Here is a 57,314-nt window from a genome sequence, read left to right as displayed (position 1 = left end):
CCTGCTGCGCCGGCAACTGATCACCGGCACCTTCCCGGCCGGCACCCTCCCCCACGAGTCCACCCTCGCCATCGACTACCGCACCTCCCGCAACACCGTCCGCATAGCCCTGGACCTGCTTCGGGCGGAGGGCCTGGTCAAGCGGCAGCCGGGAGTCGGCACCGTGGTCGTCGCCCGGAAATACCCCCACGGGCTCGACCGACTGATGGGGCTCGCGGAAACCCTCCGCGAACACGGCCACGTCACCAACGAGATCCGCGCCATGGGCCCCGTCCCCGCACCAACCCCGGTCGCCGAACGCCTCCACGTCACACCCGGCACCGACGTCCTCCACATCGAACGCCTGCGCCGCCTCAACGGCCTCCCCCTCTCCCTCGACGACACCTACATCCCGCTCGACCTCGGCACCGCCCTGCTCGGCACCGACCTGGAGAACACCGACGTCTTCCGGCTGCTGGAAGCCATCACCGGACAACACCTCGGCCACGCCGACATCACCCTGGAGGCGGTCAACGCGGACACCCACTCCGCGGCGGTGCTCCATGCCCCCCGGGGCGCGGCCGTCCTCATGCTGGAACGCCTCACCCACCTCGGCGACGGCCGGCCCGTCGACCTGGAGTTCATCCGCTTCCGCGGCGACCGCATCACCATGAGCGGCCTGCTGCACCGGTCGCTGTAAACCGCGCCCCAACCACCCCTGCCTGCACGTTTCCTGGAGACAGCCATGCCCATGGTGCCCCAGCGGGCCGACGTGCCCGTGACCATCGACGAATCGAAGTGCATCGACGGCTGCACGCTGTGCGTGGACATGTGCCCGCTGGACTCCCTCGCCATCGACGAGAGCAACGGCACGGCGTACATGCACGTCGACGAGTGCTGGTACTGCGGCCCCTGCGCGGCCCGCTGCCCCACCGGAGCCGTCACCGTCAACATGCCCTACCTGCTCCGGTGAGAGGCCGAACCACCATGAAACGCACAGCAACCGCCCTGTCGGCCGCCGTACTCCTCCTCCCCCTGTCCGCCTGCGGCGGGAGCGCTCAGGCAGGCAGCGGCACGACGGTCACCGTGACCGTCGGCTACCAGTCCAAGACCATCAACACCGTCACCGCCGGAACACTCCTGCGCTCCCTCGGCTACTTCGAGCGGCAGCTCGACGCCCTGCACGACGGCCACACGTACAAGGTCGACTGGCAGGACTACGCCACCGGTGCCCCGATCACCGCCCAGATGACGGCGGGGAAGATCGACATAGGTTCCATGGGCGACTTCCCGCTCCTGCTCAACGCGGCCCGCGGCACGCAACTCGGCCGCCCCACCCACCTGGTCTCCGTCACCGGCTACAACCTGCGCGGCGGCCTCAACACCGTGGTCACGGCACCCGGTTCCGCTCTGACAGACCTGAAGGACCTGAAAGGCAAAAAGATCTCCACGAGCGTCGGCTCCGCCGCCGACGGCACGCTCGTACGGGCGCTGCAGCGCGCTGGAATCGACCCGAACACCGGCATCGCGAAGCTGAACCAGCAGCCCGCCGTGGGTGCTTCGTCGCTGTCCGCCGGCAGCGTGGACGCGTTGTCGCAGTTCGTCGCCTGGCCGGGTCTGCTCGCCTACCAGGGCAGGGCGAAGGCCCTGTACGACGGCGCCCAGCTGAAGCTGCCCACGTTCCACGGGGTCACAGCCCGCGCGGACTTCGCCAAGCAACGGCCCACCGTCCTGGAAGCCTTCCTCAAGGCCCAGACCGAGGCGACCGACTACCTGAACGCACACCCCGTCACCGCCGCAGAGAAAGTCGCCGAAGCCACCGGCCTCCCGGCCGAAGTCGTCTACCTCTACAACGGCGCCCACGGCATCGCCACCTTCGACCCGGCCGTCAAACCCCGGCTCGTCACCGCACTGAAGCAGGACGTGTCCGTACTGAAGGCGGCCAAGCTGACGGGCGACATCGACGTGGACTCCTTCGTCGACGACCAGTACGTGAAGCACGCTCTCGGCGCCGCCTACGCACGACGCCTCACCGCCGCACCTCCACCCGCCCGGAGCGAGGTGTGGCCCAAGGGCAGCGAGAAGACAACAGCGTTCCCCTCCCCCCGGCAACTGCTGGCCTACCTCGCCAGGCATCCCGACGGCATCCGGGCCGCCTACGTCCCCGACACCACCACCGGCACCCTCTGGTTCGCCGACAAGTCCGTCTGGGTGGCCGACGGCAGCCGGTTGCTGCCCTTCGTCACCCCGGCGACCGCCCGGGCCTACGTCTCCGGCCACCAGGGCGCCCGGACGATCCCTTACCGAGAAGCACTGGAGCGGGCGTCATGATCCGGTTTCCCCTGGCCCGATATGCCCTGCGCGTGGCGTCGCTGACCGCCGCGCTCGGCCTGTGGCAGCTGCTGACCGGTCTGGACGTCGACCTGTGGCTGCGGTTCTCGCAGTTCCCGACGGTCACCGACGTGGCTCGCGCCTTCGGCGACCGGCTCTCCGGCACCGACTACTGGACCGACCTCACCGACAGCCTGACCCGCATCCTCACCGGCTTCGGGCTGGCCGCGGTCCTGGGCGTGGCGACAGGCGTGCTCGTGGCGCGTTCGCGCCTCGCCGAGGACCTTCTCGGCCCCGTCCTGGAGGTCGTCCGCCCGATACCCGCCATCGCGCTCGTCCCCGTCGCGATCCTGCTCTTCCCCTCCAACGAGCAAGGCATCGTCTTCATCACCTGCACCGCCGCCTTCTTCCCCGTGCTGGTCTCCACCCGGCACGCGGTACGCGCGCTCACCCCCGTCTGGGAGGAGGCGGTACGCACGCTCGGCGGCGGCCGGCTGCGGATCCTCGCCTCGGTCGTCCTGCCCGGCGCGCTGCCCGGCATCTTCGGCGGCTTGTCGGTCGGCATCGGCGTCTCGTGGATCTGCGTCATCTCCGCCGAGATGATCTCCGGCCAGTACGGCGTGGGCTACCGCACCTGGCAGGACTACACGGTGGTGAACTACCCGGGCGTCTTCGTCGGCATGGTCACGATCGGCGTCCTCGGCTGGGTCACCTCCACGGCCGTCGAACTCCTCGGCCGACGTCTGACCCGATGGCTCCCCCGCACCTCGTACGTCCCCGGCGGACGCGCCCGCACGCCCCGGCCGGCCACCGTCGAACCCGCCTCCCACGGCAAACCCCAGCACCAGGCCCAGACCGAGCACGAGCGCCAGAACGACGCCGAGGAGGCCCACGATGAGCACCTCGTCTGAGACCGTCACCGCCGCCCCGGCCACACCCGCGCCGGACGCCGGACGCGGCACGCGGCTCACCCTCCGCGACACCGTCCTCGGCCGGCCGGGCGCCCCCGTCCTGCGCGACGTCGACCTGGACATCGCGCCCGGGGAGATCCTCACCGTCGTCGGCCCCTCCGGCTGCGGTAAGTCCACGCTGCTGCGCACACTCGCCGGACTGCTCTCCCCGCTGGCCGGTGCGGTCGAGCAGGACGGCGCCGCACTGACCGGCCCGTCCGCCGACCGGGCGCTGGTGTTCCAGGACGACGCGCTGCTGCCCTGGCGCTCGCTGCGCGCCAACGTCGAACTGCCGCTCGCCATCAAGGGAGTGGCGCGTGCGGACCGCCGTACCGAAGCCGAGTCCTGGCTGGCCCGGGTCGGGCTGTCCGCACAGGCCCGGCAGGTACCGCACCGCGTCTCCGGGGGGCAGCGCCAGCGCGCGCAACTGGCCCGCGCGCTGGCCGGCAGCCCCCGGGCGGTCCTCATGGACGAACCGTTCGGCGCGCTCGACGCCCAGGCCCGGGCCGGCATGCAGGACCTGCTGGTCGACGTGTTGCGGGGCACCGGCGCCACCGTCGTCTTCGTCACCCACGACGTCGACGAAGCCCTCTTCCTCGGCGACCGGGTGGCGCTCCTCGGCTCCGGCCGGCTGTCCGCCGTACACGACGTTCCCCGCCCGCGCGAGCGCGGCGCCCTCGACGACCGGGCCCGCTCGGCCCTGCGCCGCTTTGTCCTCTCCTCGCTCGGCACCTGAAAGGCACCCTGGTGACCACCCACGCGAACGCCCCCGCGCGAACCCCCCTGGAGATTCCCGCCGTCACCGACGCAGACGAGCTGGTCTGCGACGTCCTCGTCATCGGCGGCGGAACCGCCGGCACCATGGCCGCCCTCACCGCCGCCGAGCGGGGTGCGGACGTCCTCCTCCTGGAGAAGGCCCACGTCCGCCACTCCGGGGCGCTCGCCATGGGCATGGACGGCGTCAACAACGCGGTCGTCCCCGGCCGCGCCGAGCCCGACGACTACGTCGCCGAGATCACCCGCGCCAACGACGGGATCGTCGACCAGTCCACCGTCCGCCAGACGGCCACCCGCGGGTTCGCGATGGTCCAGCGACTGGATTCGTACGGGGTCAAGTTCGAGAAGGACGAGCATGGCGCGTACGCGGTCCGCCAGGTGCATCGCTCCGGCTCGTACGTACTGCCGATGCCGGAAGGCAAGGATGTCAAGAAGGTCCTGTACCGGCAGTTGCGGCGTCGTGAGATGCGGGCGCGGATTCGTCTGGAGAACCGGGTGATGCCGGTGCGCGTGCTGACGTCGCCGGACGACGGGCGGGCTGTCGGCGCCGTCGGGTTCCACACCCGCACCGGTGCGTTCGTCACCGTCCGCGCGGGGGCGGTCGTCCTCGCCACCGGCGCCTGCGGCCGCCTCGGACTGCCCGCCTCCGGCTACCTCTACGGCACCTACGAGAACCCCACCAACGCCGGCGACGGATACGCCATGGCCTACCACGCCGGCGCCGAGCTGACCGGTATCGAGTGCTTCCAGATCAACCCGCTGATCAAGGACTACAACGGGCCCGCCTGCGCCTACGTCGCGAACCCCTTCGGCGGCTACCAGGTCAACCGGCACGGCGAGCGCTTCGTCGACTCCGACTACTGGTCCGGACAGATGATGGCCGAGTTCGCCGCCGAGGTCGCCAGCGACCGCGGCCCGGTGTACCTCAAGCTCAGCCATCTGCCCGAGGAGTCGGTCTCCGCCCTCGAGTCGATCCTGCACTCCACCGAGCGGCCCACCCGCGGCACCTTCCACGCCGGCCGCGGGCACGACTACCGCACCCACGACATCGAGATGCACATCTCCGAGATCGGCCTGTGCGGCGGCCACTCCGCCTCCGGCGTCCGCGTCGACGCACACGCCCGTACGACGGTCCCCCGCCTGTACGCCGCCGGGGACCTCGCCTGCGTCCCGCACAACTACATGATCGGCGCCTTCGTCTTCGGTGACCTCGCGGGCGCCGACGCCTCCCAGTACGCGGCGTACCAGGGGGAGCTTCCCGCGGACCAGGTGCGTGAGGCGCACGAGTTGATCTACCGCCCGCTGCGCCATCCTGACGGTCCGCCGCAGCCCCAGGTCGAGTACAAACTGCGCCGCTTCGTGAACGACTACGTGGCACCGCCCAAGTCCGGGGCCCGGCTCTCCCTCGCCGTGGAGGCCTTCGAACGGATGCGCGCCGACATCGCCGCGATGGGTGCCCGCACCCCGCACGAGCTGATGCGCTGCGCCGAGGTCACCTTCATCCGTGACTGCGCGGACATGGCCGCGCGCGCCTCCCTGGCCCGCACGGAGTCCCGCTGGGGCCTCTACCACGACCGCGTCGACCATCCCCGGCGCGACGACGCCTCCTGGTTCCACCATCTCGACCTGCACAAGTCCCCCTCTGGTGTCATGGAGTTCACGGCCCGCCCCGTAGCTCCCTATCTGGTCCCTGTCGAAGGGTTCACGCCGGTCGGCGGCCCTTCCCGGCGGCTGGGCGAAGTCCGTCCCGAGGACGTGGCCACGGCCGGCCCGCGCGACACGGCACCGGTCGCGGTGGGACCGACGTCCTCCCGCGCGGCCGGGTTCGCCGGCGAAGGCACCGTGAACACCGCCTCGCCCCGGCTGCTGGAACTGCTGGAGCTGGCCGAGCAGGAACCGGATCTGGCTTCCCTCCGGCCCTACTTGGCCGACTCCGAGCCCGCGGTCCGCCGTACGGCCGTCTCCGTCCTCACCGAGACCGCGCCGACGGGCAGCGGGCAGGCCCTGGCGGGCGCCCTCGCCGATCCCGACGCCGAGGTCCGCGCCGCCGCCGCTGCCTCACTGCGCGAACTCGTCGAGACCCTGCCGCCCGACCCCGCCCTCGGCGACGCCCTCACCCGCGCACTCGCCGAACCCGACCACGTGGTCCGCGCCGCCGCCGTCGACGTCCTGCGCGCCCTGCGGCTGGGTGACGCCGATGTGTTCGCCGTGCTGCTGGACGACCCCGACATCACCGTCCGCGTCGAGGCCGTAGGTGCGCTCGTGTCGGTCGACGCCGTCCAACCGCTGACGGGCGCGGCGCACGATCCCTCCCGGGAGGTCCGCGTCACAGTGGCCAAGGCCCTGGCGGTGGTCGGTTCGGCGCCCGTGAGCGGGCCGGACAGGACACTGCTCACCCGCGCCCTGGACCGTCTCACCGAGGACGCCGACCCGCTGGTACGGGGTGCCGCCCTGGAGGCGGTGGCCTCCACCGGCTGCCCGGAGCGTATCGCCACCCGCGCCGTGGCGGCCCTGGCCGACCCGGCCTGGCAGGTGCGATCGGGAGCCGCCACGGCCCTGTCGGCCGCGTCCCCCGAGACAGCGATTCCGGCCCTCGCCAAGGCCCTCGCCGACCCGAACGCCGACGTGCGCAAGACGGCGGTCCTGGCCCTGACCCGGCATCGCACCACCGCCGAGGCCCGTGCGGCCCTCGCGACAGCCACCTCCGATTCGGACGCGGACGTCAGGGCGTACGCGGCACGCGGCCTGTGAGGTTCCTGCCCTGCCCATGGCCTGCCGCGCCGCTCGGACCCGGGCCCGGGCCCTGCAATGCCTCGACAACGGCTCGCGCGGGTTGGCGACGGCGCGGTCGGCCGGACCTGGCCGCGCCCGGATCCGGGCTATATCCAGTCGTCGGGTTCCGGCTCGTCCGCCGGCTCGGGCCAGTCCTCCGCCTCGGGGGACCGGGCCGGCTCCGGGGACGCCACGGTGGCCGCACCGGGCTCGTTCAGGGCGGCCAGCACCGCCAGCACTCCCTCGCCGTAGGTCGCGAGTTTCTTCTCGCCGACGCCACCGACCGTGCCCAGCTCCCGCACCGAAGCCGGCCACAGGGTGACGATCTCCCGCAGGGTGGCGTCATGGAAGATGACATACGCCGGGACGCCCTGTTCACGTGCCTGCTCGGCGCGCCAGGCGCGCAGCGCCTCGAAGGCGGGGAGCAGCTCGGCGGGCAGCTCGGCCGCGACGGCGCGGGCCTTGCCGGCGCCCCGCCCGGAGGAACCGGACGAGCCACCCGACCGGGAGCCCGACGGTTTCTTTGGCTCCTTGCGCAGCAGCACCTCACGCTCGGCGCGCAGTACCGAACCGCTGGTCTCGGTGAGGACCAGCGTGCCGTACTCGCCCTCCACCGCGAGGAGCCCCTGAGCCAGGAGCTGGCGGACGGCGCCCCGCCACTCGCCCTCGCCGAGGTCGCTGCCGATGCCGAAGACGGACAGCTGGTCGTGGTCGAACTGGATCACCTTCGCGGTGCGCTTGCCGAGGAGGATGTCAACGATCTGCAGGGCCCCGAACTTCTGCCCGCGCTCCCGCTGGAGCCGGACGACGGTCGAGAGGATCTTCTGCGCGGCGACGGTGCCGTCCCAGGTCTCCGGCGGGGTCAGGCAGGTGTCGCAGTTGCCGCAGCCCGCCGGGCCCGGTTCCTGGCCGAAGTAGGCCAGCAGCTGGCCACGGCGGCACTGGGCGGTCTCGCACAGCGCGAGCATCGCGTCCAGGTGGGCGGTGGCCCGGCGGCGGAACGCCTCACCACCCTCGCCGGACTGGATCAGCTTGCGCTGCTGTATGACGTCGTTCAGCCCGTACGTCATCCAGGCCGTGGAGGGCAGGCCGTCCCGGCCGGCGCGGCCCGTCTCCTGGTAGTAGCCCTCGATGGACTTGGGCAGGTCGGTGTGGGCGACGAAGCGGACGTCCGGCTTGTCGATGCCCATGCCGAAGGCGATGGTCGCCACCACGACCAGGCCGTCCTCCCGCAGGAACCGGGACTGGTGCGCGGCGCGCGTGCCGGCGTCCAGGCCCGCGTGGTACGGCACCGCCTCGATGCCGTTGGCGGTCAGGAACTCCGCGGTGCGCTCCACGGAGTTGCGGGAGAGGCAGTACACGATGCCGGCGTCGCCCGCGTGCTCCTCCCGGAGGAAGGACAGCAGCTGCTTCTTGGGGTCGGACTTGGGCACGATCCGGTACTGGATGTTGGGCCGGTCGAAGCTGGCCACGAAATGACGGGCCGAGGGCAGGCCCAGCCGCTGGGTGATCTCCTCGTGGGTGGCTCGGGTGGCTGTCGCCGTGAGCGCGATCCGGGGGACGTCCGGCCAGCGTTCGCCGAGGAGGGACAGGGCGAGGTAGTCGGGACGGAAGTCGTGGCCCCACTGGGACACGCAGTGCGCCTCGTCGATGGCGAAGACGGAGATCTTGCCGCGCGAGAGCAGGTCGAGCGTGGCGTCCAGGCGCAACCGCTCCGGAGCCAGGTACAGCAGGTCCAGTTCGCCTGCCAGGAACTCCGCCTCGACCATGCGCCGCTCGTCGAAGTCCTGCGTGGAGTTCATGAACCCGGCCCGCACGCCGAGCGCCCGCAGGGCGTCCACCTGGTCCTGCATCAGCGCGATCAGCGGTGAGACCACCACACCGGTGCCGGGTCTGACCAGGGCCGGGATCTGGTAGCAGAGCGACTTGCCGCCGCCGGTCGGCATGAGGACGAGGGCGTCGCCGCCCGCGACCACATGCTCGATGACGGCTTGCTGCTCGCCGCGGAAGGCCTCGTATCCGAAGACCCGGTGCAGCGTGGCCAGCGCCTCGCTCTCGGCCGCGTCCGGCAGTCCTGTCGCCCCTGGCATCTCGCTGATCCCGCCTGTCCCGCGCATCGTCCTGTCCCCCGTACGTCGTCCCTCGCGTCGTCCCTCGACCACTGCGTCCACGATAGGCGTCCGCACCGACAGCGGCGGACCACCGTCCACAGGCGACCCGCACTTGTCATATCAACCCATTGGCCCCTCCCGGATAGCCGCGTCCTGCCGCCGGGGACAGGCTGCTGGAGCGGGTCGGAGCGGGGCCCGCTGGCCTTTCCCTGCCCCCCTTTCCGCGCTTCCCCGCCGTTTCCCGTGCCGACTGTCCAAGGAGCCCCACGCCATGATCGTTCGCCTCGCCGCTGCCGCCCTCGCCCTGGTCTCGGCGCTCGCCGTGCCCGCCTCGGCGTCCGCGCACACCACCGCCGACGCCGGCCCGCGCGCTTCCGCCCTGACCATGTCCGTCGACGAGCAGCTGGCCGAGGCATACGCGGCGACCTCCCAGTACCGCTATCTGCCGCTCGCGACCGCGGACGGGTACGAGGCCCATCTGTGTCTGGCCCGCCCCCAGGGCGGCATGGGCTTCCACTACTTCAATCCGTCCCACTACGGCTCCCTCGACCCGAAGAAGCCCGGCGGGCTCCTCTACGAGCAGGGCGCCGACGGCAAGCGGCGGCTCGTCGGCGTGGAGTGGGTCGTCCCGGTCACCGGCCCCGGTCAGAAGCGGCCCCGCCTGTTCGGGCACGACTTCGCGGGTCCGATGCCCGGCCACTACCCCGGCATGCCGCGCCACTACGACCTGCACGTCTGGCTCTACAAGAAGAACCCGAACGGCATGTTCGACCAGTGGAACCCGGCGGTGAAGTGCCCCGCCTCGACCTCGTCGTCCATGTCCTAGGGCTCCCGGGCCCCCGCGCACGCGACGGCCCCGGTTCCTCACCGGGAGGAACCGGGGCCGTACGGCCGTACCGGCCGGGTCAGCGCACGAACACTCCCGCCTGGTTGGCCAGGTCCAGGAAGTACTGCGGCGCGACACCGAGCACCACGGTGACGGCCACGCCCACGCCGATCGCCGTCATGGTCAGCGGCGACGGAACGGCCACGGTCGGGCCGTCGGCCTTCGGCTCGCTGAAGAACATCAGCACGATCACGCGGATGTAGAAGAACGCGGCGATCGCCGAGGAGATCACACCGATGACGACCAGCGGGACGGCACCGCCGGCCGCGGCCGCCTTGAACACGGCGAACTTCCCGGCGAAGCCGGAGGTCAGCGGAATGCCGGCGAAGGCCAGCAGGAACACCGCGAACACCGCCGCGACCAGCGGGGAACGGCGGCCGAGCCCCGCCCACTTGGACAGGTGGGTCGCCTCGCCGCCCGCGTCGCGGACCAGCGTGACCACGGCGAACGCGCCGACCGTCACGAACGAGTACGCCGCCAGGTAGAACAGCACGGACGACACGCCGTCCTTCGTGGTCGCGATGACACCCGCGAGGATGAATCCCGCGTGGGCGACCGACGAGTACGCCAGCAGCCGCTTGATGTCGGTCTGGGTGATGGCGACGATCGCGCCGCCCAGCATGGTGATGATCGCCACCGCCCACATCACCGGCCGCCAGTCCCAGCGCATCCCGGGCAGGACGACGTAGAGCAGTCGCAGCAGCGCGCCGAACGCCGCCACCTTCGTCGCCGCAGCCATGAAGCCGGTCACGGGGGTCGGAGCGCCCTGGTAGACGTCGGGCGTCCACATGTGGAACGGGACCGCGGCCACCTTGAACAGCAGGCCCATCACGATCATGGCGGCGCCGATCAGCAGCAGCGCGTCGTTGCCCATGGTGTTGGCCAGTGCCGGATCGACGTTGGTGACCGTGCCGTCGACGACCTGCGCGATGCGCGCGTACGTCACCGAACCCGAGTAGCCGTACAGGAGCGCGATGCCGAAGAGGGTGAACGCCGAGGCGAACGCGCCCAGCAGGAAGTACTTGACCGCCGCCTCCTGCGACATCAGCCGCTTGCGGCGGGCCAGCGCACACAGCAGGTACAGCGGGAGCGAGAACACCTCCAGGGCCACGAACAGCGTCAGCAGGTCGTTGGCCGAGGGGAAGACCAGCATGCCGGCGACCGCGAACAGCAGCAGCGGGAACACCTCTGTCGTGGTGAACCCGGCCTTCACGGCGGCCTTCTCGCTGTCGCCACCGGGGACGGCGGCGGCCTGTGCGGCGAAGGAGTCGACCCGGTTGCCGTGCGTCTCCGGGTCCAGGCGCCGCTCCGCGAAGGTGAACAGGGCGACGAGGCCGGTCAGCAGGATCGTGCCCTGCAGGAACAGCGACGGGCCGTCGACCGCGATCGCGCCCATGGCCGCGATGTGCGCCTTCGTGGTGCCGTATCCGTCGGCGGCCAGCGCGATCACCGCCGCGAACGCCGCGCACAGGGCGACGGCGGACACGAACAGCTGGGCGTAGTAGCGGGACTTGCGCGGGACGAACGCCTCGACCAGCACGCCGACCAACGCCGCGCCGACGACGATCAGGGTCGGCGCCAACTGACCGTATTCGATCTTCGGCGCGCCGATCTTCGCGATCGGGTCGGCCGCTGTTGTCCACAGGCTGTGGACGGCAACTGTGCTCACTTGGCCGCCTCCACCGCGGGCTTGGGATCCTTCTTGTGTACGTCGGACATGGTGTGCTTGACCGCCGGGTTGACGATGTCCGTGACCGGCTTCGGGTAGACGCCCAGGAAGACCAGCAGCACGATCAGCGGGGTCACGACCACCAGCTCACGCGCGCGGAGGTCCGACATCCCCGACACCGCGGGCTTCACCGGGCCCGTCATCGTCCGCTGGTACAGGACGAGGACGTACAGCGCGGCGAGCACGATGGCGAACGTGGCGATGATGCCGATGACCGGGTAGCGCGTGAACGTGCCGACCAGGACGAGGAACTCACTGACGAACGGCGCCAGTCCCGGCAGCGAGAGGGTTGCCAGGCCGCCGATCAGGAAGGTGCCGGCGAGTACCGGGGCGACCTTCTGCACGCCGCCGTAGTCGGCGATGAGCCGCGAGCCGCGCCGGGAGATCAGGAAGCCGACGACCAGCAGCAGCGCGGCCGTGGAGATGCCGTGGTTGACCATGTAGAGCGTGGCACCGGACTGGCCCTGGCTGGTCATCGCGAAGATGCCCATGATGATGAAGCCGAAGTGCGAGATCGACGCGTAGGCGATCAGGCGCTTGATGTCCCGCTGGCCGACGGCGAGCAGCGCGCCGTAGATGATGCTGATGACGGCCAGGACCAGGATGACGGGCGTCGCCCACTTGCTGGCCCCGGGGAACAGCTGCAGGCAGAAGCGGAGCATCGCGAACGTGCCCACCTTGTCGACGACCGCGGTGATCAGGACGGCGACCGGGGCGGTGGACTCCTGCATGGCGTTGGGCAGCCAGGTGTGCAGCGGCCACAGGGGTGCCTTCACCGCGAAGGCGAAGAAGAAGCCGAGGAACAGCCAGCGTTCGGTGCTCGTCGCCATGTGCAGCGAGCCACTCGCGCGCGCCTGAGCGATGTCGTGAAGGCTGAAGGTTCCGGCGACCACGTAGAGGCCGATCACGGCGGCCAGCATGATCAGGCCGCCGACCAGGTTGTACAGGAGGAACTTCACGGCCGCATACGACCGCTGCGTGGCCGCCGTCTCTTCGCCGTGCTCGTGGGCACGGTCGCCGAAGCCGCCGATGAGGAAGTACATCGGGATGAGCATGGCTTCGAAGAAGATGTAGAAGAGGAAGACGTCGGTGGCCTCGAAGGAGATGACCACCATCGCCTCGACGGCCAGGATCAGCGCGAAGAAGCCCTGGGTGGGCCGCCAGCGGCGGCTTCCGGTCTCCAGCGGGTCGGCGTCGTGCCAGCCGGCCAGGATGATGAACGGGATCAGCAGCGCGGTCAGCGCGACCAGTACCGCCCCGATGCCGTCGACGCCCAGTTCGTAGCGCACACCGAAGTCGCTGATCCAGGCGTGCGACTCGGTGAGCTGGTAGCGGGCGCCGCCCGGGTCGAAGCGGACCAGGACGACGATCGCCAGGGCGAGCGTGGCGAGCGACACCAGCAGGGCCAGCCACTTGGCGGCGGTGCGCCGCGCGGCCGGTACGGCCGCCGTGGCGACCGCCCCGACGGCCGGGAGCGCCGCCGTCACTGTCAGCAGAGGAAAGGACATCGGTATCAGACCGCCCTCATCAGCAGGGTCGCGGCGACCAGGAGTGCCGCACCGCCGAACATCGAGACCGCGTAGGAGCGGGCGAAGCCGTTCTGGAGGCGACGCAGCCGCCCGGACATGCCGCCGAAGCCGGCCGCCGTGCCGTTGACGACCCCGTCGACCAGGGTGTGGTCGACGTAGACCAGGGAGCGCGTCAGGTGCTCGCCGCCACGCACCAGGACGACGTGGTTGAAGTCGTCCTGGAGGAGGTCGCGCCGGGCCGCGCGGGTGAGCAGCGAACCGCGCGGGGCGACCGCCGGGACAGGCTTGCGGCCGTACTGCGCCCAGGCGATGGCGACGCCGACGACCAGGCAGGCCATGGTGGCGCCGGTGACGACGCCGGCGCTGATCGGTGAGTTGCCCTCACTGTGGCCGGTGACCGGCTCCAGCCAGTGCAGGAAGCGGTCGCCGATGCTGAAGAAGCCGCCCGCGAAGACCGATCCGACGGCCAGCAGGATCATGGGGATCGTCATGACCTTCGGGGACTCGTGCGGGTGCGGCTCGGCGTGCTCTCCCTGGTGTTCGGCGGCGGGCTCGGCGCTCGGTGCCTCCGGGGAGCGAGTGGGTTGGTTTTTCCAACGCTCCTCTCCGAAGAACGTCATCAGCATCACCCGCGTCATGTAGAAGGCGGTGATGGCCGCGCCCAGCAGGGCCGCGCCGCCGAGGATCCAGCCCTCGGTGCCGCCCTTCGCGAAGGCCGCCTCGATGATCTTGTCCTTGGAGAAGAAGCCCGACAGGCCGGGGAAGCCGATGATGGCGAGGTAGCCGAGGCCGAAGGTGACGAAGGTGACCGGCATGTACTTGCGCAGGCCGCCGTAGCGGCGCATGTCGACCTCGTCGTTCATGCCGTGCATGACGGAACCGGCGCCGAGGAACAGGCCGGCCTTGAAGAAGCCGTGCGTCACCAGGTGCATGATCGCGAAGACGTAGCCGATGGGGCCGAGGCCCGCGGCCAGCACCATGTAGCCGATCTGCGACATGGTCGAGCCGGCCAGTGCCTTCTTGATGTCGTCCTTCGCGCAACCGACGATCGCACCGAACAGGAGCGTGACCGCGCCGACGACGGTGACGGCGAGCTGGGCGTCCGGGGCGGCGTTGAAGATGGCTCCGGAGCGGACGATCAGGTAGACGCCGGCGGTCACCATCGTCGCCGCGTGGATCAGGGCCGAGACCGGGGTCGGGCCCTCCATGGCGTCGCCGAGCCAGGACTGGAGCGGCACCTGGGCGGACTTGCCGCAGGCGGCGAGCAGCAGCATCAGCGCGATCGCGGTGAGCTTGCCCTGGGAGGCGTCACCCGCGTGGGTGAGGACCGGGCCGAAGGCGAAGGTGCCGAAGGTGGCGAACATCAGCATGATCGCGATCGACAGGCCCATGTCGCCGACGCGGTTGACGAGGAACGCCTTCTTGGCGGCGGTGGCCGCGCTGGGCTTGTGCTGCCAGAAGCCGATCAGCAGGTAGGAGGCGAGACCGACGCCCTCCCAGCCCATGTACAGCAGCAGGTAGTTGTCGGCGAGGACCAGCAGGAGCATCGCGGCGAGGAACAGGTTCAGGTAGCCGAAGAAGCGGCGGCGCCGCTCGTCGTGCGCCATGTACCCGACCGAGTAGAGGTGGATCAGTGAGCCGACGCCGGTGATCAGCAGCACGAACGTCATCGACAGCTGGTCGAGGCGGAAAGTGACGTCGGCCTGGAAGCCGGCCACCGGGACCCAGCTGAACAGGTGCTGGATCAGGGTGCGGTGGTCGGCGCCCTTGCCGAGCAGGTCGGCGAAGAGAATCAGGCCGATCACGAAGGAGGCGGCCGACAGCAGTGTGCCGATCCAGTGGCCGACGGCGTCGAGGCGCCGACCGCCGACCAGGAGGACGGCCGCTCCGAGCAGGGGCGCCGCGATGAGCAGCGCGATCAGGTTGTCCACGATTCTTCCGACCCCTTACAGCTTCATCAGGCTGGCGTCGTCGACCGAGGCCGAGTGGCGGGTACGGAACAGCGACACGATGATCGCGAGACCCACCACGACCTCCGCGGCGGCGACGACCATCGTGAAGAAGGCGATGATCTGGCCGTCGAGGTTGCCGTGCATCCGGGAGAAGACGACGAACGCGAGGTTGCACGCGTTGAGCATCAGCTCGATGCACATGAACACGACGATCGCGTTCCGTCTGATCAGCACCCCCGTCGCGCCGATGGTGAACAACAGGGCCGCGAGATAGAGGTAATAGACCGGGTTCACTTCGACGCCTCCTCGGACCGCTTGGTGTTCGCCGGTTCGATCGCCGTACGCTCCAGGCGCTCCTCGGCGCGCTGTTCCAGCGCCCGCAGGTCGTTCAGCGCCTCGGCGGACACGTCGCGGATCTGGCCGCGTTCGCGCAGCGTCTTGTTGACGGTCAGCTCGGACGGGGTGCCGTCGGGGAGCAGGCCTGCGATGTCCACCGCGTTGTGCCGGGCGTAGACGCCGGGGGCCGGCAGCGGCGGTACGTGCTTGCCCTCGCGGATGCGCTGCTCGGACAGTTCGCGCTGGGTCTTGGCGCGCTCGGTGCGCTCGCGGTGGGTGAGCACCATGGCACCGACGGCGGCCGTGATCAGCAGGGCGCCGGTGAGTTCGAACGCGTACACGTACTTGGTGAAGATGAGGGTCGCGAGACCCTCCACGTTGCCGTGCGCGTTCGCCTGGCCGGTGCCGTCGAAGTCCTTCAGGGAAGCGTTGGCGATGCCGGCGAACAGCAGGACGCCGAATCCGATCCCGCAGAGAAGGGCCAGCCAGCGCTGGCCCTTGATGGTCTCCTTCAGCGAGTCCGCGGCGGTCACGCCGACGAGCATCACCACGAAGAGGAACAGCATCATGATCGCGCCGGTGTAGACGACGATCTGCACGATCCCAAGGAAGTAGGCACCGTTGGCGAGGTAGAACACCGCCAGGACGATCATGGTTCCGGCAAGGCACAGAGCGCTGTGCACGGCCTTCCTCATGAAGACGGTACACAGGGCGCCGATCACCGCGACCGAGCCGAGAACCCAGAACTGGAAGGCCTCACCGGTGGAGGTGGTGTAGGCGGCGAGTTGCGCGGTCATCGGCCGATCACCTTCTCCGACGCCGGTTCGGTCTCGCCGAAGGTGGAGTCGCCTTCCTGGACGACCTCGCCCTTGGAGTGGGCGACCTGCCGTACGGTGCCCGGCGCAGCCTCCGTCACCAGACCCCGGTAGTAGTCCTGTTCGTCGGTTCCCGGGAAGATCGAGTGCGGCGTGTCGACCATGCCCTCCTCGAGACCGGCGAGCAGCTGCTCCTTGGTGTAGATGAGGTCGGCGCGGCTGGAGTCGGCCAGTTCGAACTCGTTGGTCATCGTCAACGCGCGCGTGGGGCACGCCTCGATGCACAGGCCGCACAGGATGCAGCGGGCGTAGTTGATCTGGTAGACGCGGCCGTACCGCTCGCCCGGCGAGTAGCGCTCCTCGTCGGTGTTGTCGGCGCCCTCCACATAGATGGCGTCGGCGGGGCAGGCCCAGGCGCACAGTTCGCAGCCGACGCACTTCTCCAGGCCGTCCGGATGGCGGTTGAGCTGGTGCCGTCCGTGGAACCGCGGAGCCGTTGTCTTCTTCTGCTCCGGGTACTGCTCGGTCAGCCGCTTCTTGAACATGGCCTTGAAGGTCACGCCGAAGCCGGCCACGGGGTTCAGGAAACCAGGTTTGGTCTCCTTGGGCTCCTCAGCCATCGGACGCCTCCTTTCCATCCGTCAATCCGTCACTGACAGTGTCCGACCCACCACTGACAATCAGCTCCCGTTCCCGGTGCGAGCGGCGCCTCGGGACCGGCGGCAGCTCCTGCCCGGGCAGCGGCGGTACGGGGAATCCGCCGGCCAGCGGGTCGAACCCGGCCTGTTCGGCGGCGGGCTGCTCGGCCGGCTTCGCCTTCTCGCGGAACATGTCGGCGACGAAGGAGAGCAGCAGCAGGGCGAGGACCGCGCCGCCCACGTAGAGGGCGATGTCGGCGAAGTCGTAGTTCTCGTTGCGCAGGACCCGCACGGTCGCGACCAGCATCAGCCACGTCACGGAGACCGGGATGAGGACCTTCCAGCCGAGCTTCATCAGCTGGTCGTAGCGGACGCGGGGCAGGGTGCCGCGCAGCCAGATGAAGAAGAACAGCAGCAACTGGACCTTGATGACGAACCAGAGCAGGGGCCACCAGCCGTGGTTCGCGCCCTCCCAGAAGGTGCTGATCGGCCACGGGGCGCGCCATCCGCCGAGGAACAGGGTCGTCGACACGGCCGAGACGGTCACCATGTTGACGTACTCGGCGAGCATGAACATCGCGAACTTGATCGACGAGTACTCGGTGTTGAAGCCGCCGACCAGGTCGCCCTCGGACTCCGGCATGTCGAAGGGGGCGCGGTTGGTCTCGCCGACCATCGTGACGATGTAGAGGATGAAGGAGACCGGCAGCAGCAGGATGTACCAGCGGTCGTGCTGCTGGGCGACGATCGTGGACGTCGACATCGACCCCGAGTACAGGAACACCGAGGCGAACGCGGCACCCATGGCGATCTCGTACGAGATCATCTGCGCGCAGGAACGCAGGCCGCCGAGCAGGGGGTAGGTGGATCCGGAACTCCAACCCGCCAGGACGATGCCGTAGATGCCGACGGAGGCGACCGCGAGGATGTAGAGCATCGCGATCGGCAGGTCGGTCAGCTGCATCGCGGTGCGGTGACCGAAGATCGAGATCTCGTTGCCGGCCGGGCCGAAGGGGATCACCGCGATCGCCATGAACGCCGGGATGGCCGCGACGATCGGTGCGAGGACGTAGACCACCTTGTCCGCGCGTTTGACGATGAGGTCTTCCTTGAGCATCAGTTTCACGCCGTCGGCGAGCGACTGGAGCATGCCCCATGGGCCGTGCCGGTTGGGGCCGACGCGCAGCTGCATCCAGGCGACGACCTTACGTTCCCAGACGATGGAGAACAGCACGGTCACCATCAGGAAGGCGAAGCAGAACACCGCCTTGATGACGACCAGCCACCAGGGGTCGCTGCCGAACATCGAGAGGTCTTCAGCGGCGAGGTACGGGCTCATGCCTCCACCTCCTTGGGGGCCTTGTCGGCGGGTGCCGCCGGGCCGATGCGGACGAGGGAGCCGGGCACCGCGCCAGTGCCGGAGGCGACGCCCGCGCCGACGGAGTTCAGCGGGAGCCACACCACCCGGTCGGGCATCTCGGTGACCAGCAGGGGGAGTTCAACGGTGCCGGCCTGGCCGGTGACGGCAAGCAGGCCGCCGTCCTCGACGCCCACCTCGGCGGCCGTCGCGGCGGACACGCGTGCGCGTGCGGCGTGCCGAGTGCCGGCGAGCGCTTCGTCGCCCTTCTGCAGGACGCCGTGGTCCAGGAGCAGCCGGTGCCCGGCGAGTACGGCCTCGCCGGTGGCCGGACGGGGCAGCGCGCCCGCGGTCTCCATGGGTTCGGTGGCCCGCGGGCCGTCCCAGACGCCGAGCCGGTCGATCTCCGCGCGCGTGGTGCGCAGATCGGGCAGGCCCAGGTGGACGTCCATGGCGTCGGAGAGCATCTGCAGCACGCGGCCGTCGGACGGGGAGAGGCGGCGGGTCATCTGGTCGGGCTTCAGGGTGGCCTCGAAGAGGCGGACCCTGCCCTCCCAGTTGAGGAAGGTGCCCGCCTTCTCGGGGACCGCGGCGACCGGAAGGACGACGTCGGCGCGGTCGGTGACCTCGCTGGGCCGCAGTTCCAGTGACACCAGGAAGCCGACACTGTCGAGCGCCTCACGCGCGCGTGCCGGGTCGGGCAGGTCGGCGACCTCGACGCCGGCGACCACGAGGGCCGAGAGTTCGCCGGTTGCGGCGGCCTCGACGATCTGGTGGGCGTCGCGGCCGTAGCGCAGCGGCAGTTCGGCCAGCCCCCAGGCAGCGGCGACCTCCTCCCGCGCGCGCGGGTCGGTGGCCGGGCGGCCGCCGGGCAGCAGCGACGGCAGTGCGCCCGCCTCGGCGGCGCCGCGCTCCCCGGCCCGCCTGGGGATCCAGACGAGCTGGGCGCCGGTCGCGGTGGCGGCGCGTGCGGCGGCGGTCAGTGCGCCGGCGACCGCGGCCAGCCGCTCTCCTACGACGATCACGGCGCCCTCGGTACGCAGCGCCTCGGCGGCCTGTGTGCCGGGCTCCTCCAGGCCGACTCCGCTCGCGAGGGCGTCCAGCCATTCGGTCTCGGTGCCGGGGGCGGCCGGAAGGAGGGTGCCGCCCGCCTTCTGGAGGCCCCGGGTGGCGTACGTGGCCAGCGAGAAGACGCGCTGTTTGCGTTTGCGCCAGGCCTTGCGCAGCCGCAGGAAGACGCCGGGTGCCTCCTCCTCCGACTCGAAGCCGACGAGCAGGACGGCGGGCGCCTTCTCCAGGGACGTGTACGTGACGCCCGTACCGTCGAGGTCGCGGCCGCGGCCGGCCACGCGGGACGCCAGGAAGTCGGCTTCCTCTCCGCTGTGCACGCGCGCGCGGAAGTCGATGTCGTTGGTGTCGAGGGCCACGCGCGCGAACTTGCTGTACGCGTAGGCGTCCTCGACGGTGAGCCGGCCTCCGGTGAGGACGCCCGCGCGGGAGCGGGCGGCGGTCAGCCCGCGCGCGGCCGCTTCGAGAGCCTCCGGCCAGGAGACGGGTTCAAGGACGCCCTCGGCGCTGCGCACGAGCGGGGTTTCGAGGCGGTCCTTGAGCTGCGCGTACCGGAACGCGAAGCGTCCCTTGTCGCAGATCCACTCCTCGTTGACCTCGGGGTCGTCGGCGGCGAGCCGCCGCATGACCTTGCCGCGCCGGTGGTCGGTGCGGGTGGCGCAGCCGCCCGCGCAGTGCTCGCACACGGACGGCGAGGAGATCAGGTCGAACGGGCGGGAGCGGAAGCGGTAGGCGGCGGAGGTCAGCGCGCCGACCGGGCAGATCTGGATGGTGTTGCCGGAGAAGTACGACTCGAAGGGGTCGCCCTCGCCGGTGCCGACCTGCTGGAGGGCGCCCCGTTCGATCAGTTCGATCATCGGGTCGCCCGCGACCTGGTTGGAGAAGCGGGTGCAGCGGGCGCACAGCACGCACCGCTCGCGGTCGAGCAGGACCTGGGTGGAGATCGGCACGGGCTTCTCGTAGGTCCGCTTCTTGCCTTCGAAGCGGGACTCGGCGTTGCCGTGCGACATGGCCTGGTTCTGCAGGGGACACTCACCGCCCTTGTCGCAGACCGGGCAGTCGAGGGGGTGGTTGATGAGGAGGAGTTCCATCACCCCCTTCTGGGCCTTCTCGGCGACCGGCGAGGTGAGGTGGGTCTTGACGACCATGCCGTCGGTGCAGGTGATGGTGCAGGACGCCATCGGCTTGCGCTGGCCCTCCACCTCGACGATGCACTGCCGGCAGGCACCGGCGGGGTCCAGGAGGGGGTGGTCGCAGAAGCGGGGGATCTCGATGCCGAGCTGTTCGGCGGCGCGGATGACCAGGGTGCCCTTGGGCACGCTGAGTTCGATGCCGTCGATGGTCAGCGTGACGAGGTCCTCCGGCGGGACCGCCGCCTCTCCCCCTCCGGTGGGAGCACTCGTGGTCACGGTCATGCGTTCACCTCCGGGCGGTCCGCCCAGGCCGTCGACTTCGCCGGGTCGAAGGGGCAGCCCCGGCCCGTGATGTGCTGCTCGTACTCCTCGCGGAAGTACTGCAGCGAGGAGAAGATCGGTGAGGCGGCGCCGTCACCGAGGGCGCAGAAGGACTTGCCGTTGATGTTGTCGGCGATGTCGTTCAGCTTGTCGAGGTCGGACATGCTGCCCTTGCCGGCTTCGATGTCCCGCATCAGCTGCACCAGCCAGTAAGTCCCCTCGCGGCAGGGGGTGCACTTGCCGCAGGACTCGTGGGCGTAGAACTCGGTCCAGCGGGTCACCGCCCGCACCACGCAGGTCGTCTCGTCGAAGCACTGCAGGGCCTTCGTGCCGAGCATGGAACCGGCGGCGCCGACTCCCTCGTAGTCGAGGGGGACGTCGAGGTGTTCGTCGGTGAACATCGGGGTCGAGGAGCCGCCCGGCGTCCAGAACTTCAGCCGGTGGCCGGGGCGCATCCCGCCGCTCATGTCGAGGAGCTGACGGAGTGTGATGCCGAGGGGCGCCTCGTACTGGCCGGGGCCGGCGACGTGGCCGCTGAGCGAGTACAGCGTGAAGCCGGGAGACTTCTCGCTGCCCATCGATCTGAACCAGTCTTTCCCGTTTTTCAGGATTGCGGGAACTGACGCGATCGATTCGACGTTGTTCACCACAGTCGGACAGGCGTAGAGGCCTTCCACCGCAGGGAAGGGGGGACGCAGCCGCGGTTGACCACGGCGGCCTTCGAGCGAGTCGAGCAGTGCGGTCTCCTCACCGCAGATGTACGCGCCCGCACCCGCGTGCACGGTGAGTTCGAGGGCGAGTCCGCTGCCCAGGATGTTCTCGCCGAGGTAGCCCGCCGCGTAGGCCTCGCGCACGGCCTCGTGCAACCGCCGCAGAACGGGGACGACTTCACCACGCAGATAGATGAAGGCATGCGACGACCTGATGGCGTAACACGCGATCACAATGCCCTCGATGAGGCTGTGCGGGTTCGCGAAGAGGAGCGGGATGTCCTTGCAGGTCCCGGGCTCCGATTCGTCGGCGTTGACAACTAGATAGTGCGGTTTTCCATCACCCTGGGGAATGAACTGCCATTTCATTCCCGTCGGGAACCCCGCGCCGCCGCGGCCGCGCAGACCGGAGTCCTTGACGTACGCGATCAGGTCGTCCGGTGACATGGCGAGCGCCTTGCGGAGTCCCTCGTACCCTTCGTGCCTCCGGTAGACGTCCAGAGACCAGGCCCGGTCCTCGTCCCAGAAGGCCGACAGCACGGGTGCGAGCAGCTTCTCGGGGCTCGTGTCCTTCAGTTCGGGTGCCACGGTCATCACTCCCCCTCCTCGGCGGTAGGCCCTGCCGGATGAGCCGGGTCGGAGGCCGAGGTGTCCTGCGGCGCGTCATGAGAGCTGGGGTGTTCGGCCGGCGACGGCTCGGGCACCTCGTCCCGCGGTTCGTCGTGCGCCCCGGCGTCGTGCGTACCGCCTTCGTGCGGACCGCCTTCGTGCGGACCGCCTTCGTGCGGACCGCCTTCGTGCGGACCGCCGTCGCGTGGATGGACCACGCGCGCGGGTGCGGCCTCTCCCCTGGCCAGGCGGAGGCCCACCAGCGACGCGGGTCCCGCACTGCCGCTCTCCTCGACGGCCCCGGGCCGCTCGTCGGGGAAACCGGCCAGGATCCGCGCGGTCTCCTTGAAGGTGCACAGCCGGGCGCCGCGCGTGGGCTCCACGGGCCGTCCCGCGCGCAGGTCGTCGACCAGGCGCTTGGCACTGCCGGGTGTCTGGTTGTCGAAGAACTCCCAGTTCACCATCACGACGGGCGCGTAGTCGCAGGCGGCGTTGCACTCGATGTGCTCCAGGGTGACCAGGCCGTCGTCGGTGGTCTCGCCGTTGCCGACGCCCAGGTGTTCCTGGAGGGTCTCGAAGATCGCGTCGCCGCCCATCACCGCGCAGAGGGTGTTGGTGCACACGCCGACCTGGTAGTCACCGGACGGCCGGCGCCGGTACATGCTGTAGAAGGTGGCGACGGCGGTGACCTCGGCCGTGGTGAGGTCGAGCATGTCCGCGCAGAACCTCATGCCGGTGCGCGTGACGTGGCCTTCCTCGGCCTGCACGAGGTGGAGCAGCGGCAGCAGGGCGGACCGGGAGTCCGGGTAGCGCGCGATGACCTCGCGCGCGTCCGCCTCCAGCCGGGCCCGGACGTCGTCCGGGTAGGCGGGCGCGGGCAGTTCGGGCATGCCCAGGCTGACGCCCCGCTCCGAAGAAGAGGTGGTCACCGGTCGACGCCTCCCATCACGGGGTCGATGGACGCCACGGCGACGATCACGTCGGCGACCTGGCCGCCCTCGCACATCGCCGCCATGGCTTGCAGGTTGGTGAAGGACGGGTCGCGGAAGTGGACCCGGTAGGGGCGGGTGCCGCCGTCGGAGACCGCGTGCACGCCGAGTTCGCCCTTGGGTGACTCGACGGCCGCGTAGGCCTGTCCCGGCGGGACCCGGAAGCCCTCGGTGACCAGCTTGAAGTGGTGGATCAGGGACTCCATGGAGGTGCCCATGATCTTCTTGATGTGGTCGAGGGAGTTGCCGAGTCCGTCCGGGCCCAGGGCGAGCTGGGCGGGCCAGGCGATCTTCTTGTCGGCGACCATGACCGGGCCGGGCTGCAGCCGGTCCAGGCACTGCTCGACGATCCTGAGCGACTGGCGCATCTCCTCCAGGCGGATCAGGAAGCGGCCGTAGGAGTCGCAGGTGTCGGCGGTGGGGACGTCGAAGTCGTACGTCTCGTAGTCGCAGTACGGCTGGGCCTTGCGCAGGTCGTGCGGCAGGCCGGTGGCGCGCAGGATCGGGCCGGTGGCGCCGAGGGCCATGCAGCCGGCCAGGTCGAGGTAGCCGACGTCCTGCATGCGGGCCTTGAAGATGGGGTTCCCGGTGGCGAGCGCGTCGTACTCCGGGAGGTTCTTGGTCATCTTCTTCACGAACTCGCGGATCTGGTCCACCGCGCCGGGCGGCAGGTCCTGGGCGAGTCCGCCGGGCCGGATGTAGGCGTGGTTCATGCGCAGGCCGGTGACCAGCTCGTAGATGTCGAGGATCATCTCGCGGTCACGGAATCCGTAGATCATGATCGTGGTGGCGCCGAGTTCCATGCCGCCGGTGGCGATGCACACCAGGTGGGAGGAGAGCCGGTTCAGCTCCATCAGGAGCACCCGGATGATCTTCGCGCGCTCGGGGATCTCGTCCTCGATGCCGAGGAGCTTCTCGACGGCGAGACAGTAGGCGGTCTCGTTGAAGAAGGACGTCAGGTAGTCCATGCGCGTCACGAACGTGGTGCCCTGGGTCCAGGTCCGGTATTCGAGGTTCTTCTCGATGCCGGTGTGGAGGTAGCCGATGCCGCAGCGGGCCTCGGTGACCGTCTCGCCCTCGATCTCCAGGATGAGCCGAAGCACTCCATGGGTGGACGGGTGCTGGGGACCCATGTTGACGACGACGCGTTCGTCGTCGGCGCGGGCCGCGGACTGGACGACCTCGTCCCAGTCGCCACCGGTGACCGTGTACACGGTGCCCTCGGTGGTCTCCCGCGCGGAGGCGGACGACGGGTGTGTGCTGCTCACGAGTACGACCTCCGCTGGTCCGGAGCCGGGATCTGGGCGCCCTTGTACTCGACGGGGATGCCGCCGAGGGGGTAGTCCTTGCGCTGCGGGTGGCCCTGCCAGTCGTCCGGCATCATGATCCGCGTCAGGGCCGGGTGGCCGTCGAAGACGATCCCGAAGAAGTCGTAGGTCTCGCGTTCGTGCCAGTCGTTGGTGGGATACACGGAGACCAGGGACGGGATGCGCCGGTCGCTGTCGGGGGCGCTGACTTCGAGGCGGATCAGCCGGTTGTGGGTGATCGAGCGCAGGTGGTAGACGGCGTGCAGCTCGCGGCCCTTGTCGTTCGGGTAGTGGACGCCGCTGACGCCGGTGCACAGCTCGAAGCGCAGGGCCGGGTCGTCGCGCAGGGTGCGGGCGACGCGGACGAGGTGTTCGCGTTCGACGTGGAAGGTGATCTCGTCGCGGTCGACGACCGTCTTCTCCAGGGCATTGCCGGGGAGGAGTCCCTGTTCCTCCAGGGCGCCCTCCAGTTCGTCGGCGACCTCGTCGAACCAGCCGCCGTAGGGGCGGGTGGCCGGGCCGGGGAGCCGGACCGAGCGGACCAGGCCGCCGTAGCCGGAGGTGTCGCCGCCGCCCGCGGTGCCGAACATGCCGCGCTGGACGCGGATCTCCTCGCCGCCCTGGCCGCGCTGTCCGGGGAGGTTGGAGGCGGAGAGGTCCTTTTCGGGGTTCACCCCGTTCGCCCCGCCTGTGCCGTTGGTGCCGTTTCCGTCGCTCACCGCAGCAGCCCCTTCATCTCGATCGTGGGCAGGGCCTTGAGCGCCGCCTCCTCCGCCTCGCGGGCGGCTTCCGCCGCGTTCACGCCGAGCTTGGAGGACTGGATCTTCTGGTGGAGCTTGAGGATCGCGTCCATCAGCATCTCGGGGCGGGGCGGGCAGCCGGGCAGGTAGATGTCGACGGGGACGATGTGGTCGACGCCCTGGACGATGGCGTAGTTGTTGAACATGCCGCCCGAGGAGGCGCAGACGCCCATGGAGATCACCCACTTCGGGTTGGGCATCTGGTCGTAGACCTGCCGCAGCACCGGCGCCATCTTCTGGCTCACCCGGCCGGCGACGATCATCAGGTCGGCCTGGCGCGGCGAGCCGCGGAAGACCTCCATGCCGAAGCGCGCGAGGTCGTAGCGGCCGGCGCCGGTCGTCATCATCTCGATGGCGCAGCAGGCGAGGCCGAACGTGGCCGGGAAGACGGACGCCTTGCGCACCCAGCCCGCGGCCTGCTCGACGGTGGTCAGCAGGAAGCCGCTCGGAAGTTTTTCTTCGAGTCCCATGTCCTAAGGCCCCTCAGTCCCATTCCAGGCCGCCGCGCCGCCATACGTACGCGTACGCGACGAAGACGGTGAGCACGAAGAGCAGCATCTCCACGAGCCCGAAAACACCCAGGGCGTCGAAGGTGACGGCCCAGGGGTAGAGGAAGACGATCTCGATGTCGAAGACGATGAAGAGCATCGCCGTCAGGTAGTACTTGATGGGGAAGCGCCCGCCGCCGGCCGGCGTGGGGGTCGGCTCGATGCCGCACTCGTAGGCGTCGAGTTTGGCGCGGTTGTACCGCTTCGGACCGATCAGCGTGGCCATGACCACGGAGAAGATCGCAAAGCCTGCCCCGAGGGCTCCCAGTACGAGGATGGGCGCATACGCGTTCACCGCTCCTCGCTCCTCTCAGTCGGCGCTGACTGCTGGCGGTTGCATCGGGCCCACGCTTGCCTCACCGGTCCCACCGACCCCTCTCGCCCCGCTCGTCCCGGACGAAGATCGAGAACATGTGAAGCAGGTCACAAGCCCAACTGCCACGCATCCTATGCCCGCCGCTCTGTGATCTGCGACACGGGGTATTCCACAAGCTTTGTGATCTCCACCACCTGACGAAGGATCATGAAGTCGGATGATGGGTGATCTTCATACGCGAAGCGTTCAGGTGATCACCAGAAGTGACAATTCCGCTCGTCGTCGCAGGCCGGAGAGGTCGTCTCAATATCAAGAGAGTTCTCCTGCATGCAAATTGGTGCTGGGCCCGGCGGGCTGGTAGAGGGTCCCGTTCACACATCAGGGGGAGCTTGGGGCACGGAAGTGGACGCCGTCCGGCGCGTGCACGCGTTCACGAACTCCCTCCCGCGCGGGACGCCGCCGTTCCGGTAACCGTTCCGTGACCTCCGCCACATCCATGAGAGGCGGATGAGAGCCGGGCTTGGCCATCCATCCCAACCAGTGGTAGGTGCGGGGCAATTCGGGCGTAATGATGAAAGACCGTGATCATGGGCTTGATCACCCGCGTCCGCAATGTCCGTTACGGCGTCAATAAAGAGTGACGCGTCGGGCATTCGGGGCCCCGATTGAGCAACTGTGGCGCAGCACACGTTTCTTGAAGATATGAAGGAGCCCCTGGTACCGGTTGTTCCCATGTCCCACACCGCTCACATACGCAGCCACCGGAAACCCCGCCGCAGCGCGTCGAAAGTCGCGATGCGGGCCGGAGTTGCCGGTGGCGTCCTCAGCACCCTGGCAGTGGCCGGTGCCTCCGGCTCGGCGAACGCCGCCGAGCCGGTGACGCAGACCCTCGAACTGCCCACCCTCACGGCCGACCTGGCCACTCAGGTCGCCCAGTCCGCGGACGCCACGCAGCAGGCGGCCGCGAACTACGCGCTGCAGGCCGAGCGTGACACGGCCGCCGCAAAGGCCGCGAAGCAGGCCAAGGCGGACCTCGCGGACGCGAAGAAGAAGGCTGAGGCCAAGCGGAAGGCCGCGGAGGAGGCCGCCCGCAAGAAGGCCGCCGAGCGCGCCTCGCGCAGCGCGGAGCGGACCACGCTCTCCGCCTCGGCGGGCACGGGCACCTCCGTCGGCACCTCCACCGGCAGCTCCACGGCCACCGGTTCGGCCGCCGCCGTCATCTCCTTCGTCAAGGCGCAGATCGGCAAGGCGTACGTCTCCGGCGCCACCGGCCCGTCCGCCTACGACTGCTCCGGCCTGGTGCAGACGGCCTTCAGGCAGGTGGGCATCAGCCTGCCGCGCGTCTCCCAGGACCAGTCGACCGCCGGCACCCAGGTGTCGCTGAGCAACCTGCAGCCGGGCGACATCCTGTACTGGGGTGGCGCGGGCAGCGCGTACCACGTCGCGGTGTACGTGGGCGACGGCATGTTCGTCGGCGCGCAGAACCCCTCCAGCGGGGTCGTGGAGAAGCCGCTGTCGTACGACCCGCCGAGCGGGGCCGTGCGGGTGCTCTGAGCACCTCCACGCCTCTCACACGGGCACGCAGGGCCGCAGCCGCTCGGGGGCAGCGGCCCTTGCTCGTCTCCTGGCATCCTCTGCACGGGCCGCCGCACGGGCGGCTCGTCCAGGAGGCAAGGAGGCAGCACGATGCCACGCGTGTTCGTTCAGGGAAGCCCCGCCGACCACTACCCCAGGTACGCCCCGGAGGCGGAACGTGGCGCGGTGCGGCGTATCACCGAGGTCGGCGAGGAGGTCCTGCACCGGCCGTGCCGGGACGTCACGGAGTTCGGCCCGGACCTCGCCGCGCTCATCGACGACATGTTCCTCACCATGTACGCCGCGGACGGAGCGGGTCTGGCGGCGAATCAGGTGGGGGTCGGTCTGCGGCTGTTCGTGTACGACTGCCCCGATGACGACGGAATCCGGCATGTCGGACACGTCGTCAATCCCGTGCTCGAGCACTCCGGTGTGGCCGGGCGGCGGCTGATCGACGAGGGTGAGGGCTGCCTGTCGGTGCCGGGCGCCGTCATGGCCGTACCGAGGCCGGACCGGGCCGTCGTCCACGGGCGGGACAGGGACGGCCGACCGCTCACTGTCGAGGGCACCGGCTACTTCGCGCGCTGCCTCGCCCACGAGACCGACCACACGTACGGCCACATCTATCTCGACCGCCTCTCGAAGCGGGAGAAAAAGGACGCCCTGCGGCAGATGGCGGCCCAGCGGGACGAGGTGATCGCCCGCAGGGCCGCCAAGGCGGCGGAGCTGAGCCGCTCTTGAGTCCGGGCCCGCCGCCCGGGCCCGCCGCGCGGCCCCGGAGGCTGCTCACGCCTTCGGGGCCACCTTGCTCAGGCCGTTGATGACGCGGTCCATCGCGTCGCCGCCCGTGGGGTCGGTGAGGTTGGCCAGCAGCTTGAGGGTGAACTTCATCAGCACCGGGTGGGTCAGGCCCCGCTGGGCGGCGATCTGCATGACCTTCGGGTTGCCGATGAGCTTCACGAAGGCGCGGCCGAGCGTGTAGTAGCCGCCGTAGGTGTCCTTCAGGACGCGCGGGTAGCGCTGCAGGGCGAGTTCGCGCTGGGCCGGGGTGGCGCGCCCGCGGGCCTGGACGATGACCTCGGCGGCGAGCTGGCCGGACTCCATGGCGTAGGCGATGCCCTCGCCGTTGAAGGGGTTCACCAGGCCGCCGGCGTCGCCGACGAGCAGCAGCCCGCGCGTGTAGTGCGGCTGCCGGTTGAACGCCATGGGCAGGGCGGCGCCGCGGATCGGGCCGGTCATGTTCTCGGGGGTGTAGCCCCAGTCCTCCGGCATGGAGGCGCACCAGGCCTTGAGGATCTCGCGCCAGTCGAGGTCCTTGAAGGAGGCGGAGGTGTTGAGGACGCCGAGACCGACGTTGGAGGTGCCGTCGCCCATGCCGAAGATCCAGCCGTAGCCGGGCAGGAGGCGGTCCTGGGGGCCGCGCCGGTCCCACAGCTCCAGCCAGGACTCCAGGTAGTCGTCGTCGTGGCGGGGCGAGGTGAAGTAGGTGCGCACGGCGACGCCCATCGGGCGGTCCTCGCGGCGGTGCAGGCCCATCGCGAGGGAGAGCCGGGTGGAGTTGCCGTCGGCGGCGACCACCAGCGGCGCGCGGAAGGTGACCTCGCGCTTCTCCTCGCCCAGCTTGGCCGTCACGCCGGTGATGCGGCCGGTGCGGTCGTCGACGACCGGGCCGGAGACGTTGCAGCGCTCGTAGAGGCGGGCGCCGGCCTTCTGGGCGTTGCGGGCGAGCTGCTCGTCGAAGTCGTCGCGCTTGCGGACGAGGCCGTAGTTCGGGTAGGTGGCGAGATCCGGCCAGTCCAGCTGGAGGCGGGAGCCGCCGCCGATGATCCTCAGGCCCTTGTTGCGCAGCCAGCCGGCTTCCTCGGAGATGTCGATGCCCATGGCGACGAGCTGCTTGACCGCGCGCGGGGTGAGGCCGTCGCCGCAGACCTTCTCGCGGGGGAACTCGGTCTTCTCCAGCAGGAGTACGTCGAGTCCGGCGCGGGCGAGGTGGTAGGCGGTGGTGGACCCGGCCGGGCCGGCGCCCACGACGATCACGTCGGCGGTGCTCTCGGGCGAGGGCCCGGAGGACGGCTCGGGCGAGGGCTCGGAGTGGGGCTCGGTCTCGACGGTCACGGCGGGATCTCCCCAAGTTCGGAATCTGCGTGCCGGCCGGCACTGGACATGGGCAGTCTATTCAGCGGAACCGATCACCGGCTGAAGGGCTGCCCCGTGAACGAAGCTCTCCCCGCAGTACGGCTGCGCGTGCCCACCCACGAGGACGCGTTCGCCTGGCACCGCGTCTTCGACGACCCGGAGGTCATGGAGTTCTACGGCGGCCGGCCCGCGGAGTTGTCCGTGTACGAGGAGCTGACCGCGCGCCAGCGGCGGCACGACGCGGAGTACGGCTTCTGCCTGTGGACCCTGCTCGGCGACGACGGGGAGGTCATCGGCTTCACGGGCGCCCAGCCCTGGCAGCCGGGCTGGGGGCCGGTCGGCGAGATAGAGATCGGCTGGCGGCTCGGCCGGCCGTACTGGGGCCGGGGGCACGCGACCGCGGCCGCGCGCGAGACGCTGGACCGCGTGCGGGCGGCCGGGGTGCCGGGAGTGGTGGCGATGGTACGGCCCGGGAACAAGCGGTCGATCTCGGTGACCCGGCGGCTCGGCATGACGCCGGCGGAGACCTTCACGCACCCGGCGCTGAACGAACCGGCGCTCTGCTTCCGGCTCGCGTTCAACGCCCCGGGCCCACGCTCGACACCATCAAGTAACCCAACGTAGCGGACTGTCACAGAAAGACACCGGTGCCTTCCGGGCAGCCCGTGCCGGAGTTACCCTGCCAGTACCGCTGGGGGTGACATCTGTGCGCATAACACCCAATACACCCGAAGTACGCGTTCCACGGCTGGTCGGCCTGATGGCCGTGGACGCGCGCGAGACGGCCCGGGCGCGGGGTCTGTTCCTGAACGCGCCGGACCGGCCCGACTTCCACCGCACGGTCGTCGAGTACGTCGTACGCCAGTACCCGCAGCCCGGCGCCGAGGTGCCGCCGGATGCCATGGTGTACGTCTGGTTCGACTTCGGCCCGGGAGAGGGCGGCGGAGGCGTGCGCGAGCCACGCATTCCGGGACCGCCCAGGGGCGGCCTGCAACGCGAACTGGACGAGCCGGGCGACCCGTACGCCGCCGTCGGCCTCAGCTCTCCTTGAAGCCCCGGTGCAGGGCCACCACGCCGCCCGTCAGGTTCCGCCACGCCACCTTCGACCAGCCCGCCCCGCGCAGCCGTTCGGCGAGGGCCGGCTGGTCGGGCCAGGCGCGGATGGACTCGGCGAGGTAGACGTACGCGTCCGGGCTGGAGGACACCGCGCGCGCGACCGGCGGCAGCGCCCGCATCAGGTACTCGGTGTAGACGGTCCGGAACGGGGCCCAGGTCGGGTGCGAGAACTCGCAGATGACCACGCGCCCGCCGGGCCGGGTCACCCGGAGCATCTCGCGCAGCGCCGCGTCCGTGTCCTGGACGTTGCGCAGCCCGAAGGAGATCGTCACGGCGTCGAAGGTGTCGTCCTTGAACGGCAGCTTCGTCGCGTCGCCGGCGGTGAACGGCAGCCAGGTGTGCTTCTTCTTCCCCACCTGGAGCATGCCGAGGGAGAAGTCGCAGGGGACGACGTACGCACCCGCGCGCGTGAAGGGCAGCGAGGAGGTGGCCGTACCGGCGGCGAGGTCGAGGATCTTCTGCGCGGGGCGGGCGTCGACCGCGCGCGCCACCTCCTTGCGCCAGCGCCGGTCCTGGCCGAGTGACAGCACGTCGTTCGTCAGGTCGTACCGTTCCGCCACGTCGTCGAACATCGAGGCGACTTCGTGCGGCTGTTTGTTCAGGGAGGCGCGGGTCACCGGGCCATTGTTGCAGCCGCCCGTCCGCCGCCGGCCGCGGCGTCCCGTGAGCGGCGCGGACCGATACCTCGCGGACGGATGCCCCGCGGCCAGGCGTCTCGGGGCCAGGTGCCCGCGGTCGGGCGTCTCGGGGCCAGGTGCCCGCGGTCGGGCGTCTCGGGGCCAGGTGCCCGCGGTCGGGGCTCGCGGACCGGTGTCTCGCGGTCGGGGCTCGCGGACCGGTGTCTCGCGGTCAGCGCGCCCGGTACACCAGGCGGCCGCCCAGCACGGTGGCCACACAGGTGGCGGCGCCGCGGCGGACCAGTTCGGCGCGGTCGGCGACGTCGAACACGGCGAACCGGGCGGGTCCGCCGGCCGTGAGCCGCGGCAGCAGGATCAGCGGCGTCGGGGACAGCGCGGCCGGTCCGGGGAGCCGGTCGGGCCGCTGCCCCACCGCGAGCCCGGCCCGGCGCACCGCGTCGGCCGCGGCCCGCCACCGCAGTTCCCCGGCGACCGCCACCGTGCCGTGCGCGAGCATCCGCTGCACCCCGCGCCGTGCGCTCGCGCCGAGGCGTGCGGGATCACCGCGGAAGATCTCCGCCGCGCGTGCCCCGCCGAGGGGCTCGGTGCCGAGGGTGTCGGCCTCGCGCGGGTCCGGGTGGTAGGTGGCTTCCAGCAGCTCCGGAGCGTACGGGTTCAGCAGGCCCGGGGTGAAGATGCCGGGCCAGCGTCGCATCCTGGCCCCGGGCGCGGCGGCGGCGAGTTCCTCGTACGGGCCGACGGCGGCGACGGACGCCCCGTCGACCAGGACGGCCGCCTCGGGGGACCGTTCGGCGAGATGAAGGGTCAGCACGGCAGGCTCGGTCGCTCGCTCGGTCGTACGGTCACCGGGACGCTCAGTTGGACGCCAGCAGCTTCAGTTCGGGGTGCGCGGTGCCGCCCTCGATCGCCGTGGAGGAGATGTGGGACACGACGCGGTCGTCGACGGGGTCGTTCGCCGGGTCGTCGTGGACGACGAGGTGCTCGTACGTCGTCGCCCGCTGCGCCGGCACCCGGCCCGCCTTGCGGATGAGGTCGATGATCTCCATGCGGTTGGATCGGTGCTTGGCGCCGGCCGAGGAGACGACGTTCTCCTCCAGCATGATCGAGCCGAGATCGTCCGCGCCGTAGTGCAGCGAGAGCTGGCCGACCTCCTTGCCGGTGGTGAGCCAGGAGCCCTGGATGTGCTGGATGTTGTCCATGAACAGCCGGGCGATGGCGATCATCCGCAGGTACTCGAAGAGCGTGGCCTGGGTGCGGCCCTTCAGGTGGTTGTTCTCGGGCTGGTAGGTGTACGGGATGAACGCGCGGAAGCCGCCCGTGCGGTCCTGCACGTCCCGGATCATCCGCAGGTGCTCGATGCGCTCGGCGTTGGTCTCGCCCGTGCCCATCAACATGGTGGACGTGGACTCCACGCCCAGCCGGTGCGCGGTCTCCATGATCTCCAGCCAGCGCTCGCCGCTCTCCTTCAGCGGGGCGATGGCCTTGCGCGGCCGCTCCGGCAGGAGTTCCGCGCCGGCGCCCGCGAAGGAGTCGAGGCCGGCCGCGTGGATGCGGGTGATGGCCTCCTCGACCGACACCCCGGAGATCCGGGCCATGTGCTCGACCTCGCTCGCCCCCAGGCTGTGGATGACGAGCTGCGGGAACTCCTTCTTGATGGCGGCGAAGTGCTTCTCGTAGTACTCCACGCCGTAGTCCGGGTGGTGGCCGCCCTGGAACATGATCTGGGTGCCGCCCAGTTCGACGGTCTCCGCGCAGCGGCGCAGGATGTCGTCCAGGTCGCGGGTCCAGCCCTTGTCCGCGTCCTTGGGGGCCGCGTAGAAGGCGCAGAACTTGCACGCCGTGACGCACACGTTCGTGTAGTTGATGTTCCGCTCGATGATGTACGTCGCGATGTGCTCGATACCGGCGTACTTGCGGCGGCGTACGGCGTCGGCGGCGGCGCCCAGGGCGTGCAGCGGGGCGTCCCGGTAGAGGACGAGCGCCTCCTCGGGGGTGATCCGCCCACCTGCGGCGGCACGGTCGAGGACGGCTGTGACATCAACAGAAGCGAGGTCGGCCTTCTCGGACACCGGGCGTCCCTTTCGTCAAGGGTTGTGGACAGACCGGACCAGCCTACGTCAGCCCCTGCCGCCGCCCGACCTCAGGCCGGTGCGGCGTACGGCCTCAGGCCGCACCGGCGCCGGCCAGCAGTCCCGCGCAGGCACCGGCGATGAGGAACGGCCCGAACGGGATCGCCGTCTTGCGGCCGGCCCGCCGGACGACGACGAGCGCACCGCCGTAGAGCGCACCGAACAGGAACCCGGCGAACGTGCCGAGCAGCACGGCCGGCCAGCCGTACCAGCCGAGTACGGCGCCTGCCCCGAGCGCGAGTTTGACGTCGCCGAAGCCCATCCCGGCCGGGTTGACCAGCCACAGCACGAAGTAGCCGGCGCCGAGGGCGAGGGCGCCGTAGAGCGCGGTGGTCCAGTGCCCGGCGTGCCCGGGCAGCAGCGCGGCCACTGCGAGCAGCGCGAGCGCGGCCGCCGCGAACGGCAGCGTCAGCGGGTCCGGCAGCCGCCGCACCCGGAAGTCCACGACCGCCAGCAGCACGCCGACCGGCGCGAGCAGCAACCAGACCCCGACCTCGGGCCGCGCCCCGGTGGCGGCGGCGAGGGCGGCACACACGAGGGCGGAGGCGACGGCGAGAAGGGCGGTGGAGGGGGTCCAGGAACGGGCGTCGGAGACGACCACAGGGCCGGAACCGGCGGCGGCCGCCGCATCCGCGCCAGAGACATCCCCAGAGACATCCCCGGAGCCGGCGCCGGAGGTGGCGGCGCGACCGGCATTCAGCGCGGACGGCCGGTCGACGGCGCAGGTCGGGCACGTTGTCCGGCCCAGCCAGCCGCGCAGGCGGTGCTCCTCGGGGCAGTGGTCGCGCCACGGTTCGCCCTCCGGGACGGCGAAGCGGTAGGCCGCGCGCGGGAGCAGCGTGCCCGCCGCCCCGCCCCACAGCGCGGCGGCGAGGACCAGCGCGAGGCCGTTCATCCCGCCGTGGCGGCGCGGTCGCGCCAGGTGGGGAGCAGCTCGTCCAGCAGGGCCTCGGTGCGCGGCGGCAGACCGCGGGCCCCGCTGCGGTCGAGCAGCTCGGCGGCGCGGGCGCGCAGCCGGTCGGGGTCGCCGGTGGCGTGGGTGGCGCGCAGCAGTTCGTGCCACAGCCGCTCGTCCGCCGGTGCGGTCCTGAGGGCGGCGTCGAGCGCCTCGATCGCCTTCTCCGCGCGGTCCTTCTCCAGGTGGAACGCGGACAGGGCGAGGCCGGTGTCGGCAACGAGCAGCGGGAGCCGGGCGTCGATGATCTCGTGGGTGAGCCAGCCGTAGCGCCCCGCGGGCCGGTCGGCGAGCAGCGGGCCGCGGACGAGGACGAGCGCGTCGGTGAGCAGCCGTCCGCGTACGGCGCGGCTGCCGACGCCCTTGCCCTGTGTGGCCTCGTAGTAGAGGGAGCGCAGTACGTCCAGGTCGGAGACCACGGACCGGGCGAGCGTGAGCCGGCCGGTCTCGTCGGCCCGGAGCCGTGGGCCGCCGTCGGCGTCAGTGCCGAGCCAGACGCGCAGCCGTTCGAGGAGGGCGTCCCGCACGTCCTCGGTCACCCCGCGCGGCCACAGCGCGGACGCCAGCACGCGCGGGTGCACGCCCTCGCGGTGCAGGAGCAGCAGTGCGAGGGCCTCGTGGAGCAGGGCGCTGCGGTCGCCGTCGGGGGTGTCGAGGCCGATGATCTCGTACGGCCCGACCAGGCGCGCGTACACCGCGGGGCGCCCCTGTTCGCTGATGTCGACGAGGAACGGCGGTGCGGTGGCGGGCCCGTCCGGGTCGCGCTCGGGGTCGGCCTCGACGAACAGTTCGACGACCGCGCGCTGCTGGACGGCCGGCAGCAACTGGGCCTCCAGCTCCAGGCCGAGGAGCGGGGCGAGCAGCTTGCCCTCGGGCGTGACCTCCATCTCCCAGGCTGCGCCGGGCAGTTCGCCGGTCTCGGTGCCGACGAGGTAGCCGATGCCGAGGCGGCCGGCGTCGGCCGCGAGTTCGGCGAGGGTGACGGCGTCCTCGGCGGACGGCTGGGCCGCGAGCAGGACCAGGTGCGGGGCCCAGCGGGTGTGCTGGGCGGGCCCGGTGCGGCCGGTGAGCACCGAGTCGTGCCCGGCGGCGCCGAGCGCTCCGCGCCGCTGCCTCGTCTCCGCCTGCATCGTCTCGATGAGCGCCTCGATGTCGTCGAGGTGGCGGAGCCGGTTCGGGGCGAGAGCGGTGAGGTCCTCGCCGAAGCCGACGAGGGTGATCGTCATGCGGTCGGACCAGCCGTTGGTGGCGAGTTCGGCGGCGACGGAGGCGAACACGGCGGCCCGGTCGGCCTCGCGGCCGCTCAGCGAGACGATGCCGGGTACGGCCTCCAGGTTGAGCAGCAGCCGGGAGTCGTCCATGGTGCCGAGGCTGACGAGGCCGGGGTAGGGGGCGGCGGTGTCGGCGTCCTCGTACCGCTCGGCGTCCGCGCGGGACAGCATCCAGAACGTCTGGTCCTGCCCGAGCCGCCAGGGCACGGGCGGCTTTCCGGACGGCTGGGCGAGCTGGAGGTGCAGGTCGCCGTGGCTGAGCCAGGCCGCGTAGACGACGGGCAGTGGGCGGGACTCGGCAGTGAGGGCGGCGGCGAGTCCGCGCAGCGAACGGTCCAGGAGCCGTACGGCGTCGGGGTCGGCGCCGACGAGCAGCGCGTCCTGGGCGTCCTGGGCGTCGCCGTCGGGCGTCGGCGGCTCCATGCCGCGCCGGCCGCCGACGGCACCGAGCGCGGACTGCCACAGCGCCTGCCGGCGGCGCCGGCCGAGGGCACCGAGCAGGCCGGCGGCGAGGAGGGGCGCGCCGAGGAGGGCTGCGGGCAGGCCGAAGAAGTGGCCGCTGCTCGCGGGGGTGGCGTGCGCTTCCTGCTGGGCGCCGGTCCGCTCGGTGCCCTCGGGGGCGGGCCGTTGGGCGGGCACGGACGCGTGGCCCGAATGCCCGGCGTGCTCGGCGTTCCCTGAATGCTGGGCGTGGTCGCCGGTCCTGTCGTAGTCCTGGATCTGCTGCTGGACGTGCGGGGAGACCTGGGCGTCGGGCAGCTCGACGAGTTCGCCGCCGTGCGCGTCGCCGGGCATCTCCATGATCCAGCCGGGCCGGATGAGGCTGGCCTCGGAGAGTCGCGAACCGTCGGGCTGGACGCGGTCCTTGTTCAGCTCGTAGATCTCCTTGTACCGGCGGCCGTCGCCGAGGTGCCGTTGCGCTATCTCCCACAGGGAGTCGTGGTGGCGGCCCTCGGGCGGCTGGATCCGGTAGAACTTCGTGTCCCCGTGGCGCGCGGTGCCGGGCGCGGCGTGCGTCGCCGCCTGGCTCGCGTGCTCGGCGACGGCGGCGGCCGCCTTGGCCGCCTGCTCCTGCTGCTGGACGAGGACGCCCGGTGTCTGCTGCGCCGCGGCGACGGTGCTCCGCTGGTTGCCGTCCAGCTGCCCGTGCTGCCCCAGTTGAGCCAGCCCCGGGGTGAGGCTCGCCGCGGTGGCGCCGACGAGCAGCAGCGCGGCGACCAGTTGCCGGGCCAGCAGCTGGCTGGGCCCGGAACCGGGGACCCGGCCCGGCACGCCGACCCCGGACAGCGCCGCCTTGACCTCGACGAGCACGCACGCGGTGAACTGGGCCCAGGCGAGCCAGACGATGACCGTGAGGATGCTCAGGAAGGTGTGCACGGTGATCGGCTGCGTCAGCCAGTCCGACGACGGCACCCCGTGCGGCAGTGGCCAGCCCACCTCGACGGCCAGCGCCCCGGGCACGCCGACGACCAGCACAAGCAGGGCGACGAACGCGAGGAACGCCTTGACGAAGTCCCCGACCGTACGCTGTCGCACACGCACCGGCTGAGGTGTCCGATTCCGCGGGCCTGAGGGGCTGCTGCCCGTGGGGCCTGAAGTGCTGCGTCGCGCCATGGCGGGTGTCCTGGGTCGTGGGTGGTCGCTGACTGTACGAGGGCCCTCCGGCCGAACGCCGGCTGGACGGACCCCTCCGAGATCCTATGCAGGCTCAGCCGACCTCGTTCCTCGCCTCCGCGTGGCCGTGGACGACGACGTCGCCGCCGTAGAAGAGGCCGGTGAAGACGGGCTGGTAGGTCAGTTGGACCTCGACCTCGACGTGTTGGGCGTCGGGGTTCACGCAGTGGGTCGCGGCGATGTCGGCAGGCGTCAGCTTCATCTCGCGGGCGAAGGCCTTCACCCGGGCGTCGCAGTCCTGGTAGTTGATCGGTGCCGGGCCGCCCTGGTCGTCGTAGAGGGCTTCCTTGTCTATGTCCTGGGCGGCGTAGCGGGCGGCCTGTTCGGCGATGTCGGCGGCGCGTTCGCGTTTGGAGATGGACAGGCCGCCGTCGATGACGAACGCGGCGAGGGCGAGGAAGACGAGGGCGAAGATGATGACCGCGCCGGCGCCGGAGCCCCGGTCGTCCAGGCGCCGGGACCGTTCGGCCCACCAGGTGCGCACCCGCGTGAGCACGGCCGCTCTCATGCCGACCTCCGGTAGGGGTCCAGCGACGAGGAGAAGCTGGCCGACAGGTGCGTCGGGATGTCCAGGCCCAGCATGGCCAGGCCGCGGACCTGGCAGCTGACCTCGACCGTGAAGAAGGGGTCGACCTTCGGGTTGAACCCGGTGCTCGTCTGGACGACGGACACCGGACCGGAGCAGACGTTCGCCAGATCGTCCGCCGCGACCCTGCGCGCCTCCCGCATGGCCGTGGCCGGGTCCTTCTGGATGGAGCCCGCGCGGGCGGCGTCCCGGGCGGCGCTGTCGACCGCGCCACGGCCGTCGACGAGCTGGCCGAAGGCCACCAGGACCAGGATGAACAGCATCATCACCGGGGCGAGGATCACCACCTCGACGGTGGACAGACCACGGTCGTCCCGCGTGCGGGCGGCCGGCCTCACGGCGCACTGTCCTTCACGAAGCGCTCCACCGGCCCCGCCGACCGCGCGTGCACCGTCAGGTCCAAGCCCGGGAACACCGTGGGCACATGCGCCGTGATCTCCAGCCCGACCGTGTTCGGATCGGTCTGGAGGGGTTCGACGTCGGGCGACAGGACGAGTTTCGGGCCGAGCTGGCCGATGTAGCCGTCGGCCACCGTCTTCGCCTCACCCGTCCACGTGTCGGGATGGTCGTGGGCCACGGCACGGGCTTTGCGGGCGCCGGCCTGGGCCGCCGCCTGGGCGACGTGGTCGGCGAAGAAGTACAGGGCGAACTGGACCGTCGCGAAGATCATGAAGAACAGGACAGGGGTCAGGAACACGAACTCGATCGAGGTCATACCGGAATCGCCGGACCGGCCTCGCGCGGAGTCCCTCCGGCCGCACGCGGAGTCCCACCGGCCGCGCGCGGCGTGCGCCCGGCCGCGCGCCCATCGGCGCAGTCGCGTCCGCATGTCCGTGGCCTCCCCCTGTCGTTCCGGTCGTGTCGTGTCGTACGGCCGCTCAGCAGGTCTTGTCCGCCTGGGCACCCTGGATGCAGTTGCCGACGTGGTCGGCGCCGCCCTTCAGCGCCTTGGTGATGATCGCCGCCACCACTCCCACGATCGCCACCACGACCGCGGAGATGATGACCCACTCCACCGCCGAGGCGCCCCGGTCCAGTTCGCCGGAGCGGGCGCGGTCGACGCGGGCGCGCAGGAAGGTGACCAGGAAGTCCACCGCCGGGATCCCGGTGACGAGGCTCCGTCCGGTCGGCCTTCCGTTCATCCGTCCGTTCATGATGGGCAGTCCCCTTAGTCCTCTTCGGTCTGGCGAAACAATGGGTGGTGCTGAAGACGCGGATGCGATGGGCGGAGGTTCTCGAAGCAGCTCACACCTGGAACACCCGCATCGCCGCCGGGAAGATCAGGAACACCAGGAAGCCGGCGCAGAGCAGCAGCTGGGCGACGAGCATCGACTGGGACTTCTCGCCCGCGCTGCCCTCGATCTCGGAGAGTTCACGGTGGCGCATCGTCTCGGCGCGGGAGGCGAGGGACTCGCGGACCTTGGCTCCGTCGTCGGCGACGAGGGCCAACGAGGCGGACAGGTCCTTGAGTTCCTCCACGCCCAGCTCCTCGCCGAGCGCGCCGAGCGCCTGCCACTGGCTGTGGCCGGTGATCCGGGCGTCGGCGAGCGCGTTGCGGATGCGCTGGGTGGCCCAGCCGTCCGAGACCTCGGCCGCCGCCATCAGCGCCTCGGGCAGGCCCCGGCCGCCGGCCAGGCTCATCGACACCAGGTCCAGGTAGGCCCCGATGACCCGGCGCAGGTCCCGCCGCTTGTCCGCCGCGTCCCGCCGTACCTCCAGGTCGGGCAGGAAGAAGAACAGCGCCGCGCAGATCAGGGCGAGCCACACCGGGATGACCGGGCCGGAGCCGAAGCCCAGCGTCCACACGACCGCGAACAGCAGCGGTCCGAAGAACAGCCCGGCCACGCCCAGCAGCACCTTGGTGGCGAGGAAGTTCTCCCAGCCCCGGTCCAGCACGGCGAGGTCGGCGCGCAGCGAGCGCTGCTCCCAGCCCTGCTGGAGGTAGAACTCCGAGATGCGGGCGCCGACCCGGGCGCGCACTGAGCCGAGGCGGCCGGTGTCGCGGGTCTGGCGGGAGGACTCGTACGCCGCTCCGCGCGCCCGCATCGCGTCGATCCGGGCGACCTGGGCGACCGCGCTGCGCTTGCTCGGGGTCAGGGCGCGGACGAGGGCGTACACCCCCAGGCCGAAGACGACTCCGACCACGATGGGCATGGTGAGGCTCATCGCCGGACCCCCTCCTCCTGCTGGGCGGCGGTGCGGGGCCGGACGAACCGCACGGCCGACTCGTCGTGGACCAGGAAGCGTTCGGGTGTCTCGATGGTGGACAGCTTGCGCAGCCACCAGAAGCCCAGTCCGAACAGTGCGCAGACGAGGAGCAGGACCAGCTGGCCGACGGCGGTGCCGTACGGCGCGACGAACTGGCGGTTGAACACGGCGAGTCCGAGGACGAACGCGACGGACACGGCGACGACGATCTGCACGGAGCGACGGGTGGAGGCACGCTGGGCCATCACGCGCTGCCGCATGTCGACCTCCTCGCGGGCCGACTTGGCGAGCGCGCCGAGCACCTGCCGCAGACCGGGGCCGCGCAGCCGGGCGTTGAGGATGAGGGCGGCGACGATGATGTCGGCGGAGGCGTCGTCGATCTCGTCGGCGAGGACCTGGAGGGCGTCGGGGAGGGGCGTCCGGGAGCGCAGCCGGTCGACGAGCGCGTCCAGGTGAGGCCGCAGCACGGGGGCGGCGGCGCGCGCGGACGCGGGGATGGCCTGCTCCAGGCCGACGGCGCCGGCGATGGTGTCGCGCAGCGACTCGGTCCAGGACGCGAGGGCCTCCACGCGGCGCATGGCGGCGCGTTCCTCCGCGGCGCCGCCGAAGAGGCGGTCCCAGAAGAAGACGAGGATGCCGGCGGCGATGCCGGCCACCGCCCAGCGGGTCACCAGCAGGACGGCGAGACCGACGATCGCGGCGATCGAGCCGCGCTGTCCGGCGAACCGGAGGAGTTCGGCGGCCCGTTCGTTGGCCTTCTGCTTCTCGTGCGCGGGCTTGGCGGGCAGGCCGCGGATCGCGACGATCAGCAGCGCGAGTCCGCCGCCGGCGACGACGCCGCTGCCGAGGGCGTACAGGACGGTGGTGGAGAACAGCCCGCCGAGTGCACCGGGGTTCGCTCCGAGGTTCTCTGCGAGGTTCATGGTCACCCCCAGTTTCCATGCGGCCGGTAGCCGTGGGCCATCAGGTCCTCCAGGCAGGCGATGGGCGCGTGCGGTACGACCCGTCCGTCGGACGCCTCGGCGAAGACCTCGCTGGACAGCACCCGGCCGTCGACGCCGTTGACCTCGCGGACGGAGGTGACCATGCGCTGGAGCCGGCCGCCGGTCTGGTAGTCGTTGCGCCGCTGGATGAAGACGACGAAGTTCACCGCGCCCGCGATCAGCATCTGGCTGGCCTCGATGGGCAGCCGTTCGGACGCCTGGAGCGCGTAGGTGGAGATGCGGTTGAACACCTCGTGGGAGCTGTTGGCGTGGATCGTGGACAGCGAGCCGTCGTTGCCCTGCGACATCGCGTTCAGCATGGTGACGATCTCGTCGCCGAGGACCTCGCCGACGATGACCCGGGAAGGGTTCATGCGCAGCGACCGGCGGACGAGTTCCGCCATGGCGATGGCGCCCTGCCCCTCGGAGTTGGGCAGCCGCTCCTCGAACGCCACGACGTTCGGGTGCAGGTCGGTGAACGTGTCGAGGCCGAGTTCCAGGGCGCGTTCGACGGTGATCAGACGCTCGTGCGGCGGGATCTCGTTGGCGAGGGCGCGCAACAGGGTGGTCTTCCCCGCGTTCGTCGCGCCCGCGATCATGATGTTCTTGCGGGCGCGGACGGCGCAGGCCATGAAGTGGGCGACCTCGGGCGTCAGCGTGCCGTTGCCGACCAGGTCGGATATGAACACCTTGCCCAGGCGGGCCCGGCGGATCGACAGCGCGGGGCGCCGGGCGACGTCCATGACGGCGGACAGCCGGGAACCGTCGGGCAGCCGCAGGTCCAGCTGCGGGTTGGCGGAGTCGAAGGGCCGGGAGGACAGGCCGGAGTAGGCGCCGAGCACCTGGATCAGCTCGATCAGCTCCTCGTCGGTCTCGGCGACGGGCTCTCCCGTCACCTCCCGTCCGTCCGAGTAGCCGATGAAGACCTGGTCGCAGCCGTTGATGTCGATGTTCTCGACCTCGGGGTCGTCCAGCAGCGGCTGCAGCCGGCCCACGCCGAACAGCGCGGCGTGCACGGCGGCGGCGTACTGCTCCTCGGTCTCGGCGTCCGGGGGCGTGCGGCCGGCGCTGATCTCCGCGCGGGCGTACTCCTCCAGGATCTGCGCGATGACCGCGCGGGCGTACTGCCGCTCGTCCTCCGTGGACATGGGGGCGACGCCGGCGACCTGGTCCTGGCGGCGCTGCTCGGCGATACGGTCGCCGGCGTCCTGCCGGAACCGCTTGACCAACTGGTGGTCGACAGCGGTCATCGGCCGGCTCCGAGGTGACCTTGCCCGCCGGGGCCGGGCTGGGGCTGCTGGGGGGAGGGGTACGGCTGCTGCGGCGGCTGCGGCTGGGGCTGCGGCTGGGGCTGCGGCTGCTGGTACGACTGCTGCGGCTGCTGGGCGTGCTGCCCTTGCTGGGGCTGCCCGGTATGCGCGCCCTGCGCGGTCTGCGTGCCCTGGGGCTGAGACAGGTGCTGCGGCTGGTGTGCCTGCTGCGCCGGTACGGTCCAGGTGGCGCCGTACTGCTGGTACAGGTCCGCGGTCACCTTGCGGGCGGAGCGGACCAGCAGGGACTTGTCGAGCCGCCCCCGCCTGCGGCCGGCCAGCTGGTCGGCGCCGGCGGGGTCGTCGGCGAGGGTGCCGAGGACGCGGGCGCCGGTCTGGGCGTGCACCAGCATGTCGTTGACCTGGTTGACCAGCTTGGCCGAGCTGCCCGGGTCGGTGATCAGCAGCACCCCGATGAGCGGCGTGGCGAGGGCGGCGGCGCCGCGGGGGCCGCCGTGCAGCTTGGTCGACAGGGCGGCGGCCCGGTCCCGGACGCGGGCCAGCGCCTCGGGTTCGGTGCGCGAGACGAGCAGCACGAGCGCGGCGTGCGGGAACAGCTCCAGGGCCGGGGTGTCGCCGCTGACGCGTCCGCAGTCCGCGATGACGTCGGCGGGGGCGTCGGGCGAGTCGGCGAGGGAGGCGAAGGCGTGCCCCAGGGTCGGCCACAGGCCGGCGAGCCCGGTGGCCTGCTCGGCGATGCCGAGCCCGACGAGTACGTCGAGGCCGCCGCTCAACGGCTGGACGTGGTCCCAGAGTTGGTCGGGCACGAGGCCGCGCCGCGCGGTGGCGGCTATGGACAGCATGCCGGTGTTGGGGTTGAGCGGGCCGCCGTGGGCGGCGGCGCTGCGGTAGACGAGGTCACCGCCCGCCGGGTCGGTCTCGGCGAGCAGCACGCGGCGCGGCCAGACCGCGGCGAGGGCGACGGCCGCCGTGGTGACGCCGGGAGAGCCCTTGTCGGCGGCGAGAGCGATGAGCGCCATGGGGTGGGTGCCGCCTTCTAGTTGCCGCTGCCGGGAACGTGCACGACGGCGACCGTGCCGGCGGACGCGGCCCGCGCGACGGCGGCGGCGTCGGTCTGGTCGACGAGGAGGGTCAGCGACAGGTTGCCGGTGCTGATGGTGGCGTCGCTGTCGTCGGCCCGCTTCTGGACCTTGGCGTTGTCGACGATGAGGCCGCCGGCGGAGGACGACGCACCGGAGCCGGTGCTCTTGCCGCTCGTGTCGACGTTGTAGACGGCGACGGTGTCACCGTTCTTGATGTCGGCGGGGTACTGGCCCTCCTTGAGGGCGACGCCCACGACGGCCTTGCCGGCCGGGAGGGTGGAGCCCTCGGCGAACATCTGGCCCACGACGACCGTGCCCTTGTAGATGGCCGTGCGCGCCTTGAGCTTCATCAGCTGCGACCGCTGGTCCCACTTGACGTAGTTGACGCCGTTGTCGGCGGCGACCATGACGGAGGTGATGTTGTCCTTGTTGACGGAGTCGCCCGGCTCGATGTCCTGGGTCACCTTGATGACCTCGATCCGGTCGCCGGCGCGCAGCACGAGGGTCGTGGCACCGAGCGCGCCGAGCAGGATCAGCAGCACGGCGAGCGCGGCGAGGGCGGGTTTGCGCTCACGCGGCGGCGTGGGAAGCCGGTCACCGACCGGTGGCTGAGCCGGAGCGGCGGAACGACCGGCGCCCGCCCCCGTACGCTCTTGGATCTTCACGCAACCGCTCCCCGTACACCCAAGAAGGTCTCGCCTGTCACATTCCGTGCGTCGCCGGACACCTCACCACCGGCGTCGCGAGGGCCGGGCGAACTACCCAGCGCAGCGGTGGGTGTCAAGCGATCGCACCGTATCAGCCGTACATAAGCCCCTCAAGGCGCGCCCGGGCAGCCCACTCCCGGCAGGCACCGCGTTGCCCACTGCAACGCCCCACGGGAGTGACCCCGTTGTCTCCGAGGCGACAGGTCACGGGCTTCCTGTGCGTGAGCGAACCCCCGCCCGACCCGCGGCACTCCTCACCACCCGCCCACGCACTCTGCACAATTCGCTTACGAAGGGCGGGATCACTCAAGTCGTGATCTTTACCCGCTACAGGCGGCCGAGGCCCCGAGCGCGGCGAGCGGGTGATCGAGCGCGAGGGGCATGCGCTCGGCGAGGAGGCCGTTCATCCGCGTGCGGGAACGCGCTCGAACCGCGCAAAGGGCGAACTTCCCCCGAACGGGGACGCGCCCTCCCCCACAGCCACCGCCCCTTCACCGGTCGCCCTCGTCTCGCCCCCGCCCTCCTCCTCTTCGGCGCAGGGGGGGATCCCCTGGGCCTCGCCCTCGGACAACTCACTCGACTACGGCGCTCGCGTCCTGATCTCCTATCCGTACTGGTCTGGCCGGCGGGCTTGCGCCAGGGCGAGAAGCGGGAACGCCTCCGCGTCGAGGCCCTGACCAAGTCCAGGCAAAGCGCCGGCCATCGGCGTCCCAAGCCGGCGCGGCACCACCCATGGGCCCCTTCCCGGCCCCGCACGCAAGTCCGTACCTTCTCCATTGAGCCGGGCCGACCGGCCGGACCGAACCCGGGGGACCCGTGACAGCGACGCCGACACCGAGACCGACTCCGACACCGGCCGAACCACTCGAATCATGGCCCGCGCGAACCCCGTTCGGCGCGGCCTGGCGGGGCGGAGCCGTTCTCGCCTTCACGCTGGCGGGCCTGGCGCTCAGTTCCTGGACCGGCTCCAAGCTGATGCGCTACGACGACCGCCTGGGCTCCGGCCCGGCCATCGTCGTGACGTTGGCGGCGCTGGTCCTGGTCATGCAGTGGCTGCGCGCCAGGAACGGATACGTGGTCTTCACCATGGTGGGTAGCCTCCTCGGCGCCGTCGGCGGTGCCCCTCTCCTCCAGGGTGGCTACCTGTCCGCGCACCGCCCCTACCTCGCCCAATCCCCCTGGGCCACCGCGTGGGCCGCAACGGCGGCCGTGGGCACGGCCATCGCCCTGGTGGCGATCATCTCGGGGACGGTGAGCGGCTACCGAAACCCCCGCCCGGTGCCGTCCCAGGACCCGGACCGAAAGGCTTCGGACTCCAAGCGGACATAAAGTGTCCGGCTTTACCTCTCCTTGACGTCACCCATACTTTCCGCATAACCGATCTCCCTACTGTCGTGCAGGTTGGCATGTGCACAGGGGCAAGAGGGTCAAGTTCGGGGGATGGTTCGGGTGTCGGACCTGAAGAAGCAGGCGTCGTCGATGAACAAGGCGGCGTCGGGTCTGCGGTCGGTGGGTCGGGACCACACGGCGAAGCCGCTGGCGGAGTTCACCGCGCAGCAGCACGACTTGGGGGCCCTGGGAGCCCTGGGGTCGTTGCTGGGTGCGAAGAGTGAGATCGAGAAGGGCATGACCACCCTCTCCAAGCTGACGAAGCAGCTGGAGGACGAGTGGTCGGCCGAGGCGAAGCTGATCGGCGCGGTGTCCGACGCCTTCGACCTGCTCGACCTGCTGATCGCGGCCGAGGCCAAGGCGAAGAAGGGCTGAGGCGCGCGTCCCATGGTGGATCTCAACCCCCTGCACTACATCAACAAGTTCAACCACGCGATGGGCGACGACCTCGCCAGTGGCCTGGAGTTCCTGGGCATCTCGAATCCGGCGGTGGATCCGGACGGGGTCCGGGAGATAGCGAAGAAGTGGCGCCACCTGGCCGGCGGACTGGAGGGCGCCTCCTCGGCAGCGGACACCGCCCTGAAGGGGGTGGAGTGGGAGGGGAAGGCCGCCAAGGCGTTCCACAAGCGCTCCAAGGAGGCCCGTAAACAGGCGACCGAGATGGCGCACGCGCTGCGCAAGGGCGCGAAGGCGCTGGACGACTTCGCGGACAAAGCGCACGAGATGCTGTCCGAGATCGGCACGCTGCTGGCGGAGATCGCCGAGTTCGAGATCGCCGGTCTCGCCCTGTCCATCCTCACCGCGGGCACCTCGGAGGTCGTATCGAACCTGATGGCGGGCGAACGGGCGCTGAAGGTGGTGGCGCTGGTCGGCCGCATCGAGGAGGAGGGGACGGCGCTCGGCTCGGTCGTACGCGGGGTGATGGAGGTCATCCGCGGCATCGAGCGGGCGCTGAAGGCGCTGAAGGAGATCCGGGGAGTCACCGCCGCGGGCAAGATGGCGGCCGACGGAATGAAGTTCTCCGCGTTCACCACCCTCCTGGAGGACCCGGGCGCGTTCAAGGACCCCGGCAAACTCGCCGGCATCCTGACCGAGGGCGCCCTGATGGGCGTCGGCTTCGGTGTGCTGGGCAAGGCCCTCGGCAAGGGCCTGAAGGGACTCGGCCCGGCCGCCCTGGCCAAGCTGAGCAAGTCGATGGGGCTGGACTGCGCGGCCTTCGAACGGCTGAGGCTGAACCCCGGCTTCAACAAGCTGCCCGCGTCGGTCCGCAACATGGTCAAGAAGTTCGTCCGGGACCCGATCGACGTGGCCACCGGCGACATGGCCCTGACCCGCACCGACACCAGCCTGCCCGGCGTGCTCCCGCTGATCCTGCAGCGCACGCACCTCTCGTCCTACCGCCACGGAGGCTGGTTCGGACCCACCTGGGCCTCCACCCTCGACCAGCGTGTCCAGGCCGATGACGAGGGCTTCGTCTACGCCACCGCAGACGGCGCCCGCCTCTGCTTCCCGCACCCGGACCCCGAGACCAACACCCCCGTCCGCCCCGAGACCCCCGGCTCCCGCCTCACCCTGGCCTGGGACCCGGAAACGGACGGGGCGATCCGCGTGCACGACCCCGACACCGGCCTGTCATACGTCTTCCACTCCCCGGTCCCGGCCGCCGGCGACACCGCGGTCGACCTCCCCCTGCAGCACATCCAGGACCGCAACACCAACCGCATCACCATCGAGTACACCCAGGGCGACGTCCCCGGCGCAGTCGTCCACTCAGGCGGCTACCGCATCGCCGTCGACACCAACCCGGCCCGCTCCCGCATCACCGGCCTGCGCCTGATCGACCCGGCCCACCCCAACGGCCCCGGCACCACCCTGCTCACCTTCGGCTACGACGACCAGGGCCACCTGACCGAGGAGTACAACTCCTCCGGCCTCCCGCTGCGCTACACCTACGACCCCGAAGGCCGCATCACCTCCTGGACCGACCGCAACGCCACGACCTACTGGTACCGCTACGACGAACGAGGCCGCGTCGAAGCCACCGGCGGCACGGGCGGCTTCCTCGCCTCCACCCTCACCTACGACGATCCCACCCGCACCACCCACGTAACCGACTCCCTCGGCCACACCCGCATCTACGAACACAACGCGGACCTACGCCTGATCCGCGAGACGGATCCACTGGGCAACAGCACGGTCCAGGAATGGGACGATGACCACCGACTGATCAGTCTTATCGACGCTATTGGACGCACCACCCACTACGCATACGACGACGCCGGTAACCTGACTGAGGTGCTCCGCGCCGACGGGCACCGGGCAAGCACCAAACACAATGAATTCGATATGCCGACCCGAGTCGTTTACGCGGATGGCGCGATCTGGCGGCAGCAGTACGACGAGCGTGGAAACAGAATCGCTGTCATCGACCCGACCGGAGCGACGACCCGCTTCACCTACGACTCATCCGGGCACTTGACATCGGCAATCAATGCGCTTGATCAAGTGAACCTCTGTCGCTGCGACAAGGCCGGGTTGCCAATCGAGATTGTCGATCCCACTGGCTCCTCAATCCACTATGAACGCGACGCCTTTGGCCGACCCACCGCCGTTACAGACCAACTGGGAAGCTCGACGCGCCTCCAATGGGACGCGGAAGGCAGACTGCTCCGACGGGTCAACCCCACGGGCGAGGAAGAGTCTTGGCAATATGACAACGAAGGCAACTGTACAGCGCACACAGATGCCAATGGCAGCACCAGCCGCTTCGAGTACACCAATTTCGACCTTTTGACTGCTCGTGTCACGCCTGCGGGAAATCGCTACGAGTTCGGCTACGACACAGAACTCCATCTCACACGAGTCACAAATCCCCAAGATCTGATTTGGTCGTACCAATACGATTCGGTGGGTCGACTTGCCCGCGAGATAGATTTCGACGGCCGAATACACACATATACCCATGACGCGCTGGGTCATCTCGCCGCCAGGACTACGCCCATGGGGCAGACCATCCGGTTCGAGCGAGACGCGCTTGACCGCGTCACCCGAAAAGATGCATGCGGGTCCATAACGACGTACACGTATGACCCGGAGGGGCGTCTGCGGCTGGCAATAAGCCCCGATGCTCAGATGTCATTTCGATATGACGACCTGGGTCGAATCATTTCGGAAACGAGCAATGGCCGCACTCTTACACATGCCTATGATGCTCTCGGACGGGAGACTAGTCGCACCACCCCCACGGGAGCGACGTCCGACCTCGTCTATGATTCCGCGGGCAACCGCACCACGCTCACGATCAGCGGGTACACCGTTGCCTCCGAATACGACAGCGTGGGACGTGAGACCACCCGTCGCATCGGCGACCACCTCGCCCTATGTTACGACTGGGACCCCGCGAATCGGCTCACAGCTCAATCCGCATTCGCTTCCGGTCGGACAGTTCAGCACCGGACCTACGCCTACCGGCCCGACGGACACCTGACGGGGATCCAAGACCTTCACCAAGGCCCCAGTCGCTTTACCCTCGACCTCATGGGCCAAGTCACCGCCGTCCACTCGAGCGACTGGACGGAGTCATACTCCTACGACGACGCAGGCAACCTTACGGGTGCCATTTGGCCCGACGCCCATGCCGTTCCAGAGGCCCGCGGTGAACGCGACTACTCCGGCACTATCGTTAGCTCAGCAGGACGTGTTCGCTATGAACACGACGCCGCCGGACGTACGGTGCTGCGACAGAAGGCGCGCCTGTCCCGCAAGCCTGACACCTGGCGATTCCGCTACGACCCGGAGGACCGACTCACCTCCGTGCTCACCCCTGATGGCGCGACATGGCACTACCTCTACGACCCCATCGGCCGTCGAATCGCCAAATATCTGATGGCTGCCGATGGCGTCACCATTACTGAGCAGATCGACTTCACTTGGGATGGCCCCACACTGGTCGAGCAGACGACTACGTCCGAGAATCTTCCCGACGCGATCACGATCACTTGGGAACACGAGGGGATTCACCCTGTGATTCAGTGCGAACGAGTCACGGCAAAAACCGATCAACACGAGATCAACAAACGCTTCTTCGGCATTGTCACGGACTTGGTGGGCAGCCCCACCGAACTTCTATCGGAACATGGAGAGACGGCCTGGCGCATGCGTCGCACCCTTTGGGGAACGACGACTTGGAATCGTGACGCCACCGCCTACACGCCGCTGCGCTTCCCAGGTCAGTATTACGACCCGGAGTCCGGCCTTCACTACAACCACTACCGATACTACGACCCGCTGACCGCCCGGTACACCACTTTGGACCCGCTTGGCCTGGAGCCCGCCCCCAACCCGGCCACGTACGTCCATAATCCCCACACCTGGATCGACTACCTGGGCCTGGCAGCACGTGGCCCCAAAGATCCGCTTTATCTCGGACAGGGATACCGGGGCAGAATGGATCACTGGCAAGAAGGAACCAGGGGTACCGACTTCGAAATTCACGTGTACGACAAGAGGGGTAGAGAGGTTGGGATCTTTGGTAGCGATGGCTGGTTCAACAAGCACGGCAAGTCCGCAGCCGACGCGGACGTTCCCGCCAGTGTCGAGAACGCCCTGAAGGGGAAAGCTGTCGACTTCATGAGAGGCACCGGACGCCTAGGACCCAAGGGAACCCAGGACATCACAGGCGACAAGTGGAAGCGTCCACGTCTCGCCACGGAAGAAGCGAGTTGCAAGGGATGAGATACGTCAAAGCCGAATGGAATCCCGCTCTTTCGGGGTTTCACACTGACCCCAGTGACTATCTGCGGGAACTTCCGGTTTTGCAGGAAGGGATGCCGCCCGGAGCGCGCGAATTCGCCTTGGAGCCAGGACACTACAGTTTCCGCAGCCCTCGATGCGTAAAGGACCTCGAGCTGTCCGACATCTCCATCCCTGTAAGAAAAGACGGTCTGCTCACCATCACCTTCTCGCCGAACGAATGGAAACACGACAGCGGCCTGACGATCGAGTACCGGGGTGTGACTCGTTTCTCGATCGACCATGAGCATTCCATCGATTGGATGGAGTCTGAAACCGTCATCCTGGACGAACTCCTCCCGCATGCCGACGGCTGTTCGCACGAGATCGCTCTGTCCGACTCGTCCGTCATCGTCCACTGCGCTGATCTGGTGGCCACCTGGGGTTCATGAGCGCACTTCCTGGATGCGCTTTGCGATGTCCGGTCAGTAATTCCCGGCCAAGACCGTATGTGAAGGGTGCGAACCCATGCACGCAGAAGGCCTTGTTGGAGAATTCGCGGGACGGCGCGGCCGCCGCGATGAACCAGGAGTGCACCCCGAGCTTGGAAGGCCGTGAGATGAGCCGTCGTGTTCCATGAAATTGAGGAAATCGAGCAGGAGAAGGATCGGGTGTTGCGCCGGCGGGCGCCGGGAGAGGCACCCCCCGTCCTCTGCGCATTCGACGTACGCACCACCGGGACGACCGTGGAGTTCGGCACCAGGCTGCGCTCCGTGCTGGCGCCGGCGCTGGAGCTTGCCGTCTCCCATCCGTTCAACGGCGAGGACCTTCCCGTCGACACGCTTCCCGACTGGTTCGTCGCCTCCGACCGGGAAAGATCAGCGTCGGCTCCTGAGTTCGTGAGACGAGGGACCGAACGCTATGTGGCTGCCCTCGAGCGATGGGCGTGGGACCTTCAGGAATGGCTGTATCAGTTCGACCCCGAATCCGAATCCCGGGGCTGGGCATGGTGGGATCTCACGCAGACCAGTGACACCAGTGTGCGCGTCTGGGTGGACACGTGGGGGGAGTCCTTCTTTGCCTGCAACGAACTCCGTTGGGCCGCTTACGTCTGCGGGGCCGAAGAGGTAAGGGGGCCCGCCCTCGTGAGATCTTCCGATTGGGTGGAGGCCATCCAGTCTTGAACCTTCACTACTGAGTCGGGCGCTCACCGAGTTTCCCGCGGAGGGCTGTCGCACGGAGTCGGCGGCGATGTTGGTGGGTCGGCTGTGCGGAGCCGGCAGTTTGCTTCGATGGCGAGGGCCGGTCCAGATGAAGCGTCGCTGAATACCTAAGGACCAACATGTCCCGGACGACCCCACCACGCCCATTGAACCTCGAAGCTCTGTTTCCCGACCTCGCCGGCTTCCGGAGTACCTGCACACGGTTGCACCTCCGGCCCGGCAGCCCCACGCCGAACCAGAGTTCCGTTGGCGGACCACTTCTGTGGCCAGTCGACGAGCCCTGGCCGGTCTGCCGGGAGACACACAGGCGCGACATCGGCAGAAGGACCCGGGACATTCGCGAACAGCGCCGCCTGCTCGCCCAAGCCTGGAGTCGGGGCGGCCCCTCCGATGAAGAGAGGGAGGCCTTGATCGCGCTACAGCAAGAACACCGGGCGTCCGGCGTAGACGACAGCACACCTCTTCCTCTTATCCCGCTGGCGCAACTGTTCGCGAGTGACGTACCAAGACTGGTGCCCCCCAGCGGCCGTGATCTTCTGCAGGTGCTGTGGTGTCCCTTCGACGCACATGGATCACCGGCCGGACCAGGCGTCCACTTGGTGTGGCGCACCGCGAACGAGGTCGGCACCGTCCTGCCCGACCCTCCGTTGCCCGGATTGCTAGGCAACGACGGTTACCTTCCGGAACCTTGCACCCTGGCTCCGGAACAGGTCACTGAACATCAGTGGGCCGAACTGCTTCCGGAGGCCCTTCGACAACGTATCGAGGAATGGGAGGAGAGCCTTGGGGAGGGGGGCGACGAGGGGGACGAAGGCGAGGTTCCTTCCTACGATGCGGACTTCTCCATCGCCCCCGGTTGGAAGGTTGGCGGCTTCGCAGCTTGGGGCGTGACAGGTCCGACCGTTCCCGTCTGCGCATGCGGTGCTGACATGCAGCTTTTGCTGACCGTGGCCTCCGCGGAATGGGAAGGCCTCCGGAGCAGTTGGACCCCGCTCGAAGACCTCGCGATGATCGGCACGCCTGATCTGAACGCTCCGACCCAGGTCGTAGTGGGCGGAGGGGGCCACCTGGACATCTTCGTGTGCGCAGCCGATCCCGCCCATCCCCCACAGATCAGCCTCCAGTGAGAGGTGCAAACCATCATGACGTGACCGGTCCACGCTCGGTCGGGAGCACATTCGTATGCAGCCTTGTTGGAGACTTCTCAGGAGGGTGCGACCGCCGCGATCAGCAAGTAGTGCGCCCCGAATCTGGTCTCTTCGGGCATGAGGGGCTGACAGCCCGAGGACGTCAACTGAGAGAAGGAATCCGGCTGCTATGCACCCCGCCGTGGACCGCCTCGCCGAGCTCATCCCCCCGTTCACTCCACGCCGCTCGCGCGACTGGGTGACCACCGAGCGGCAACTCGGTACCTCCCTGCCGGACGACTACAAGGATCTCGTCGAGACCTACGGAGGCGGCGTCTTCGACGAGACGATCTGGCTCCTGGATCCGGAATGCCCTGACGAGGACTACAACCTCCTCGGCCAGGCCACGGAACGTGCAACAGCCCTCGCCGACCTGTGGCAGACCGAGCCCAAACCAGCGGCACTTCAGGAACCCGAAGCACAAATCCTGCCCTGGGCCTATGTCGAGGACAGTTGCATGCACCTCTATTGGCTGCGGCAGCCGGGACAAACGCCGAACGAGTGGACGGTCATCCTCAACGAGGGTCGAGGCCCGGAATGGGAACACCATGCCGCCCAGTGCGCCACCTGGCTGCTGTCCGTCCTGACCGGAGAGACTGACAGCGAGTACTTTTGCGACCTGCCCCTGGGCAGCCACCGCTTCGATTCCAACGACGCGATTCTCGGGTAGCGGGAACCAGGACAAGTGCGCAGGGCCCAGCCGGCGAGGCGGCGCGCCATGACGGCGTGCGACGGTGCGACCACGCCGACACGCCTGGTGGGATCTCACGCAGACCGCCGACACCACTGCGCGCATCTGGGTGAACACCTGGGGGGAGTCCTTCTTCGCCTGCAACGAACTCCGCTGGGCTGCCTATGTCTGCGGAGCCGAAGAGGTACGGGGACCCATCCTCGTGAGATCTGCCGACTGGGTGGCGGCCATCCGGGCCGGCATCGATCGCGGCTCGGCCGGGACCTGAACCCTCTCTCGGCCCAGCCCTCGCGACTGATCGCCATCCCCGGTCTACCGAACCGGGCCACACTCATCAACGACCACGTCGGGCTCCGACATGAAGACATCCCGGCCAACGAGGCCATAGGCGATGTTGAATGTGTCGACCCAGTACGACCAGTCGCGCGTACCCGAGGCGCTGCTGAACCGGTAGTTCAACTGCCAGCGAACCCACTGCCCGGGAAGCAGTCGGACCGCCGGCGGCCTACGCCTGCGAGGCGGCAACCCGAACAGCGGCCCCACACGAGCGAGCACCCGCAGCCGGTCACCTTCGTCCCGCAGGCTGACATCGATCCAGCGGAGATCCGTCTGCCTCGCGCGCGGTACGAACCCCTCGCGCTCCGAAATCTGGATGGAGTGAGCGAATCCTGGGGGCATGTGAGGCAGAACAAAGCTGACCGGTGCCGCGTTCCTCCGGGCAGCCGCCTCCCCGCCTCGAGACCTCTTCGTCCAGGATGTCCTGACCCGCTGAACCGTGACCTCCACGGCCCTTCCCTTCGCCGAGGGTCTCCGAGCTACCTCTGATCGCCGGCGTCCGTGGACTCGTCGACCTCGGTTTCGGGATAGGCCACGAACGACCCCTTCGACGGCAGTGTGATCACCAGCCCACGCTCCCTCAACTCCCGCGTCGCCCGTCGAGCGGTGAGGTGAGCAACCCCGTACTCCTCGGCGAGATCCCGCTCCCCCGGCAACCTGGCACCGGGCCGCAGTTCTCCCGAGTTGATGCGCGCGGCAATGTGATCGGCGACCTGCATATAGACGTAGGCGATCTGGTTGGGGTCAATCGGTGACCCGCTCGACTCGGCTGCCATTCGAACACCGTACGACACCACTGACCTGCATAGATCTATGGAGCACGGTTAACCGCTATACACCACCCACAAGCACCCAGTACTCTCCTGCAAGAGACCCCGGCGACGGATGTGAGCCGCCCCGGGGCACGGCCAACGCTGCACAAGGAGCGTCGACATGCTGGACCTTATCGTTCGTGCCCTCGCCTGGGTGCTGAGCCCGCTCACTCCACGGCCTCAGGGGCGTCATCGGCTGGGCGCGCCTCCGCCCCTCCGCTTCATCCCCGTCCCGCCGCCCCCGCCACGGTTCACCGAGCTGCTCGACGGCAGCGCGTCCGCCGTTGTACGGCCCTACGTGCTGACGCCGGACGAGCGGCGTCGGCAGCGCGAACGCCGCCGGGCCGCCGGTCTGGCGACCCTCGGCATCGACGTCGGGCCGCGGCGCATTCACGGCGTCCGGGTACCGGCGGGCGCCCGGTGACCCGGCCAACCGTGCGGATGTGCGCCCGCTGCGAGCGCACGACCGGCGAGCCGGTCCTCGTGCACGAGGTTCACGCGGCGACCGGACCCGGCTTCAACGTGTACGCCTGCCGCGACTGTGCCGGGCACTATCCGCCTCAGGCGGACCCGTTCGAACTCCTGGAGCCGGCCGGTGCCGGCTCCCGTATGAGGCTCCGCGTTTACAGGACCGACGCCGAGGGGGCCGTGACCGAGGACCGTGGCACGGTCGAGATCCTCGCCGACGGCCGTAGCACTCCGGTGCCGCGTACGACCGCGTACCCACCGTGCGGCTGCGCGCGGTGTGGAGCGGCGCGTTAGCAAAGGAGGGCTGGGAAGGGCATCGGCTCGTCCGCGTCACGTCGACGCGGGCGGGCCATCCCCCATTTGGGCAAGTTCACATGCGGGGCAGCGCCCCATGAGACCGGTAAAGCCCGGGTTTGGAGCGGTTCCGGGACCCGACCCGTCCTGGCGGCGCCGCGAGCCCCACCGATACCGTCGGTGTCCTCGGCTGAACTCGAATCTCACGGGGAGTCCACTGTGAAGCGCCGCTCTTTGCCCGTTGCTGCCGCGCTCGTCGCGTCGGCGAGCCTGCTCCTGACGGCCTGTGGTGGTGGGGGTGAGCAGTCCAAGGGGAACGACAAGATCGCGGGTGCGGAGACCGGCACCCCTAAAATGCCGACTTCGCCGAGTGCAAGCCCCGCTGACCAAATCAAACGTCCTGACATCACGCTGCCCAGCGATGTGAAGGACGACTTCGAGGGGTGGAAGACCGGCGATTCGACCAAGGACGTGGTACTCGCTGATGCCGCTCGAGCTCAGACGGCCACCAACTACGCCATCATCAAGGGAAACCCGGATGAGCCGGCCCTTGCCTTCTACCGTCAGGGCGCCGCCCTGGTCAGTGGCGCCCAGTGGGTCAAGTCCTTCGTGGATGCCGGCATCACCTACACGGGAACAGTCCGGTACTACGACCCCAAGGTCTCCGTCTTCTCAAGGAGCTCTGCCGCCGTCATCTTCTGCTCAGACGAGAGCAAGGCGTACAACAAGAACCGGAAAACTGGCAAAGTCGACAAGACTCCGACGACGGATGATTCGTATCTGCTCTACAGCACGCGTCTGAAGAAGAACAAGCAGGGCGTCTGGCAGACCACGAATCTCGTGTCCAAGAGGGGGGACAAGACGTGCACGCCGTGAGGGGTCGCCATAAGTGGTTGGCCGTACTCTCGCTGGCCGTCGCATGCGCTCTCCTCCCCAGCGCGGCAATGGCACAACGCGGCCCAGGCGGGTCGGATGGCGGTGCGAAGACCACAGGCGAGGCATCCGGCACCACCCTCACCTCCCGCATCACCTTCTCCGGTTCCACCCGCGGCAGCGGTGCCGCCGCCTCCGACCCCGTCATCCCCGTCGGCGACTGGACCCCGCCCGCCTGCTGGTACGAGCCCATCTCGGCCGAGGAGTTCGCCAAGCGGACCGAGGCCGGGTACGACCAGGTCGTGAACGATTCCGCGCAGCCGAACTACGCGAAGGTGGCGACGGCCCAGTACCGGGACATCTACAAGGACGGCAAGTACAAGAACTACAACCTCAAGGAGAAGGACGAGGGGAATTGGTGGGTCGCGGTCCAGGACCCGAGCCGCCTCGACGACCTCGACGCGTGGAACTGCGACGAACTCCCCTTCTGGGTCAAGAACAATGACACGCCCGACGTGAAGAACGCCGCCACCCCGAAGGTCCTTGCCGAGCTCGCGTACAACCGCATCCAACTGCCCACCGAAGACGTGACCCTCGCCCCCAAGGACACCACCAAGGTCAACCTCCCCACCTGGGCCTGGCTGGACGATGCCACCTTCAAGAAGGTGTCCGTGACCGCGTCACTGAAGGTCGCCGGGCTCGACATTCGGGCGACGACGACCGCGGAGCCCGTGGCCCTGAAGCTGGAGCCGGGGACCGGTGACGCCGAGACGTATCCGGCCGACGGGGTGTGTCAGGTCAACTCCGACGGGAGCATCGGTGCCGCGTACGCCAGAGGGGATGCCGACCGGACGCCGCCCTGCGGGATCAAGTACCTGCGCTCCTCCGGCGACGGAACCTTCAAGCTGAAGGCCACCGTCACCTGGCGGATCAGCTGGACCGGCACCGGTGGCGCCGGCGGGAAGCTTCCCGACGGGGCCTTCGGGCACGCGCAGGACGTGACCGTGCGGGAGATT

54 protein-coding genes (2 of these 54 cut by a window edge) are annotated in these 57,314 nt (G+C 69.8%); 22 read left to right on the top strand and 32 right to left on the bottom strand.

Annotated features, from left to right (window positions below):
- The 6 genes in view from ABZ854_RS00550 to ABZ854_RS00525 are tightly spaced (at most 45 nt apart) and all read left to right on the top strand, a layout consistent with a single transcriptional unit that may run on beyond the window.
- Window positions 1–679 carry the 3' portion of a GntR family transcriptional regulator gene (locus tag ABZ854_RS00550; protein WP_361202215.1) on the top strand. It extends 113 nt beyond the left edge of the window, so the window shows 679 of its 792 coding nt (coding positions 114–792); its start codon lies off the left edge, out of view; its stop codon occupies window positions 677–679.
- Window positions 680–724: 45 nt separating this feature from the next.
- Window positions 725–952: a ferredoxin family protein gene (locus ABZ854_RS00545; RefSeq protein WP_129307466.1), complete on the top strand. Its 228-nt coding sequence runs from the start codon at window positions 725–727 to the stop codon at window positions 950–952.
- A gap of 14 nt (window positions 953–966) precedes the next feature.
- Window positions 967–2,310: an ABC transporter substrate-binding protein gene (locus ABZ854_RS00540; RefSeq protein WP_361202213.1), complete on the top strand. Its 1,344-nt coding sequence runs from the start codon at window positions 967–969 to the stop codon at window positions 2,308–2,310.
- A complete protein-coding gene (locus ABZ854_RS00535; RefSeq protein ID WP_361202211.1) occupies window positions 2,307–3,221 on the top strand; it encodes an ABC transporter permease in 915 nt (304 codons plus the stop codon). Before ABZ854_RS00540 ends, ABZ854_RS00535 begins: the two co-directional genes overlap by 4 nt.
- Entirely contained in the window at window positions 3,205–3,996 is a 792-nt protein-coding gene (locus tag ABZ854_RS00530) for an ABC transporter ATP-binding protein (protein WP_361202209.1), read from the top strand. Before ABZ854_RS00535 ends, ABZ854_RS00530 begins: the two co-directional genes overlap by 17 nt.
- A gap of 11 nt (window positions 3,997–4,007) precedes the next feature.
- Complete coding sequence (locus tag ABZ854_RS00525; RefSeq protein ID WP_361202207.1) at window positions 4,008–6,788, top strand: fumarate reductase/succinate dehydrogenase flavoprotein subunit; 2,781 nt, start codon at window positions 4,008–4,010, stop codon at window positions 6,786–6,788.
- A 128-nt stretch (window positions 6,789–6,916) separates the two neighbouring features.
- Here the strand turns inward: ABZ854_RS00525 and recQ are convergent, their stop codons facing one another.
- Window positions 6,917–8,899, bottom strand: coding sequence for a DNA helicase RecQ (gene recQ / locus ABZ854_RS00520; protein WP_361202205.1), 1,983 nt, complete (start codon window positions 8,897–8,899; stop codon window positions 6,917–6,919).
- A gap of 292 nt (window positions 8,900–9,191) precedes the next feature.
- Between recQ and ABZ854_RS00515 the strand changes: the two genes are divergently transcribed.
- Window positions 9,192–9,746: a hypothetical protein gene (locus ABZ854_RS00515; protein WP_361202203.1), complete on the top strand. Its 555-nt coding sequence runs from the start codon at window positions 9,192–9,194 to the stop codon at window positions 9,744–9,746.
- Window positions 9,747–9,825: 79 nt separating this feature from the next.
- Here ABZ854_RS00515 and nuoN read toward each other — a convergent pair whose 3' ends face one another.
- The 14 genes from nuoN to ABZ854_RS00445 are packed head-to-tail and all read right to left on the bottom strand — an operon-like array spanning window position 9,826 to window position 25,942.
- A complete protein-coding gene (nuoN, locus tag ABZ854_RS00510) occupies window positions 9,826–11,475 on the bottom strand; it encodes an NADH-quinone oxidoreductase subunit NuoN (RefSeq protein ID WP_361202201.1) in 1,650 nt (549 codons plus the stop codon).
- Window positions 11,472–13,043: an NADH-quinone oxidoreductase subunit M gene (locus ABZ854_RS00505; RefSeq protein ID WP_361202199.1), complete on the bottom strand. Its 1,572-nt coding sequence runs from the start codon at window positions 13,041–13,043 to the stop codon at window positions 11,472–11,474. The genes nuoN and ABZ854_RS00505 overlap by 4 nt, the downstream gene beginning before the upstream one ends.
- Before the next feature lie 5 nt (window positions 13,044–13,048).
- On the bottom strand, window positions 13,049–14,995 hold the full coding sequence (nuoL, locus tag ABZ854_RS00500; protein ID WP_361202197.1) for an NADH-quinone oxidoreductase subunit L: 1,947 nt from the start codon (window positions 14,993–14,995) through the stop codon (window positions 13,049–13,051).
- A gap of 15 nt (window positions 14,996–15,010) precedes the next feature.
- Window positions 15,011–15,310 carry an NADH-quinone oxidoreductase subunit NuoK gene (nuoK, locus tag ABZ854_RS00495; RefSeq protein ID WP_046726439.1) on the bottom strand — a complete coding sequence of 100 codons (300 nt, stop codon included), beginning with the start codon at window positions 15,308–15,310 and terminating at the stop codon, window positions 15,011–15,013.
- Window positions 15,307–16,149, bottom strand: coding sequence for an NADH-quinone oxidoreductase subunit J (locus tag ABZ854_RS00490; RefSeq protein ID WP_361202195.1), 843 nt, complete (start codon window positions 16,147–16,149; stop codon window positions 15,307–15,309). The genes nuoK and ABZ854_RS00490 overlap by 4 nt, the downstream gene beginning before the upstream one ends.
- Entirely contained in the window at window positions 16,146–16,787 is a 642-nt protein-coding gene (gene nuoI, locus ABZ854_RS00485) for an NADH-quinone oxidoreductase subunit NuoI (RefSeq protein WP_361202193.1), read from the bottom strand. The genes ABZ854_RS00490 and nuoI overlap by 4 nt, the downstream gene beginning before the upstream one ends.
- Window positions 16,780–18,144: an NADH-quinone oxidoreductase subunit NuoH gene (nuoH, locus tag ABZ854_RS00480; RefSeq protein ID WP_361202191.1), complete on the bottom strand. Its 1,365-nt coding sequence runs from the start codon at window positions 18,142–18,144 to the stop codon at window positions 16,780–16,782. Before nuoH ends, nuoI begins: the two co-directional genes overlap by 8 nt.
- Window positions 18,141–20,645 carry an NADH-quinone oxidoreductase subunit G gene (locus tag ABZ854_RS00475; RefSeq protein WP_361202189.1) on the bottom strand — a complete coding sequence of 835 codons (2,505 nt, stop codon included), beginning with the start codon at window positions 20,643–20,645 and terminating at the stop codon, window positions 18,141–18,143. The genes nuoH and ABZ854_RS00475 overlap by 4 nt, the downstream gene beginning before the upstream one ends.
- A complete protein-coding gene (gene nuoF / locus ABZ854_RS00470) occupies window positions 20,642–21,991 on the bottom strand; it encodes an NADH-quinone oxidoreductase subunit NuoF (protein WP_361202187.1) in 1,350 nt (449 codons plus the stop codon). Before nuoF ends, ABZ854_RS00475 begins: the two co-directional genes overlap by 4 nt.
- Window positions 21,988–22,932, bottom strand: coding sequence for an NADH-quinone oxidoreductase subunit NuoE (nuoE, locus tag ABZ854_RS00465; protein WP_361202185.1), 945 nt, complete (start codon window positions 22,930–22,932; stop codon window positions 21,988–21,990). Before nuoE ends, nuoF begins: the two co-directional genes overlap by 4 nt.
- Window positions 22,929–24,260, bottom strand: coding sequence for an NADH-quinone oxidoreductase subunit D (locus ABZ854_RS00460; RefSeq protein WP_361202183.1), 1,332 nt, complete (start codon window positions 24,258–24,260; stop codon window positions 22,929–22,931). The genes nuoE and ABZ854_RS00460 overlap by 4 nt, the downstream gene beginning before the upstream one ends.
- A complete protein-coding gene (locus ABZ854_RS00455; RefSeq protein WP_361202181.1) occupies window positions 24,257–25,018 on the bottom strand; it encodes an NADH-quinone oxidoreductase subunit C in 762 nt (253 codons plus the stop codon). The genes ABZ854_RS00460 and ABZ854_RS00455 overlap by 4 nt, the downstream gene beginning before the upstream one ends.
- Window positions 25,015–25,569, bottom strand: a complete 555-nt coding sequence (locus tag ABZ854_RS00450; protein WP_129307482.1) for an NADH-quinone oxidoreductase subunit B — start codon at window positions 25,567–25,569, stop codon at window positions 25,015–25,017. The genes ABZ854_RS00455 and ABZ854_RS00450 overlap by 4 nt, the downstream gene beginning before the upstream one ends.
- Before the next feature lie 13 nt (window positions 25,570–25,582).
- Entirely contained in the window at window positions 25,583–25,942 is a 360-nt protein-coding gene (locus ABZ854_RS00445; protein WP_129307483.1) for an NADH-quinone oxidoreductase subunit A, read from the bottom strand.
- 753 nt (window positions 25,943–26,695) lie between these two features.
- On the opposite strand from ABZ854_RS00445, the gene ABZ854_RS00440 reads away from it, so the two are divergent.
- Both ABZ854_RS00440 and def read left to right on the top strand, forming a co-directional pair.
- A complete protein-coding gene (locus ABZ854_RS00440) occupies window positions 26,696–27,517 on the top strand; it encodes a C40 family peptidase (protein WP_361202178.1) in 822 nt (273 codons plus the stop codon).
- Window positions 27,518–27,649: 132 nt separating this feature from the next.
- Complete coding sequence (def, locus tag ABZ854_RS00435; protein WP_361202176.1) at window positions 27,650–28,279, top strand: peptide deformylase; 630 nt, start codon at window positions 27,650–27,652, stop codon at window positions 28,277–28,279.
- A gap of 45 nt (window positions 28,280–28,324) precedes the next feature.
- Here the strand turns inward: def and ABZ854_RS00430 are convergent, their stop codons facing one another.
- A complete protein-coding gene (locus ABZ854_RS00430) occupies window positions 28,325–29,575 on the bottom strand; it encodes a geranylgeranyl reductase family protein (RefSeq protein WP_361202771.1) in 1,251 nt (416 codons plus the stop codon).
- Window positions 29,576–29,749: 174 nt separating this feature from the next.
- On the opposite strand from ABZ854_RS00430, the gene ABZ854_RS00425 reads away from it, so the two are divergent.
- Window positions 29,750–30,298, top strand: a complete 549-nt coding sequence (locus tag ABZ854_RS00425; protein WP_361202174.1) for a GNAT family N-acetyltransferase — start codon at window positions 29,750–29,752, stop codon at window positions 30,296–30,298.
- Between the two features lie 82 nt (window positions 30,299–30,380).
- Window positions 30,381–30,725: a PASTA domain-containing protein gene (locus ABZ854_RS00420; protein ID WP_129307487.1), complete on the top strand. Its 345-nt coding sequence runs from the start codon at window positions 30,381–30,383 to the stop codon at window positions 30,723–30,725.
- Here ABZ854_RS00420 and ABZ854_RS00415 read toward each other — a convergent pair.
- The 14 genes from ABZ854_RS00415 to ABZ854_RS00350 all read right to left on the bottom strand — a co-directional run bounded on the left by ABZ854_RS00415 (window position 30,712) and on the right by ABZ854_RS00350 (window position 44,252).
- On the bottom strand, window positions 30,712–31,407 hold the full coding sequence (locus tag ABZ854_RS00415) for a demethylmenaquinone methyltransferase (protein WP_361202172.1): 696 nt from the start codon (window positions 31,405–31,407) through the stop codon (window positions 30,712–30,714). The genes ABZ854_RS00420 and ABZ854_RS00415 overlap by 14 nt on opposite strands.
- Before the next feature lie 232 nt (window positions 31,408–31,639).
- Window positions 31,640–32,239: a hypothetical protein gene (locus tag ABZ854_RS00410; protein ID WP_361202170.1), complete on the bottom strand. Its 600-nt coding sequence runs from the start codon at window positions 32,237–32,239 to the stop codon at window positions 31,640–31,642.
- 43 nt (window positions 32,240–32,282) lie between these two features.
- Entirely contained in the window at window positions 32,283–33,497 is a 1,215-nt protein-coding gene (gene mqnC / locus ABZ854_RS00405) for a cyclic dehypoxanthinyl futalosine synthase (protein ID WP_361202168.1), read from the bottom strand.
- A gap of 94 nt (window positions 33,498–33,591) precedes the next feature.
- On the bottom strand, window positions 33,592–34,452 hold the full coding sequence (locus ABZ854_RS00400; RefSeq protein ID WP_361202166.1) for an A24 family peptidase: 861 nt from the start codon (window positions 34,450–34,452) through the stop codon (window positions 33,592–33,594).
- Window positions 34,449–37,397, bottom strand: a complete 2,949-nt coding sequence (locus tag ABZ854_RS00395) for a BTAD domain-containing putative transcriptional regulator (protein ID WP_361202164.1) — start codon at window positions 37,395–37,397, stop codon at window positions 34,449–34,451. The genes ABZ854_RS00400 and ABZ854_RS00395 overlap by 4 nt, the downstream gene beginning before the upstream one ends.
- A 94-nt stretch (window positions 37,398–37,491) precedes the next feature.
- On the bottom strand, window positions 37,492–37,965 hold the full coding sequence (locus tag ABZ854_RS00390) for a pilus assembly protein TadG-related protein (protein WP_361202162.1): 474 nt from the start codon (window positions 37,963–37,965) through the stop codon (window positions 37,492–37,494).
- The gene (locus tag ABZ854_RS00385) at window positions 37,962–38,381 is read right to left on the bottom strand and encodes a TadE/TadG family type IV pilus assembly protein (RefSeq protein WP_361202160.1); all 420 of its coding nucleotides are present in this window, start codon (window positions 38,379–38,381) and stop codon (window positions 37,962–37,964) included. Before ABZ854_RS00385 ends, ABZ854_RS00390 begins: the two co-directional genes overlap by 4 nt.
- Entirely contained in the window at window positions 38,378–38,872 is a 495-nt protein-coding gene (locus ABZ854_RS00380; RefSeq protein WP_361202158.1) for a TadE family protein, read from the bottom strand. Before ABZ854_RS00380 ends, ABZ854_RS00385 begins: the two co-directional genes overlap by 4 nt.
- A gap of 49 nt (window positions 38,873–38,921) precedes the next feature.
- Complete coding sequence (locus ABZ854_RS00375) at window positions 38,922–39,197, bottom strand: hypothetical protein (protein WP_361202156.1); 276 nt, start codon at window positions 39,195–39,197, stop codon at window positions 38,922–38,924.
- Window positions 39,198–39,288: 91 nt separating this feature from the next.
- Complete coding sequence (locus tag ABZ854_RS00370) at window positions 39,289–40,209, bottom strand: type II secretion system F family protein (RefSeq protein ID WP_361202154.1); 921 nt, start codon at window positions 40,207–40,209, stop codon at window positions 39,289–39,291.
- Window positions 40,206–41,174: a type II secretion system F family protein gene (locus ABZ854_RS00365; RefSeq protein WP_361202152.1), complete on the bottom strand. Its 969-nt coding sequence runs from the start codon at window positions 41,172–41,174 to the stop codon at window positions 40,206–40,208. The genes ABZ854_RS00370 and ABZ854_RS00365 overlap by 4 nt, the downstream gene beginning before the upstream one ends.
- A gap of 2 nt (window positions 41,175–41,176) precedes the next feature.
- Window positions 41,177–42,484, bottom strand: a complete 1,308-nt coding sequence (locus ABZ854_RS00360) for an ATPase, T2SS/T4P/T4SS family (protein WP_129307499.1) — start codon at window positions 42,482–42,484, stop codon at window positions 41,177–41,179.
- Window positions 42,481–43,524: a hypothetical protein gene (locus tag ABZ854_RS00355; RefSeq protein ID WP_361202150.1), complete on the bottom strand. Its 1,044-nt coding sequence runs from the start codon at window positions 43,522–43,524 to the stop codon at window positions 42,481–42,483. Before ABZ854_RS00355 ends, ABZ854_RS00360 begins: the two co-directional genes overlap by 4 nt.
- Window positions 43,525–43,541: 17 nt before the next feature.
- Window positions 43,542–44,252, bottom strand: coding sequence for a hypothetical protein (locus ABZ854_RS00350; protein WP_361202148.1), 711 nt, complete (start codon window positions 44,250–44,252; stop codon window positions 43,542–43,544).
- 858 nt (window positions 44,253–45,110) lie between these two features.
- Between ABZ854_RS00350 and ABZ854_RS00345 the strand changes: the two genes are divergently transcribed.
- The 7 genes from ABZ854_RS00345 (at window position 45,111) to ABZ854_RS00315 (ending at window position 53,494) form a co-directional block, all read left to right on the top strand.
- On the top strand, window positions 45,111–45,623 hold the full coding sequence (locus ABZ854_RS00345; RefSeq protein ID WP_361202146.1) for a hypothetical protein: 513 nt from the start codon (window positions 45,111–45,113) through the stop codon (window positions 45,621–45,623).
- 111 nt (window positions 45,624–45,734) lie between these two features.
- Complete coding sequence (locus ABZ854_RS00340) at window positions 45,735–46,058, top strand: hypothetical protein (RefSeq protein ID WP_361202144.1); 324 nt, start codon at window positions 45,735–45,737, stop codon at window positions 46,056–46,058.
- Window positions 46,059–46,070: 12 nt separating this feature from the next.
- The gene (locus ABZ854_RS00335) at window positions 46,071–50,417 is read left to right on the top strand and encodes a DUF6531 domain-containing protein (protein ID WP_361202142.1); all 4,347 of its coding nucleotides are present in this window, start codon (window positions 46,071–46,073) and stop codon (window positions 50,415–50,417) included.
- Window positions 50,414–50,866 carry a hypothetical protein gene (locus ABZ854_RS00330; protein ID WP_361202140.1) on the top strand — a complete coding sequence of 151 codons (453 nt, stop codon included), beginning with the start codon at window positions 50,414–50,416 and terminating at the stop codon, window positions 50,864–50,866. The genes ABZ854_RS00335 and ABZ854_RS00330 overlap by 4 nt, the downstream gene beginning before the upstream one ends.
- Before the next feature lie 177 nt (window positions 50,867–51,043).
- On the top strand, window positions 51,044–51,598 hold the full coding sequence (locus ABZ854_RS00325) for a hypothetical protein (protein ID WP_361202138.1): 555 nt from the start codon (window positions 51,044–51,046) through the stop codon (window positions 51,596–51,598).
- Window positions 51,599–52,236: 638 nt separating this feature from the next.
- Complete coding sequence (locus ABZ854_RS00320; RefSeq protein ID WP_361202136.1) at window positions 52,237–52,764, top strand: hypothetical protein; 528 nt, start codon at window positions 52,237–52,239, stop codon at window positions 52,762–52,764.
- Window positions 52,765–52,966: 202 nt separating this feature from the next.
- Window positions 52,967–53,494, top strand: coding sequence for an SMI1/KNR4 family protein (locus tag ABZ854_RS00315; protein ID WP_361202134.1), 528 nt, complete (start codon window positions 52,967–52,969; stop codon window positions 53,492–53,494).
- A 333-nt stretch (window positions 53,495–53,827) separates the two neighbouring features.
- Here the strand turns inward: ABZ854_RS00315 and ABZ854_RS00310 are convergent, their stop codons facing one another.
- Together ABZ854_RS00310 and ABZ854_RS00305 are read right to left on the bottom strand one after the other, a co-directional pair.
- The gene (locus ABZ854_RS00310; protein ID WP_361202132.1) at window positions 53,828–54,301 is read right to left on the bottom strand and encodes a hypothetical protein; all 474 of its coding nucleotides are present in this window, start codon (window positions 54,299–54,301) and stop codon (window positions 53,828–53,830) included.
- Window positions 54,302–54,330: 29 nt separating this feature from the next.
- A complete protein-coding gene (locus tag ABZ854_RS00305) occupies window positions 54,331–54,627 on the bottom strand; it encodes a winged helix-turn-helix domain-containing protein (protein WP_361202130.1) in 297 nt (98 codons plus the stop codon).
- Window positions 54,628–54,784: 157 nt separating this feature from the next.
- On the opposite strand from ABZ854_RS00305, the gene ABZ854_RS00300 reads away from it, so the two are divergent.
- From ABZ854_RS00300 to ABZ854_RS00285, 4 genes are all read left to right on the top strand, one after another.
- Window positions 54,785–55,087, top strand: coding sequence for a hypothetical protein (locus ABZ854_RS00300; RefSeq protein WP_361202128.1), 303 nt, complete (start codon window positions 54,785–54,787; stop codon window positions 55,085–55,087).
- On the top strand, window positions 55,084–55,425 hold the full coding sequence (locus ABZ854_RS00295; protein WP_361202126.1) for a hypothetical protein: 342 nt from the start codon (window positions 55,084–55,086) through the stop codon (window positions 55,423–55,425). The genes ABZ854_RS00300 and ABZ854_RS00295 overlap by 4 nt, the downstream gene beginning before the upstream one ends.
- 219 nt (window positions 55,426–55,644) lie before the next feature.
- The gene (locus tag ABZ854_RS00290; protein WP_361202124.1) at window positions 55,645–56,301 is read left to right on the top strand and encodes a hypothetical protein; all 657 of its coding nucleotides are present in this window, start codon (window positions 55,645–55,647) and stop codon (window positions 56,299–56,301) included.
- Between the two features lie 68 nt (window positions 56,302–56,369).
- Window positions 56,370–57,314: the 5' portion of a hypothetical protein gene (locus tag ABZ854_RS00285; RefSeq protein ID WP_361202122.1), read on the top strand. The gene runs 18 nt beyond the window's last position; the window shows 945 of its 963 coding nt (coding positions 1–945); its start codon is at window positions 56,370–56,372; its stop codon lies off the right edge, out of view.

The sequence above is a fragment of the Streptomyces sp. NPDC047028 genome, from assembly GCF_040644095.1.
In the GTDB taxonomy this organism is placed as follows: domain Bacteria; phylum Actinomycetota; class Actinomycetes; order Streptomycetales; family Streptomycetaceae; genus Streptomyces.
Note: the sequence above shows the minus strand (reverse complement) of the source record. Positions and strands in the feature narration are given on the sequence as shown.

Excerpts from the sequence above, each read along its gene's own strand:
- ABZ854_RS00545 (WP_129307466.1), top strand. The coding sequence starts at position 725 with ATGCCCATGGTGCCCCAGCGGGCCGACGTGCCCGTGACCATCGACGAA.
- ABZ854_RS00540 (WP_361202213.1), top strand. The coding sequence starts at position 967 with ATGAAACGCACAGCAACCGCCCTGTCGGCCGCCGTACTCCTCCTCCCC.
- ABZ854_RS00535 (WP_361202211.1), top strand. The coding sequence starts at position 2,307 with ATGATCCGGTTTCCCCTGGCCCGATATGCCCTGCGCGTGGCGTCGCTG.
- ABZ854_RS00530 (WP_361202209.1), top strand. The coding sequence starts at position 3,205 with ATGAGCACCTCGTCTGAGACCGTCACCGCCGCCCCGGCCACACCCGCG.
- recQ (WP_361202205.1), bottom strand. The coding sequence starts at position 8,899 with ATGCCAGGGGCGACAGGACTGCCGGACGCGGCCGAGAGCGAGGCGCTG.
- ABZ854_RS00515 (WP_361202203.1), top strand. The coding sequence starts at position 9,192 with ATGATCGTTCGCCTCGCCGCTGCCGCCCTCGCCCTGGTCTCGGCGCTC.
- ABZ854_RS00505 (WP_361202199.1), bottom strand. The coding sequence starts at position 13,043 with ATGTCCTTTCCTCTGCTGACAGTGACGGCGGCGCTCCCGGCCGTCGGG.
- ABZ854_RS00490 (WP_361202195.1), bottom strand. The coding sequence starts at position 16,149 with ATGACCGCGCAACTCGCCGCCTACACCACCTCCACCGGTGAGGCCTTC.
- nuoI (WP_361202193.1), bottom strand. The coding sequence starts at position 16,787 with ATGGCTGAGGAGCCCAAGGAGACCAAACCTGGTTTCCTGAACCCCGTG.
- nuoH (WP_361202191.1), bottom strand. The coding sequence starts at position 18,144 with ATGAGCCCGTACCTCGCCGCTGAAGACCTCTCGATGTTCGGCAGCGAC.
- ABZ854_RS00475 (WP_361202189.1), bottom strand. The coding sequence starts at position 20,645 with ATGACCGTGACCACGAGTGCTCCCACCGGAGGGGGAGAGGCGGCGGTC.
- ABZ854_RS00450 (WP_129307482.1), bottom strand. The coding sequence starts at position 25,569 with ATGGGACTCGAAGAAAAACTTCCGAGCGGCTTCCTGCTGACCACCGTC.
- ABZ854_RS00440 (WP_361202178.1), top strand. The coding sequence starts at position 26,696 with ATGTCCCACACCGCTCACATACGCAGCCACCGGAAACCCCGCCGCAGC.
- def (WP_361202176.1), top strand. The coding sequence starts at position 27,650 with ATGCCACGCGTGTTCGTTCAGGGAAGCCCCGCCGACCACTACCCCAGG.
- ABZ854_RS00400 (WP_361202166.1), bottom strand. The coding sequence starts at position 34,452 with ATGAACGGCCTCGCGCTGGTCCTCGCCGCCGCGCTGTGGGGCGGGGCG.
- ABZ854_RS00395 (WP_361202164.1), bottom strand. The coding sequence starts at position 37,397 with ATGGCGCGACGCAGCACTTCAGGCCCCACGGGCAGCAGCCCCTCAGGC.
- ABZ854_RS00390 (WP_361202162.1), bottom strand. The coding sequence starts at position 37,965 with ATGAGAGCGGCCGTGCTCACGCGGGTGCGCACCTGGTGGGCCGAACGG.
- ABZ854_RS00380 (WP_361202158.1), bottom strand. The coding sequence starts at position 38,872 with ATGCGGACGCGACTGCGCCGATGGGCGCGCGGCCGGGCGCACGCCGCG.
- ABZ854_RS00375 (WP_361202156.1), bottom strand. The coding sequence starts at position 39,197 with ATGAACGGACGGATGAACGGAAGGCCGACCGGACGGAGCCTCGTCACC.
- ABZ854_RS00370 (WP_361202154.1), bottom strand. The coding sequence starts at position 40,209 with ATGAGCCTCACCATGCCCATCGTGGTCGGAGTCGTCTTCGGCCTGGGG.
- ABZ854_RS00365 (WP_361202152.1), bottom strand. The coding sequence starts at position 41,174 with ATGAACCTCGCAGAGAACCTCGGAGCGAACCCCGGTGCACTCGGCGGG.
- ABZ854_RS00360 (WP_129307499.1), bottom strand. The coding sequence starts at position 42,484 with ATGACCGCTGTCGACCACCAGTTGGTCAAGCGGTTCCGGCAGGACGCC.
- ABZ854_RS00355 (WP_361202150.1), bottom strand. The coding sequence starts at position 43,524 with ATGGCGCTCATCGCTCTCGCCGCCGACAAGGGCTCTCCCGGCGTCACC.
- ABZ854_RS00340 (WP_361202144.1), top strand. The coding sequence starts at position 45,735 with ATGGTTCGGGTGTCGGACCTGAAGAAGCAGGCGTCGTCGATGAACAAG.
- ABZ854_RS00335 (WP_361202142.1), top strand. The coding sequence starts at position 46,071 with ATGGTGGATCTCAACCCCCTGCACTACATCAACAAGTTCAACCACGCG.
- ABZ854_RS00330 (WP_361202140.1), top strand. The coding sequence starts at position 50,414 with ATGAGATACGTCAAAGCCGAATGGAATCCCGCTCTTTCGGGGTTTCAC.
- ABZ854_RS00305 (WP_361202130.1), bottom strand. The coding sequence starts at position 54,627 with ATGGCAGCCGAGTCGAGCGGGTCACCGATTGACCCCAACCAGATCGCC.
- ABZ854_RS00300 (WP_361202128.1), top strand. The coding sequence starts at position 54,785 with ATGCTGGACCTTATCGTTCGTGCCCTCGCCTGGGTGCTGAGCCCGCTC.